The following is a 57,671-nucleotide window of genomic DNA, read 5'->3' on the forward strand; positions in this document are numbered from 1 at the left end:
GGCCGTTGCGGTGAATACACCGTCAATGCCCGCATCACCGACTGTGTCGGTAATATCGGCACGATCACCTGGACGTTTGTAATCGAGTGTGGCGGTCCGTCGATCACCTTCAATGAGGTGGAAGGCGATTGCCGCTACCAGAACTACTGGAATCCGTCTTCCAACCTCCCGCTGTCGGTGACGCTCGGCGAGCTGGACGATGTGAACCTTTCCAGTGACGGGATCCGCATTGACGTCGTCCGGCTCTACAACTGCGACGGCGGTCTGTGCACCGACACGATTCTGACCCATGCCAACTTCACGATGACGCCGGCCGCCGATCCGAACAACACCGATCAGGTGTTTACGGTCACCGGCAACTACAACCTCGACGATGATATCGCCGCGGTTGAACTGCGCGTCGTGGTGTCCGCGACCAACTCGCTGGGTGCGACGACCACCAGCGTGCAGTCGTGGATCGTGGATGGCACCGGCCCCGCGATCACCATCGTGACGCCGGAAGATGGTCAGGTCTTGCCGTCGGGACAGGCGATCACTATCAGTGCCGACTACACCGACATTGAACCGGCCCTCGCCGCCCTGTTACCGGGCGGAAACGTCGGAACGATCGCGCCCGCCATTGATGTGGTTGGCCCGACTCGCCTGACGAAGTCCGCGCCGAAACTCTTCGGCGGTGCCGCTGATACGAAGCACACCAACCAGGTCAACCTCGGTTCGTGGACCCCGGCCATCGCCGGACACGGAACGCTGGACGGTATGAGTGGCGTTGACGTCCAGTGCGTCGAACTGCTCCTGCGTCCGGGTGACGGCAGCGCCGTGCGCCGCCTGCATCAGGAGACCGAACGGGTGATCATCACGGACCACAACATCACGTGGGTCGGACCGTTGCCGGAAGGCTCGTACACGCTGATTCTCTCGGTGTGCGACCGGGTCTGCAACACCTCCTTCGTGACGTGGAGCTTCGCGGTGTCGCCGAACGAAGCGGGTGTCGAGTATCTGCCGCCGTTCTACCTGTCGTCGATGCCGCATGAATTCGCCATGCGGGTTGCCGGCAACAACGTGGACTACCCGTCCGCCCAACTCATGGTCGAAGCCATGACCTGCGGCGCCGGCGCCACGTGGACTGAACTGACCGACAACGGCGCGCTGCGTCGTGAAGGTAACATGTACTATCACGACGGTAACTACGATCTGGGTCGCTACTGCAGCTTCCGTCTCACCCTGCGTGTCAACTACACGTACGGTGTGCCGGTCCCGGGTGGCTCACAGATCTACACCGTCGATACCGCGGGTCCGCGCTTCACCGGCATCACTCCGGAGCCGTACACGCCGCAGAATCACAACGTTCTGCAGATCGGTTCAACCCCGACGTTCATCGTGAACTTCGAGGAAGTCGGAAACACTACACTTGACGGCGAGTCGTTCATCATGAGCCTGCGCACGATGGGTGGTGTGACGGTCGCAACCGATACCGTGGCGAACATCGACGCGGCCGGAACTTCCGGCTGGGCCGATCTGACGGCCGGTCCGTTGGCTGCCGGTGAATATGACCTGTACGCTACGGTCGCTGACGTCGCCGGAAACGCGACGGCCATGACCTGGCATTACGTCGTCGGCGAACGCAACCAGACGCTGACCGAAGGTCCTGTGTACAACTACCCGAACCCGTTCACTCCGGCCGACGGTCACACGACCTTCGTCTTCCCGGTGACCGGTGTCGAGGGTAATGCAGAGGTTCAGGTCAAGCTCTACGACTGGGCGGGTAACTTCGTCGCGACAATCTATGATGGACCGTGGTCCGCTAACTGCGCAACGTGCGCTGTGACGTGGGCCGGGACCAATGACGGTGGCGATCAGGTCGCTAACGGCGTGTACCTTGCGAACGTGAAGATCACCGCCTCGGGCAAGACCCGTCAGGAAGTGGTCAAGGTCGCGTTCAAGAACGAGAAGTAAGCATCAACCGAATGTCGGTGGGGCCGCGTCAAACCGGCCCCACCGGCATCAGCATGTCCATCCCGTGAACAAAACAAACTTGATATACCGAGATGACAGGAGGAGGGATATGAATCCCCGTGTACGAACGCTTGTTGTGGGCGCACTGCTCCTCAGCCTGCTGGCCGTACTTCCGGCGCACGCGCAGAACTTCACGGATCCGTGGCTGCGCTTCGGTGTCGGTGCCCGTGCCATGGCGATGGGTTCTGCCCAAACGGCCGTCGTGAAAGATGCTACGGCGCTCTACTGGAACCCCGCAGCGCTCGCTTCGCTGTGCCGGTTCGAGGCCTCGCTCATGTACACCGCCGGCATGAGAGCGGAGCGTAACTACAACTATGTCAGCGCCGCGCTGAGGGCCGATCGAATCGGGACCTTCGGCGTCTCCTGGCTGAACGCCGGTATTACCGGGATCGGACAGTACGACAACACCGGTCGAAAGACCGGGGACTTCGATGTCTCGAGCAACGCCTTCCAGCTCGGCTTCGGCCGGACGCTCGGAGCCGGCCTCGCTTTCGGACTCGGAGCCAAGTACCTGCAAGAGGACCTTGCCGATAATACCGGTTACGGTCTCGACGCCGGCTTGCTGTTCAAACCCTACGACGAACTGAGCTTCGGCGCGAATATCCGCGATATCGCGGGTAAGCACGGCGACGATCAGGTCCCGTTCGAGGCACGCCTCGGCGTCGGCGTCACTCCGTGGAAGCACATCACCGCTGCCTTTGACTTGATCAAAGTGCAGGACGAGGACGCGACTTCCGGTTTGGGCGCCGCCTACGACTTCGATGTCTCGGACAAAACGTCGGCTTACATCGCCGCCGGGATCAACGATCTGTTTGTCCAGCAGCGCGGGTTCACCGCCGGAATGGGCTTCAACTTCTCGAACTTCGCTGTGCAGTACGCCTACGTGACTGAGCGTCAGGACTTCCTCGATGAGAACCACCGCCTGTCGGTGAACTTCTACTTCAAGGATTGCAACCCGATGAAGAGCATGTTCGGCACGCTGAAGCGGCAGCGCAAGGAAGCCGAAGTCTATTCCAAGCAGCCCGAAGGTCCGAAGGAGTTTATCCACCGTTACATCTTCGAGGGCAACCCGAGCCTCAAGCTCAGCCTCGAACTGTTGCGCCCCGAGGCCAAGGACTCGATCAAGTCCGTGTGGTCCGAGGCCGGCGGTGTGGTCAGCTTCCCGGGCGTCAATTTCGCCACCGGGTCAGCTGAGATTACCGATGAGTTCGCCCGCGTCCTCGACGGCGCCGCTCAGCTCATCAACGAGCACCCGGAAATTCAATTGCTCGAGGTGCAGGGCCATACGGACAATACCGGCAGCGATGCGATCAACAATCCGTTGTCGCAGGCCCGGGCCGACGCTGTCCGCAACTACCTGATCTCGCGCGGCGTCGAGCCGAATCGACTCGTTGCCAAGGGTTATGGTTCTTCCAAGCCGGTCGCGACCAATTCGACCGACGCCGGCAAGTACCAGAACCGCCGCATTGACCTCGTTCGCGTTCGCTGATTGATCGCTTAGCTTGAGAGAGCACGAGGAGTGCGGGCAGTGGCCTGCGCTCCTCTCTCTCTCTGAGTTCATCGCATCCGCCCCGAACATCTCTTCGATCCCTCTCACTCGCGCGTGAGAGCGTCGCAAATCAGGCGGCCGGAACCCACCATAGAGGAATCCTCCCTATGAAGCGTGTTGGTTACATTTTGATGGCGCTCGTCGCCGTGCTGGTCATTTTCACGCTCGCGCTCGCCCAACTGGAAGGCAAGAACGCCAAGAACTTGCTCCGCGTGATTTCCGGCGAGCAGACCCGTGCCTACTTCGGCTCCGGTGTCGAAGGCGCCTACGCCTGGACCGGCGGCGCGAAGCTGTATGCGATCTCCGCAACGGGCGAAAACGACGGACCCGTACGTCGCGGCTATGTGAATCTCTACGACAACCTGCTGGCGGATGCGCCCGTCCTGACCATTCAGGGCGGGGTGGAGGGTGAACTGTTCGGCAGTTCGCTTTCGGGCGGCGGTGACTTCAACGGCGACGGTATGCCCGATCTCGCTGTGGCTGCCGACGGCGGCCAGGGCACCGGCCAGAAGCCGGCCGGAAAGGTCTATTTATATTTCGGAGGCCCGGACTTCGGCAGGTCCGCTTCGGCGGTTCTGACCATGGGAGAGTCAAAGGACAGCTTCGGCCAGTCTGTAAGTCTCAAGGACGATATCAATGGTGACGGCCTTGCCGACCTCATCGTCGGCGCACCACATTCGGCCAAATCGGGCGCCACGTCGGGCCGCGCCTACATCTGGTTCGGGAGGAGCGGAAGCGTGTCCAAGTCTCCGGATAAGGAAATCCGCCTTGGAACCATGAATGATCTCTTCGGAACTTCCGTGAGCACAGGGGATCTAAACGGCGACGGGACGGCCGATTTGGTAATTGGCGCGCCACACTTTGGAACCGAGGCCGATTACTTCGGTGCAGCCTTCATCTTCTTCGGCGGCAAAGACGCAAAGTTCTCCAGCGCATCTCAGATCCTGAAAGGGGAGAAGAGTTCGTTCCAGGATCAGTTTGGGTGGTCAGTGGCTGTCGTGCCGGATATCGATGGAGATGGCAAGGCCGAATTGGTTGTTGGCGCTCCACAGTGCTCGCAAGGCGGCCGTCAGCTGGGCAAGGTCTATCTGTACCACGGCGCAGAAAAACTGTCTGATGTGCCCTCTGCCACGTTCTGGGGCAGCGTCGAAGCCGGCAAGTTCGGACAGCACGTATTCAGTCTCGGCGATATCAACGGCGACAAGAAGGGCGATTGGGCTGCTCAGGCCGATCAGGAGTCCGGTAGCCGTGGCACCGTGCATTTCTTTTACGGCGGGTGGGACAAGGAATTCTACAAGTACACCGGAGAGGCCGTCGCCGATCGCCTCGGCAGTTGCCTCGTGAATATCGGCGACTTTGATGGCAACGGCTCAAGCGAAATCCTCTCCGGCGCCCGGTGGAACGACACCGAAAGTGAGAACTCGGGACGCTGCTATATTCTGAGCCTCGAATAGCGGGTCCAGCGGATTTGTGCACGCGAAGGGGCCGACTCGTCACTGAGTCGGCCCCCTTGTTTTCGCCGGTCCCAAGCAATTACGTCACATCGCTTTGACCGAAGCCTCCAGTCTTTCCAGGCTCTGCGTCCAGCCGTCCTTGTCGCGGTCCGGCATGACGTCGGTTGAGCTGAATGGAATGCTCAAGAACGGTGCTCCTTCATCGTGGACGACAGGTAAGCGTCAAGCTGATCGAACGTTCCGCCAAAACCGCCTTCCATCGACTTGAAGCCAGCCTCGAATACCTTCTGTTCTGCCTCCGATGCTTGCCACGGTGTGGCGTTCAGCGTTAGCATCGTCCCGCCGTTGGTATCGCGGAACATCACGATCGACAGGATCTCGAGCGGCCATTCCTCATGGCCCGGGTAACGCATAACCCTGCCCGCCGCATCTGAAAACGAGGAGATGTACTCTAAACGCTCGTTCGGAACGATCTCACGAAACAGGAATCGTCCCCACATCTCCTGACCGGTTTGAGATACCAGGCCGTAGTGAAAGACGCCACCAGGCCTCAAGTCAAGCTGCGCACGCATGATCGAGAATCCCCGCGGACCCCACCATCGGGCCAGCCGATCCGGTTCCGTCCACGCCTTGTACACCCACTCGCGTGGCGCATCGAATACTCGTTTGATTACGAACTCCGGTTCCGTCATCGCTCCTTCCTCTTTGGTTGTTTCGCCGCGCGTTGGTTCGCGATGGCTTGGTTCTCCGCAACTCTCGCTTTCACCAGTTTCTTGACCAGCGCCGTGGGCAGAGACCCGCCGATGGGAATATGGAGCGTGCCTTTCGACGCGCGGTAGGCTGCGATTTCATCGCCGAACTGGTCCAGAATCGTCGCGCTCATCGGAAATAGGCTGCAATGGTCCTTGAACGCCGCGTACGCGACGATCCCCTTGTCCAGTTTGAACGTCGGCATGCCGTAGCTTAACACCTCCGTGGCTTGCGGAATCACCGCGCGGATGGTCTCTCGCAGCTTCTCCAGGGTCGCCCGCGATGCCGGCGGCAACGACTTCAAATATGTCTCGACTTCATTCATTTAATGGACCTCCGGCGGTTGCAGCTCCCGCAGTAACTCCTCCAGCCGCTCGAACGTCTCGCGCATTCCGGCCTCCACACCTGCGGCAAGATGCCCGTCACGATCCTCCTGCGACTGATGTAACACGGTCTCCACGATCCGCGTCCGCTCGCCGAGGGCTTCGAAGAGAGTCGTGACCAGCGCCTCATGCTCCGGCAGCGGCTCATAGACAAAGGTGCTCACTATCCGGTCCGGCGGCGCAATCTCCTTGTACACTCCGTGGTACCCGTGCTCTTGCCCGTCAGGGGCGCGCAAGACGAATCGATATTGACCGCCGGGCCGAAAGTCGATTTGGCAGACCGGCATCGTCATACTCCGCAATCCCCACCAGCGCACCACATGTTCGGGCCGCGTCCACGCCTCCAGCACAAGCGTGCGCGGAGCATTTACGATCCGCGTCACTGTGAATTCCCGCGGCGATGGCAACGCGAGGCTCAATGCTCCCGCCAGCGTGATCCCGCTCGCCAGGTGCTCCGCAAGCCGCTCCAGGTGTTGCTTCGCGCCTTCGATCGCATTATGCTCCGTCACCACAAAATCCCGCCTTGCAGCCGTCGCAAACACCGCGTGCATCGTCAGGAGCGTCCCGCCGTCCACCGCCTCAAACCTGACCGTAACATGGAACCCCGACGATTCGTCGTGGCCGTCATCGTGGATGTAAACAAGTCGCTCCGGCGGAGCCAGCTCAAGATAACGCGCCCGATTGGGATAGTCCCGCCCGTCCGGCCCGTGCATCGTGTATCGCCATACTCCGCCCGGGCGAATGTCCGACTCATGGCTTGTCGTCCTGAAGCCGCGCGGACCCCACCATTTCACCGCTTGCTGCGGATCAGTCCACGCCTTGTACACCAGTTCGCGGGGAGCCCGAATCAGGCGCGAAGTTACGACCTCACGATCCGACGTGTCCGCCAACGCGGGTTTAGTTCCTGATGCCGCCATCCGTGTCCTCCTTTGCTTGCATTTCATGTAGGTAAGCTTCGAGTCGATCGAGACGCTGCTCCCAGAATTGCCGATACTGCTCCACCCAGTCGGCAACATCGTGCAGAGGCTTAGCATCCAATTGACAGGGCCGCCACTGAGCCTGACGGCTGCGCGTGATCAGACCCGCGCGTTCGAGGACCTTCAGGTGTTTTGTTACCGCTGGTGCGCTGATCCTGAAGGGCTTGGCAAGTTCAGCGACAGACGTCGCGCCAGACGCCAGATGCGCCAAGATCGCCCGACGCGTCGGGTCTGAAAGGGCTGAAAATGTTAAGCTTAAATTATCGAGAGCCATGTCTTTGAACCAATTGGTTAATTAACCTAATGGTAATATACGGAGGGAATTCCAGTTTGTCAAGTGATTCGGCAAGCGCGATCCATTTCTTGATTGCTTGCGCAGCTCGGGCCGATGCCAGGATCGTCAACCCGGAACCAATCCAGCGTTCCAAATTGGACTCAACAGGTCTGAATCCGGGCAGTCGGTGGGGCCGTCTCCCCGGCGCTTGATTGCCGCGCCATCCAGTGGTATATTGCTCCTGTTCATGCAACGGTCAAGTGATGCGAGCGACTTCCGCTCCGCCATCAACTTGACAAAACATTCTCCGCGAGGCGAATCATGAATCTCGTTACTTTGCTTGCCGGCTCGAGCTTGGTCGTGGCAGTGTCCTACGCACAGCCCGAACCGGATTTCGTCTGGATGCGCAGTTCGGGAGTTCCCGGATTGGATGTCATTACCTGTGTGTGCAATGCGGTTGACGACAACTATGTTGTTGCCGGTTACGCTCAAGTTGATGCCGGTTACGACATGACCATCACTCGTTTCAGCTTTGGCGGCGATACCCTCTGGCATCGAATGTATCACCTCGGCGATCAAACGGAAGCGGCGGCGATCGTCCAAACGGCCGAAGGCGGATTCGCTATTGCCGGGTATGTTTACGATCTGGCAAACACAATCACGCGCGTGCTGCTCGTTCGTATCGATGCCGACGGAGATACCCTGTGGACCCGGCTCATCGGAAACAGCGGCGAAGATCTGGCTGCTGCGTTGCGCGGATTGCCCGACGGGGGCTTCGTGATCGCCGGCAGCAGACTGTCGGACGCGGGCGATGCCGACGCCGCACTCGTGCGTACGGATAGCAACGGAGACACTCTATGGACACGGTCCTACGGTGACGCGCGCAACGAAGCGTTCGTCACCGTTGAACTGGTGCCTGACGGAGGCTTCATCCTCTCCGGCAATGCCGCCTTCGAGCAGCAGAACTGGAATTCCCTCGCCGTCCGGACCGATTCCCTGGGAAACGAAATCTGGAATCGCGTCTATGCCGCCGGCAACATTTACAGCTTCGGCGCGGGCGGAGTGCCGACGGCCGACGGCGGCTTCCTATTTCCGGGCACGCAGTATATGGCTGCGACTTCTCACTTCGCGTCCTACCTGATGAAGACCGATGCGAACGGCGGTACGCTCTGGACGCGGCTGCACAGCGTGAGTCCATTGGACGAAATCACCTTCGCATCCGCATCCACCGCGGACGGCGGAATTGTGCTGACCGGAACCGTTGGAGATCTTGATTCGGCCCTGATCGGGGCGCAGGTCGTCCACATGGACTCCGCGGGCAACTTCCTCTGGTATCGACTCTACGGTGCGGGCAGCGGTGCGCAGGCCACTGCAATCATGGAGACGGCGGTACACTCCTACATGATCACCGGAGTCTGGGACCTCGGGATCGGCAACAATTATGATGCGGTACTGGTCCGCACCGGGCCCGAGGGCCTGCGGTTTCGAACTCCGAATGCCGGCGCTGAGTTCGCGCTCGATTCATCTCTGGACATCACCTGGAACGGAACTGTTTACGGCGGTGAAGTTGCCATCGAGCTTAACCATGACTATCCATCCGGCGCATGGGAAACCATTGCGGCCTCCACCGCCAATGACGGCCTGTATGAGTGGACGCCGACCGGTGCCGAATCGGATCATGCCCGGCTCCGCATCGGCCACCTGTCCAATCCCGCGCTCAGTGACACGACGGACGGGGATTTCAGTCTGCATACGCCCCGGCTTCGGCTGGTCTGGCCCAATGGCGGAGAATTGATCCTAACCGGTTTGCGACTCTCCGTGCAGTTCGAGCGCGTGCTGGTGAACTCCAGACTTCAACTGCAACTGAAGCGGGAATTTCCCGATGGCGAATGGGATCAAGTGGCCACCAACATTCAGGCCGACAGCACGGCATTCTGGATCACGCGCTGGCCCGAAGGCGGGATGTGCCGCCTGCGTCTCCTGTCCATGACCGACTCCACGATCGCGGATACGTCCGACGCCGATTTCATCCTGCGCGCACCGAGCATCATTCTCGCGGCGCCGGGTGGAGGAGAGCAGCTTCTCGCGGGAGCGCCGTTCAACATTCTGTGGTCGGCGCCTGAGCACGAGGGCAACGTGCGGATTACTCTCAATCGCGACTATCCTGACGGGAACTGGGAAACTATCGCGTCCAATACCGCCAATACTGGCAACTACGCCTGGACACCGGACTTACCGGCCAGCGAGCACTGCCGCGTCCGCGTCGCCACGTTCTATGATGCCCTGTCCCGGGCAGAGAGCGCGGCGGATTTCTCGATCGTCGCTTCCGGTCTGGCCGACGCGGAGCCCGTGCCCACTGTATTCAAACTCGAGCCTCCCTTCCCGAATCCGTTCAATCAGCGAGCTTCGATCTCGTTTGCGGTGCCGATCGCGAGCGTTGTCGAACTCGCACTGTTTGATTTGAATGGCCGCCATGTCGCGGAGCTGGCCGCGCAGGCATTCGCTCCGGGGATTCACCGGCTGCAACTTGACGGCTCCGCGCTCGCGTCGGGTCTCTATTTTGTGAGGATGTCCGCGGGGGATTTCAGCGCAATCCAAAAACTCGTGCTGCTGAAATAACCTCAGACAAGAGTCGGTTCCACTCGCAGCAAACCCCGTCCACTGGACGGGGTTTGCTATGGGTCAGCCTCGGGACCGGCTTCGGCGCGGCGCGAACGGCGTCGCTCACTCAGAACTCGCGGTCACGCGATAGAAGCGACGAAGCGAATCCGTCGTTGTCGTAAACCAGGTTGCGCTCGTCGCACCCATCAGCGTCGGAGCGCCGAAACTTTCGTCGCCGCTCCCGTACACGCGATATTGCGGCACGCAACGCTCGCCTTCCCAGCGCAACCAAAGCTGATTCGCCCAGCGATTCGCCGTCAGATTCCGGGGCGGCGAAACATAGTAGTCCCCGAGATATTCCGAGAACCGCCCGCAGCTTGAGTCATACTCGGCGCGCCAGATCTGCACCGCTTCCTGTAAGGTCACAAAGCGAATCAAATTCAAATCAACATACGGCGCTAGCGCAAGGAAGCTGCTCCGCACGCTGTCGATGAAGCCGGGATTCACGTACTGCGCCTGCCCGAACGTCAGCGTCAGGGTGTGCATCGTCGCGGAGTCAAGCTGCCCCGCCTGTGCGCGATCCAGCAGGTCTTGCAGTCCGGTGAAGTCCGACTCATATCTGCCGACTTGCGGAAGCGGCGCGTTGTCTTCGTGCCGCAGAAAATCCTCGTTGCTCGACGGTTTCCAGATTCCCGCGATGTGAATCGTGTCCTCGTTCACGTGCAACCGAGTCCCACCGCCCCAGCCGATTTCGGCTTTCCATTGATAAGGAGGATAGTGAATCGCGGTCAGCGTGTCACGAAAATACTCCACCAGCGAACTCTCCGGCGGCAACACGATCATGCCGCCGACCACATGCGACGTCGGAACACCGGTCTGTTCCACCAAATACGCTACGTCGGCGCAGTTGTATTCGGACTCATGCGCATGCGGATCAATGGAATACCCAAGGTCCTCGTACATCCAACGCACCACGTTCTTGTTGTTCGTGGACTCCGTGCCCGTGTCGTACGCGTCCACGGCCTGCAGAAAATTCCAATCCGATTGGTAGTTGTACCGCACGCCGCCGCCGAACAGCCCGGCCAGCATATTCGCGAACTCAACCAACGCCGTGCGGTGGTTGTTGTAGATGATGGCGCTCGATAGATAGTCCGGATTCCCCGGCGGCTCCTCGTTGTGCGAGACGACGGACACATAAATCGGCGGCGCGTTCGGATTCAACGGCACTTCGCCGCTGGCTCCGATCGTCAGTCGCGAACCGGTTCCGGCAACCAATACCTGCGGCACCGTCAGCAATCCAAACGCATCGGAACTGACCGTCCCCGTTTGGATCACCGCGTTGTCGCTGAGCCGCTCGACTTGCCACGCGAAACCGGGACTTGCCGATGGATCGAACTGCTGCAAGCGACGCGGCGTCACGTCCACGTAGATCGACTCTGGCGCCGCCACCGTTCCCCACATCGATTGCAGGTCATTCCGCGTCAGCGTCACCTGCCACGTGCTGTCGTTGTCCGTGATGTTCGCAAAGTTCAAGTAAGCATTGAGCGCGCCAATCGAGTCGCCGCTCGTCATGTTGCCATCACCCGGATCATGGTTCGCGCTGCAGCGCGAGAAGCCCGGATAGGAGAGATCCCGACGGAACTGATACAGCCACTCGCTCGCGTGCTGTTCCGGCAACCAGGCCTGTGCGCCGCCGCTCTGTCCATGCCCGCGTTGATCAAAGAAGAACATGCACAACTGTCGTGCCGTGTCATAGTCGGCATACGTGTGAATCTTCTCCGCCCAACCCACCACCACGTCCTGCTTGCCATTAAACATCATCAGCGGCGGCAGAGCGTCAGCGGTCCGCAATTTCGCGATGGCTCCGGCGTTCAACCAAGTGTACGTGTTGTACCCGTTGCTCGCCGGAAGATTTGTCGCGACCGGCGCCCACAGCCGATCCGCCACGCGACGCTCAGCGCCGCCCGTGTTGTACGTATTCGCCGGATTCGGATCGTTCAAGAATGAAAAATCAAATTTCGGGACGGTTCCCCAGATCGCCGCAATGCGCTCCGGACGACGCAGCGCATAGAACACGGATCCGAGCGCGCCCATCGACCCGCCGAACATGTACACGCGGTTGCTGTCCACCGGCAAATTCGCCAGCGCCCAATCCAGCGTCCAGTCCATTCGCCGCAGCGTGAAATCCATTACCGTTCCGGAATCGGGAGCGGCCGACATTCCGCCCACATTCCGCTGCAAATCCTCGTGATACCCGAACCAAAAGGTGTTGCGCGTGGTATCGGCAATCTCATCATCCAGCGCCAGCGTCCACTCCTCAGGGTTGCCAACGCCACCGATCACTGCCATGTAGCTTCCGCCGCGGGCGTGCGGACGAAACAACAACGGATGCGGGCTGATTGCGCCACGGCGCACCAGCCCGAAATGAAACGGCACCGATGCGATATTCGCCAGCGCAGGATAGGAAGGAGCGCCGAAATCACTCGCCCAGTGTACGTAAACTTCCACGGTGTTGGTTCCGGAAACCACGGTACGCTGCAAAACCGGCGTGGGGACATGCACCTGCTCGCTGACCGGCAGTGCCAATGTGTTCTGATTGCTGACCACCGTGTCATTCTCGCCGCCGCCATCATAGGACGTAACCGCATAGTACACCTGAGCGGATGTCATGGCACTATTCACGAACAACCCCTTGGTTGCCGAGAGCGGCAAATTCGGGATCACGGCGAAGTACTTCGCGCCGCCGCCTTCCGCCGTCTGACCCCGGGCATCCCGTGACGAGTTCTGATCGACGTTTCCCAAGGCCGAGAGTCCGCTGACGTCGATGATCGGCGTCCCCGAGCTGTAGATGTTGTACCGTGTTTCAGCCCCGCTGACTTCATCCCATGTCAAGAAGGTCTGCCCGTCGCGGTGCAGGGCCTGCAAGCCCGTTGGTCGGGCCGGGACTGCGGCGGACCATTGTGCCGTTAACATCACCGCAAGCAAACATCTGATCCATGACTTCTGCATAATTGTCTCCGATTCAAGTACTTAGCCGTGCGCCCGTCGCTGGCCTTCGAGCCGCGGCTGACCGTCTCGCCGCCGACTTAGCTATTGGACACAGCGGCGCCAGGCGAAGTTGAACGCCATGTGATAATGTCGCGAGAATTCCGGCGGGTCAGGTCTAGCCAGCCGCCCGAAAAATGACCATCCAAGCGTCAGCCTGACTTACGTCCCATCCTGATCGCTGCGTTCATTACCGAATTCATACCGGGAACCCTGCCCCTTCTCGCCTCGTAAACTCTGGTATAACAATTGCAAAACTGCGGGCGGGCGAGGCAAACTCCGGGTCCGCCTGAATTGCTTCTTTGGGTTCCGGGGCGTATATTACCAATCTGTGCAATGCAAGAATCTAACGGTAAGTTAATGAATATCAAAGAGCTGCAAGAGAAGGTTCGGAACAAGACGCTGCACGTCGGCGTGATCGGATGCGGGTACGTCGGACTCCCCCTCGCGGTGGAGTTTGCCCTGAAGGGTATTCATGTCACCGGGATCGAACTCAGCGACGACAAAGTCAAACGCGTTAACGCCGGCGAGTCTTATATCCTCGACGTTCCGCAAGCGGATCTGGCCAAGGTCGTCAAGTCCGGCCACCTGAAAGCCACGACGGACTATTCGGTCATCAAGGATATCGACGCCCTCTCGATTTGTGTACCCACTCCGCTCAACAAGACCGGCGATCCCGACATTTCCTTCATCATTTCGGCGCGCGACGAAATCCTCAAGTACGCTCACAAGGGGCTGGTGCTCATTCTCGAGAGTACCACCTACCCTGGGACGACCGAAGAGCTGATCGTTACGGCATTCGAAGACAAAGGCTTCAAGATCGGCGAAGACATCTACATTGCCTTTTCCCCCGAGCGCGTCGATCCGGGCAACCCCGTTTATCACACAAACAACACGCCCAAAGTTGTGGGCGGACACACCGACGCTTGCCTGCAGGCTGCGCTCGCCGTCTATTCGGTCATCATCGAACATCTCGTTCCCGTTTCCTCGACCAAATCCGCTGAACTCGCCAAGCTGCTCGAAAACACTTTTCGCTCAATCAACATTGGACTCGTGAATGAGCTGGCGATCATGTGCAACCTGCTCAAAGTTGATGTGTGGGAAGTGATTCAGGCCGCCGCGACCAAACCGTTCGGGTTCATGCCGTTCTACCCCGGTCCGGGGTTGGGCGGACACTGCATCCCGATCGACCCGATCTACCTGTCGTGGAAACTGAAGACACTGAAATACCGCGCGCGCTTCATCGAACTTGCCGATGACATAAACGGCGGGATGCCCGAGTATGTGGTCACGCGAATCGCCGAAGCGCTGAACGAGCACGAGAAGTCGATCAAAGGCTCCAAAATTCTCGTCCTGGGCGTGGCCTACAAACGCGATATCGACGACCCGCGCGAGTCGCCCTCACTGGATATCATCGAAGAACTCGATGAGCGCGGCGCGCATGTCAGCTACCACGACCCGTTTATTGCCTCAGTTCGGATCGAGGGCAAGACCCACAAGTCCGTGCCGCTGACCGAGCAGTTGATCGCGGCCTGTGACGTGATCGTGATCAGCACGGATCACACCGCTATTGATTACGCGAATATCGTGGCGAAGGCCAAACTGATCTTCGACGCCCGCAATGCCACCAAGCAGCTCGGACCGCGTCCCAACGTCGTGAAACTCTGATCGCGTGCGGCAGTTAGTCGGTACTATTCAACTCGTCCGTCCCGCGCAGTGGACGAAGAACCTCGTCCTGTTCGCCGCGTTACTGTTCTCGCCGGCCAAAGTCGTGATCGAGAACCCCGCGGCGATCCTGTACGTCGTCCAGGGATTTCTGGCCTTCTGCTTGCTGTCCGGCGGCGTCTATGCGTTCAATGATCTGATCGACCTGCCGGGTGACCGACACCATCCGCGCAAGCAAAACCGCCCGCTGCCGTCCGGTCGGATCTCCCTGACGACTGCGATCGCGGTTGCCGGACTCCTGCCGGCGATCGCCGTCATTTGGGCGTTCCTGCTGGACCCGTATTTCGGGTGGATCGCCGTTGCGTATTGGACGACTAACGTTATCTACACGCTCGGACTCAAGCGCGCCGTCATCCTCGATGTGCTGCTCCTGAGTACCGGGTTTGTCTTTCGCGCGGTCGCCGGCGTGGCCGTGATCCGCTCGTTTCTCCCGAATGTCTATCTTTCCTACTGGTTGATCCTGTGCGCTTTCCTGCTCTCGCTGTTCCTGGCGCTGGCCAAACGACGGCACGAAATCGCTACACTCGGCGAGGCCGCCGCCGCGCACCGTGCCAGCCTCGCGCACTATAACCTTGCCTTCATCGACCAGATGCTCGCCACGCTCACGGCGGCGACCATGGTTTCCTACAGCCTGTACACCATTTCCGACGACACCTTTCAACATTACGGCACGCGCGACCTGTTCTGGACGCTGCCGTTCGTCGTTTACGGACTGTTCCGGTACCTGTACCTGATCTACTACAAGAGCGAGGGCGGCGATCCCTCGAGCCTGCTGGTGCGCGACAAGCCCACGCTGATCAATGTTGCTCTGTGGGGAATCGCCTCCGCTTCAATTGTCTATTTGAGATGATCACGGGGAGATGTACAATGAACTCCCGAACCGGACTCACAATCTCATTGCTGATCGTCTTGCTCGCGCTGTCGCTCGGATGCAAGAAGAAGGAAGACACGAAGAGCGGGTTATCCGGCCGGGTCTCCGTTGAGGGGGGGTCCGTCGAAGGTGTGACCGTTGAGATCTTCGAAGAACCGAGCTACGGAGACGCCGAAGTTTGGTACTATACCAACCGGGAACGGTCCGTCGGATTTCAATACTCGGCACCCGCCGCGTTTGACTGGCGGCGTGACGGCCGCCTGCTGTTGAGCCGAATCACGACGGACGCGGACGGACGATTCAATTTCCCCGACCTGGCCGAGAACAACTACATTCTTGTCGTCCGGCGCGACGGCTTTGGATGGTCAGTGCCGCGGTTGATCGAATTGCGCGGCGAAAGTCTGGACCTTGGTGTCATCCCGCTCTATGCCGAGACGCTCGTTCCCCAGACGCCACTCTCCGGAGACGTCACCTGGCAAGGCAACGGCCGGCACTACGTGCTCGAAGGTGATCTCAACATCCCCGTCGGGGTGTCGCTCACCATCGAGCCGGGGGCGTTCGTTCGCGTTGACGAACCCAATCGCATCGTGGTCAGCGGGGCGCTGAGCGCTACCGGCACCGTTGACGCGTATGTCTCGTTTACCTCGACTTTTCTCGCCCCCAGCCCCTATGACTGGGATGGCGTGATCTTTCTGCCCGGGGCTGAACGGCCGACCTTTGCCTACTGCCGCTTCGACTATGCCACGAGCGCCGTCCGCGTGCAAACCAACGGCGCCACATTCGATAACTGTTTCTTCAGCAACCTCGCCAGCAAGGCAATCGACTGCACCAGCCAGCTCCTTGGCGAGACCGTATCCCTCACGCGATGTGTCTTCGACCATGTGAGTCTCGATTTCCGCGTCTACGGGATTTCGACGGTGGATGTTCAGCACAATATCTTCTTCAGCGCCCGCACATTTGCCGTGAGCCTGCAAAGCGTCCGCGACGGCGAAATCTTCTGTAACTGGTTCCAGGACTGCGGCCGATTTGATACCTCCACAACCGAGCGGTCCGGGGTCATGCTGCTCGATGATATCCAGAATGTCGAGGTCTATCGGAACCATGTACTGCAATCCGCGTACGCCTTTGACCTCGGCTCCCGCGTCGATTCCACCGTCCTGATTCATCATAACATGCTGCGCTCCATCAATCGCGTGATGAACGTCGGGGTCACCGAAGAGCAATTGGGAGCGACCTACCCGTCGTTCAATCAGAATTGCATGATCTCGATCGACAAGATCAATGTGATCGTGAATTCGTGCCATATCAATACGCACAATATCGATTGCACCGACAACTACTGGAACACCAACAGCGCCGACGTGGTGCTGCGCGTGATGATTCTGGATTGCCGCGATAATCCCGAGGGCTTCATTAGCTTCGTGGAATATGAACCGATTCTGGACCAGTGTTCCGGCGACGTCGGCATCTGTCCTAATTAACTCTGCATCGTGCAATATATCGGCAAAGATGTCCTGACGCAGGGCTCGCTCCTGCATCTGAACAAGAAACTCGCGTGGGAACGCCTGCGGTCACGGGCCAAACAGGGCATCCGCAAGGCGCAGCGCGCCGGAATTCGCGTCGTCGAGTCGCGTGACCTCGACCTGATGGCGAAGGTCTGGTACAATCCCGACACACTTTGTACCGCGCTGGAACCGGAACAGAAAATGTTCCTGTCCTATGTCGGCGACGAACTCTGCGGCGGCATTATCGTCACCCCGGTCACCAGCAGTACGCTCTTCTATCACTACGGTGGCACGAACGAACTGGGCCGCCAGATCGAAGCGAACTCCTACCTGTTCTGGTATATCGTCGAGCAATTCGAGCAGAGCGACTTCCGCTATCTCGATGTCGGTGTCAGCTTTCGTCCTGCCCTGCAGCACTACTTCCAGAAATACTGCACGCAGCCTTATCCGATCCTGTTCCGCCCACCACCGGAAGACTCCCGCCCGCGCATCGCACTCGGACCCTTTACGACCCCCGATCTTGATTGGCAGGAACAGCAGCAGGTCGCGATCAACACCGTGCTCAGCGAGTATTTCGAAGCGGAGTTCACCTACCTCCCAAGTTGGGAGTTCGCCTTGCAGTCGGCGTTTCGTGCTCTGCAATTGCCGAAAGACGCGCGGATCGGCGTCTGGTCGTCGCACGGAATCGACGCCTATCTGAACTTGCTGCTGAACCTGTTCGGTGACCGTTACAGGTTTAGCGCCGAATCGCGCGAGTGTGATGCGGTTCTGGTCTGTCATCGCTGGGGCAAGCTCTGCGAGGCCGCCGAGTCGTTGACCGCGCTCTCTGTTCCGTTGATCGAAGACTGCCGCGACTGGATCCCCGGCGATGATCAGGCCGCCAACGCCGGCCACTTCGGCAAGTACGCGGTGTTCGATTTCGCGCGCTGGTTCCCGCTGCAGTTCGGGGCGGCGCTGGTCGGCGAATATTTTGCGGATCAACAGGTGTGGGACGACTTCCATTGTCTCGACGTAACCAAACGGAATACGGTCCGCGAGGCCTTGCAACTGCACTGGCCGCGCCGGGCGGAGTATGCCCGCCGGCGCGCCGCGAATTGGAATCGCTATCGCGACCTGTTCGACCTGCTCGGCATGAAGTATCTCCCGGCGCACCCCCATGCCTCACCCGCGGCCTTCGTCCTGCGCGCTGAAGGACCCTACCCGGCGACCGCGATCGGCGAACGCCTGCGCGAATTCGGTGTGAGCTGCGAATCCGATCGACACGAAAACCTCGTGGCACTGCCTTGTCACGCACAGCTGCGTGAACGCCACATCGATTACATTTTCGGCGCATTCCGCGGCATGGTCAATCCCTGCCATACCTACGTGAGAAAAGACCCGGAGACGGAGCACGCATGAGTGCACACAATTACCTCGTGACAGGTGGCGCGGGTTTCATCGGTTCGAATATCGTGGAAGAGCTCCTGGCTCGAGGACAGCGCGTCGCGGTATTCGACAACTTCAGTACCGGCAAACGCGAGAATCTGGCGCCATTACTCAGCGACATCGAACTCGTCGAGGCGGATCTGCGGGATTTCGACGCCGTCAAGCGCGCCTGCCAGGGCCGAGATTTCGTCTTGCACCAGGCCGCGCTCGGTTCCGTCCCGCGATCGGTGGCGGACCCCGAGACGTCCCACGAGGTCAATATCACCGGGACCCTCAATGTGCTGATGGCCGCGCGTGACGCCGGCGTTAAGCGAGTCGTCGCCGCGTCGTCGTCTTCCGTTTACGGCGATACGCCGACGCTGCCCAAAGTCGAGTCGATGACCGTGCTGCCGATGTCGCCCTATGCGGTAACTAAACTCGCGTCCGAAAAATACTGTGCCGCCTTTTTCAAGGTCTATGGCCTGGAGACCGTCGCGCTGCGCTACTTCAATATCTTCGGCCCGCGGCAGGATCCCAACGGCCAGTACGCCGCCGTCATTCCGCGCTTCATCACCGCGCTCATGAACGGACAACAGCCGACGATCTATGGCGACGGCTCGCAATCGCGCGACTTCACCTTCGTCAGCCTCGCTGTGACCGCCAACCTGCTCGCGTGCGAAGCGCCCCATGTCGCCGGAGAATTCTACAACGTTGCCTGCGGGGGACAATATTCCCTGCTCGACGTCCTCAGAGAAATCAACCGACAGCTTGGCACGGCAATCGAGCCGCGCCACGAACCTGCCCGCCGCGGTGACGTGATGCACTCACGCGCCGATATTTCCAAAATCCAAGCCGCTATGAATTACCACCCCGCCGTCAGCCTGCAATCCGGTATGGAACGCACCGTCGCGCACTTCGTACAGGTGGCCGCATGAACGTCCCGATGCTCGATCTGCCCGCCCAGTTCCGCAAAATTCAACACGAAGTCATGCCCGAGGTCCAACAGGTCTTCGACTCGCAGTACTTCGTGCTCGGTCCCAACAACAAGAAGATCGAACAGCAGATGGCGGAGCTCGCCGGGATGCCGTTCGGCGTCGGTACGGCCTCCGGCACCGATGCGCTGATCCTCTGTTATCTCGCCGCGGGCCTCAAGCCCGGCGATGAAGTCATTACCACGCCGTACACGTTCTTTGCCACGGCCAGCTCCATCGTGCGGATCGGAGCGAAACCGGTCTTCGTCGATATCGAGGAAGATAGCTTCAACGTGAACCTCGATCACGTCGAAAGCCTGCCGAATCTCCGCGCCAAGGCGTTCGTCCCCGTGCATCTGTTCGGTCTCGTGATCGACCCGCAGCGGCTGCTGGCCATCTGCCGGCGACACAAAATGTGGCTGATCGAGGATGCCTGTCAGGCGGTCGGGGCGACCCGCGATGGGTTCACGGCGGGCGGCATCGGCGAACTTTCCGCCTTCTCGTTCTACCCGACCAAGAATCTGGGCGGTGCCGGCGACGGCGGGATGGTGCTGACCCGCACCGAAGAACTGGCCACCTTCGCCCGGATGGATCGTATCCACGGTGGACGCGATCGCTATTTCTACGATCGCATCGGAACTGGCGCCCGGCTCGATGAGCTGCAAGCGGCCGTACTGTCCGTGAAATTCAAGTACCTGAAAGCGTGGAACGAGCACCGCCGGGCGATGGCTGAAATCTATAACTCCGGACTGAAGGGCACCGCTGTCACGACTCCGACCACGCCGGCCGGGGCTTACCACATCTATCATCAGTATGTGATTCGCGCTCCGCGCCGGGACGAACTGAAGGAGTATCTGAAGACCAAGGGGATCGGCAGCGACATCTATTATCCCGTGCCCCTGCACCTGCAAAACTGTTTCGCCGATATGGGGTACAAGCAAGGACAATTTCCGGTAGCCGAGCGGACCGCGCTGGAGTCGCTCGCGCTTCCCATCTCCGCCGAACTCAGCCCGGCGCAAGTCGAGTATGTGTGCGCGACGATCCGCGAATTCTACGGTGGTGGTGGCGCATAATGCAGCATCCCCGCTGCTCCCGGATCTAACGAATACGACATCGAATGGCGCAAGTGAACGAACACTCGATCTGGATGAGGCTTTTCCAACAGATCGCCGACATCCTCATGACGGTGATTTCGTTTGTGACGGCCTTCGCGGTTCGTTCCCAAATCCGGACTGTGTACTTCTTCGGCAGCGCCCAGTCCGTCGATAGTTTCGCGAATATTCTGATTATCGTCGTTCCGGTCTGGTGGTTCTTTCTCGATATTCAGAAGGCCTATTCCGAGGCCGGACGCGTGTCACTGCGCGATGAATTCAACCTCGTGGTGCGAACGGCCCTGTTCGGGACGCTGACGCTGCTGGCCATCGCGTACATCCTCCGGCTCGAATCTCCGCCGCGCTCGACGATCATCCTGTTCGTCGTCATCAATGTCGCGTTGCTGTTTCTGAACCGCATCTTCTTCCACAATGTTCGCGAGTACCTCCGCGCCAAAGGGGAGTTCGCGAAGACGATCCTGATCGTCGGATCCGGCGATAAGGCACAACGATTCCTGAACGCCCTCTCCGAGCACGCGGAGTGGGGGATTGACCTGGTCGGCTTTGTGGAACTCGACCGGAACAAGATCGGTAAGGAAGTGATGGGCGCGAAAATCCTGGGCGGACCCGAACACCTGCCCGAAATTCTCCATTCCTATCCGATCCACGAAGTCGTGTTCGCGGTGCCGACGCGAATGCTGGCCGACTGCACCGACATGCTCGCCCTCTGCGAACAAGAGGGGGTCCGCGCCGTTATCCTCTCCAACTTCTTCTCGAGCCTCGTGGCGATGGTCGATGCCGAAGTCCAGTACGATCAGCCCGTCCTCATCTACTCGACGAACCGGCATCGGGAGTGGCAGCTGCTGGTGAAGCGGCTGATCGACCTCGCCGTCTCCCTGGTCCTGCTCGTGCTGTTGGCCCCGCTGCTGGCCGTGGTCGCGATGTTGATCAAGTTCGGCGACGGTGGGCCCGTATTTTATACGTGGAAGGTCGTCGGCCAAAACAAGAAAAACTTCACCGGCTACAAATTTCGCACGATGGTCGTCAATGCCGACCTGCTCAAAGAGAAACTGTTGGCGCAAAATGAGATGAAGGGCATCGCCTTCAAGATGTCCAAGGATCCGCGCATTACCAGAGTCGGTCACTTTCTGCGAAAATTCAGTCTCGATGAGTTGCCGCAACTCTGGAGTGTCCTGAAAGGCGATATGTCCGTCGTCGGTCCGCGGCCCCCGCTGGAAACCGAGTTGAAGCGCTTCGAGAGCTGGCATCGCCGCAAGCTGTCCGTGAAACCGGGACTAACCTGCCTCTGGCAGGTCTCCGGTCGCAGCACCATTACTGACTTTGATGAGTGGGTCAGGCTCGACTTGGCCTATATCGACAATTGGTCACTCTGGCTCGACTTCAAGATCCTGCTGAAGACGATTCCCGTGGTACTCACCGGCCGAGGCGCGCACTGATGCACGTGCTGATCACGGGCGGCGCGGGGTTCATCGGATCGCACACGTGCGATGCGCTGCTGTCCGGCGGGCATGATGTCACCATTCTGGACAGCCTCGAAAAGCCGGTTCACCTCAAGGGCAAGCCAGCCTACCTGTCCCCCAAGGCCCGCTTCATCCTGGGCGACGTGCGAAACCGCGACGACATGCGGCAGGCGCTGGACGGCGTCACGGCCGTGATTCATCTCGCCGCCTACCAGGACTACCTCCCCGATTTCAGCAAGTTCTTTCACGTCAATGCGGTGGGTACGGCGCTGCTCTACGAGTTGATTGTTGAGCACAAGATGCCGGTGGATCGCGTGGTCGTTGCTTCCTCGCAGGCGGTCGCCGGCGAAGGCCGGTATGCGGGATCGGACGGCGCGCTGTTTCACCCGGAGTTGAGAACTCCGGAACAGCTCGAGCGCGGCGACTGGGAGTTTCGTGACGCGGCGGGCAGCCCGCTCACGTGGCGGCCCACGCCGGAATCGGTTGCGAACCCGCGGAATCAATACGCGCTTTCCAAATACTCACAGGAACTCATGACGCTGGCCTTCGGCAAGCGCTACGAAATCCCGTCTGTCGCGCTGCGCTATTCCATCGTGCAGGGGCCGCGCCAGAGTTTCTACAATTCCTATTCGGGCGCGTGCCGGATCTTCTCGCTCAGCTACTATTTTGACCGGGCGCCGCTCATTTACGAAGACGGAGCGCAAGTTCGCGACTTCGTCAATATTCACGATGCCGTCTCCGCGAATCTGCTCGCCCTGCAAGATCAGCGTGCCGTCGGTCAGGTCTTCAATGTCGGCGGCGGTCGTCCGTACACCGTGACGGAGTTTTGCTCGATCGTCGCGCGCGAGTTCGGTAAGGAGCAACTCGCCCCGCGCGTGCCGGGCCTCTACCGGTTCGGCGATACCCGGCACATCTGCTCGGACATTTCGAAGCTGAAAGCGCTCGGCTGGAATCCGGTTCGTGACGCCGCCGAGTCCGTCCGTGAATACCGTGAATACCTTGAACAACAATCGGACATCGAGGATCTGCTCGACTACGCCGAAAAGCACATGCAGTCGCTGAATGTCGTGCGCGCCACGCGGGGAGTGAGTTCGTGAGAATCCTGGTCACGGGCGGAGCGGGCTTCATCGGATCACATCTCGCCGACAAGTTTCTGGCGGAAGGTCACGAAGTCGCCGTGCTTGACAATTTCAGTACCGGTTTCCGTCGCCATGTGCCGCCGGCCGCGCGACTCTACGAGGGCGATCTGCGGGACACGGCCTTCCTGCGGCGCGTCTTCGAGGACTTCAAACCGGAGGCGGTTGACCACCATGCCGCGCAAATCGATGTGCGCAAGTCACTCGAGGACCCGGCCAGCGACGCGCAAACGAATGTCATCGGATCGATCGCACTGATCCTCGCCGCCGTGCGCGGCGGCGTGCGAAAATTCGTGTACGCCTCCACCGGCGGCGCAATCTACGGCGAACCGAACTACCTCCCGGCCGACGAAGCGCACCCGGTGCGCCCCGAGTGCGCTTACGGAATCTCCAAGCACACGGTCGAACATTACCTCGAACTCTACCGTGTGCTCGAAGGGCTGCAATACGTCGTGCTTCGCTACTCGAATGTTTACGGCCCGCGGCAGAATCCGCACGGCGAAGCCGGCGTCAACGCGATCTTCATCGGACGGATGTTGGAGGGCAAGGCACCCACGATTTACGGCGACGGCGAGCAACTGCGCGACTACATTCATGTCGGCGACGTCGCGCGCGCTAACTTGCTGGCATTGCGTCACGACCGATGCGAGATCTACAACATTGGCTGCGGGATCGGCACATCGGTGAATGAAATCGTACGCCTGCTGTCGAGAATTATGAACTTCCGCGAGCTCCCGATCTACGCCCCGGCGCGTATGGGCGAGCTGCAGAAGATCTATCTCGACGCGCGCAAAGCGAAACGCGAACTCGGCTGGATGCCGGCCATGGATTTCGAGACGGGACTGCGCGAAACGGTCAACTGGTTCCGGCAAGCGCGCGCCGCGGAACCCGTGTGAAAGCATTTCTGCTCGCGGCCGGCGTCGGTAGTCGTCTCGGGGCGTTGACCGAGCACACGCCGAAGTGCCTGTTGCCGATCGGCGGACGACCGTTGCTCGATTTCTGGTTCGAGGCGTTCGCCGCCGCGGGTGTTACCGACGTACTGATCAACTTGCATCACCTGCCCGATCGCGTTCATCAGTACCTTGATCGACAGCCGTATCCTGTGCGCGTGCGGCGGGAATTCGAGCCGGTCCTGCTGGGGAGCGCCGGGACCATTCGGGGTCACCGGGACTTTGTGGCCAACGACCAGTCCTTCTTGATCGTGTACGCCGACAATTTCGCGCGCGTGGATCTGCGCCGGCTGATGACCTTTCATCGGGAACACCGCAATCCCGTGTTGTCCTTGCTGGCCTATGAGACCGACGAGCCGACCCGCTGCGGCATCCTTGAGTTTGACTCTGCTGAGCGTGTCGTCTCCTTCGAAGAGAAACCCGCGCGGCCCCGCACGACGTTCGCCAACGCCGGGATTCACGTTGCCGCGGCCGAGCTGTTTGACTATCTGCCCGCGGAACTCCCCGCCGATCTGGGGTTCCACGTCCTGCCGCGGCTCGTCGGCAAGATGTTCGGCTATGTGACCAACGAGTACATTCAGGACATCGGAACCCCTTTAACTTACGAGAAAGTGCAGCGGGATCTTGCCGCGCAAAGCAATTAGATGGTCATTTCCCAGACACCGCTGCGGCTGAGCTTCGCGGGCGGCGGCACGGACCTCGCTGAGTACTACCGCGACGGCGCGGGCGCGGTCATCTCGACCGCCATTGACAAATACATCTTTGTCATCATCAAAGAGCGCTTCGACGATCGCATCTTCATCAACTATACGAAGAAGGAAATCGTGGATGCCGTGCCCGAGATCCAGCACGAACTGGTCCGCGAAGCCATGCTCAAGACCGGCATTGAACGCGGGGTTGAAATCTCGATGCTCGCCGACATCCCGTCGGAAGGCAGCGGCCTCGGCTCCTCGTCCTCGCTGGTCGTCGGTCTGCTGAATGCATTCTACATGTTCCGCGGCGAACAAGTCACCGCGGAACGACTCGCTCGCGAAGCCTGCGAGATTGAAATCGGCCGCTGCCAGAAACCCATCGGCAAGCAGGACCAGTATATCGCCGCGTACGGCGGGATTCGTCGCATCGAGTTCAGGCCGGACGACAGCGTCGGCGTGGAGCTGGTCGAACTCTCCGCCAAGGGCATGTGGCACCTCGGCCAGAATCTGATGCTGTTCTATACGAACCGTACGCGAAGTTCCGCCGAAATCTTGACCGAACAACGAGATTGCACCAGAAGCAAACGCGAGACGCTGGCCGCCATGCTGCCGCTCGTGGACCGCATTCGCGATGCCCTCGGCCACGAAAAGTTCGACGAAGTCGGCCAAGCCCTGCACGATGGCTGGATGCTCAAACGCAAGATGGCGTCGCGCATCAGCGACGCCTGGATCGACGATCTCTACGACCGTGCCCGCCACGCCGGTGCCACCGGCGGCAAAATCGCCGGAGCCGGTGGCGGCGGGTTTCTCATGCTTTACGTGCCGCCGGTCCATCAGGAAAGCGTACGGTCCGCACTTTCCGACCTCTATGAAATGCCGTTCTTGCCGGAGCGGGACGGCAGCAAAGTGATCTTCAATCTGCGACGCTACCCGTTCAAATGATGGCTTCAAAACGCGACCATATTCTGAACTACCTCGGTGATCTCCGGCGCGTGCTCGATGAGCTTCCGCTCGACGCGGTCGAGGCTGTGCTCGATGTCTTCGAACGCGCCTACGCCGCGGACAAGACCGTCTTTATCTGTGGCAACGGCGGATCCCACGCCACCGCCAGTCATTGGGTCTGCGACTTCTCCAAAGGCTGCAATGCGCCCGCCAAACGCCGCCTGCGCATGATTTGCCTCGGCGACAACCTGCCGATGCTCACGGCGTACGCCAACGACGTAAACTACGATGCGGTCTTCGCCGAACCCCTGCGTACCTATGCGCGACCGGGAGATGTCGTCGTCCTGCTCACGGCCTCGGGCAATTCACCCAATGTACTCGCGGCGGCCACCGCGGCGCGCGAGATCGGCGCGATTACCGTCGGCCTGATCGGATTCGGCGGCGGGAAGCTCGCCGAACTGGTTGACCACCAAATCACGGTCAGCTCGCGTGAATACGGCCCGGTCGAGGACTTGCACATGATTCTCGATCACATCATCAGTCTGTATATGCGACGAGTGATTTCGAACTGATCGCTCGTTCGCGACACCCCACTTCTCTCTCTTCCTAATCCCCTACACATGCGTCTCACGGTTGTTGGAACCGGTTACGTCGGCCTGGTCACGGGAGCCTGCCTCGCTGATACCGGACATCATGTCACCTGCGTTGACATCGACCAAAGCAAAATCGCCATGCTCGGGCGCGGCGAGATTCCCATCTACGAACCCGGACTCGAAGAAATTGTCAACCGCAACGTCGAGAAGTTGCGGCTGGAATTCACCACCCAGCTCGCCGGCGCGGTCCCCGACGCGGAGATCGTGATGATCGCCGTCGGCACTCCCTCGGCTGACGATGGGTCCGCCGATCTGTCCTATGTGCTGGCGGCGGCACGCGAAATCGGCCAGAGCATGAATGGCTACAAAATCATCGTCAACAAGTCCACCGTCCCGGTCGGAACGGGCGATCTCGTCCGCGCGGAGATCGCGAAACACACGAAACACGAGTTCGATGTCGTCTCCAATCCTGAGTTCCTCAAGGAAGGCGATGCCATCAATGACTTCATGAAACCCGATCGCATCGTGCTCGGCGTCAGCAGCAAACGCGCCGAGGAAATCATGACGCGACTCTACGCGCCGTTCCAGCGCACCGGCTACCGCATCATCGTCATGGACGTGCGCTCGGCGGAAATGACCAAGTACGCCGCGAATGCCCTGCTGGCAACGAAGATCACCTTCATGAACGAGGTCGCCAACCTCTGCGAGGAGGTCGGCGCCGACGTGACGTCCGTGCGCTACGGTATCGGCTCCGACAAGCGCATCGGCACGCACTTCTTGTTCCCCGGGGTGGGCTATGGTGGCTCCTGCTTTCCGAAAGATGTGCTGGCGCTGATCAAAATGGGAAAGGAGAATGCCCGGCCACTGCAAATTCTGGAAGCGGTGCACCGCACCAATGACAAGCAGCGCATACGCATTGCCGAAATGGTCGTCAGGAAGTTCGGCGAAAATCTTGCGGGTCACACGTTTGCCCTCTGGGGTCTATCGTTCAAACCGCGCACCGATGACATGCGCGAAGCCCCCTCAATCTACACCGTGCGTGAACTGCTGCAACGCGGCGCAAAAGTGCGAGCTTACGACCCGGCGGCCATGGTGGAGGCCCGGAAAGTCCTCGGCAATTCCGTGGAGTATGCCCACGATTGCTACCACTGCCTGTCCGGTGCCAGCGCTCTGCTGATCGTCACCGAGTGGCAGGAGTTCCGCGACCCGGATTTCGCGCAGATCAAAAAATCGCTCAAGCAACCGCTCATCTTCGACGGACGAAACCTGTTCGAACCCGATGACATGCGCGCACTCGGGATTGAATATCATTCCATCGGTCGCCGCTAAGTGAACTCCCGGCTTCGGCCCATCCGTGTTGCCGCGGGCCTGCTCGCGATGTTACTGCTCTGGTCCTGTGCGAAGGTCGGCGTGCCGCCCGGCGGTCCGGAAGACAAGACCGGCCCGACGATCCTGCACCATGTCCCGGAAGCCGATGCCATCAATGTGCCGCGCAAACTCACGGCGCGACTCGTATTCTCGGAACCCGTGAGCCGTGCCTCTGTCGAAGCCGCGCTCTTCTTCGCGCCGGAACCCGGAAATAGACTCCGCTATGCGTGGCACGGAAACTCGCTTGAGCTGGAGTATCTCGACTCGCTGGCCGCCGACCGTACCTATGTGATCAGCGTCGGAAGCTCCGCCAAAGATCAGCGCGGAAATCCGGTCGGATTCACCTACACCATGGCCTTTTCGACCGGCGCTCAGATCGATCGCGGCCGACTCGCCGGTGTCATCGCCGACGAATCCGCCGCGCAGGCCGTCGCCGTTTGGGCCTACGCGTTGAGCGCAGGTGATACGGTGGATCCCGCCCTGCGCTCTCCTGAGTATCGTTTACAGGCGGCGCGCGATGGGTCGTTTCGTTTCGGCTATCTGGCCCAGGGGCGCTATCGCGTGTTCGCCGTTCAGGACCGGAACTTCGACGGCAAGTGGCAGCCGTCAACCGAACGCGTCGGAATTGCTCCGTGGGATGTCACGGTCACGGACACTGTCGATGCGTGGGCCTGTTTCAAACTCTCACGACAGGATACTGCCGCGCTACGAATCCTTGGAGTTCGCGAGATAGACCAGACTCGGTACGAAGTCAAACTCGGCGCGGCGCTGGACTCTGCCCAAGTCTGGCAGTTTACACAGGCGAATCAACTCCCGGTGACCGCGATCGCCGCCGTGGTGGACAGCGGCGGGACTGATACTTGGCAGGTGTTCACCGGCGTACCGCTCGAACCGGGAGCGTGGACCATCCGCACGTCAGACGGCAGATTGCAGGACACGCTCACGGTGCGCGCGCGACCCGACACCTCGCGGCCGAGGGTACGTGAGACCATTCCCTTGGCCAACCGCCCGGCGCGTACGCTGTCTCCATTTCAGATCGAGTTCAGCGAACCCGTCCTCACGGCGGACGGCTTCGCCGATTCCCTTCTGATCATATCGACGAAACCCGAGACCCTGCGTGTCGTCACGGATTTCAAGGGTAGTCCGACCGCAGGCTTGACCTTCGTCGCGGAACCACCTTACGTGGAAGGCGAATCGTATTTTCTGCGCGTTGACGGCAGGTTGATTCATGATGTCAGCGGTAATCAGCTGGCCGACACCACGGTTGAGTTCCGCTTCTCGTACTATCCGGCCGATAGCCTCGGATCCGTCGCCGGTGAGATCGCAAATGAGTCCGGGCCGTTCCTGATCCGACTGCTGCACGCCCAATCGCGCATCGCCGTGCTAACCGAGCGCATCGTGGCCTCGACATTCCGCATCGACCGCCTTGTGCCCGGTAAGTATGTACTCGAGGTCATCAGCGACCGCGCTCCCGACAATCCGGGCCGCTTTGACTACGGCTCCGTTTACCCCATGGTCTTCTCCGAACCCTTCAGCGAGTCCGCGGACACCGTGACCATTCGCGCGCGCTGGGAGTACGAGACCACGATCCCCTGGTCGATTCACCCTTAGTTTACTCATGCTGCACGCCGTCATCATGGCTGGTGGAGTTGGGGCCCGCTTCTGGCCCGAGAGCCGCCGCAAACGACCCAAGCAAGTTATCGATCTCTTCGGGGAAGGGCCGATGATTCAGCAGACCATCGATCGCATCGAGTCGCTGATTCCGCCCGAACGACGCTGGGTCGTAACCAATCGCGAGCAGATGGCGTTGATTCGCGAAGTGTCGCCCTCGATCGCCGAGCGAAACTTCATCTTCGACGCGATGGGACGCAACACCGCGCCGGCGATCGGTCTCGCCGCCGTGCGCCTGTTGCACCGCGACCCCGACGCCGTGATGCTGGTGTTCCCGGCAGACCATCGAATCCAGAATATCGCGGAATTCTGCGCCGTGCTCAATACCGCCGCCTCGCTGGTCGATTCCTCCGACTATCTCGTCACCATCGGCATTCAGCCCACTCGGCCGGAGACCGGTTACGGTTACATTCAAGTTGACTACTCCGCCGGACCGATCGTTGATCAAGTATTCAAAGTCAAGACGTTCGCCGAGAAACCGAATCTGCCGACCGCCAAGATGTTTCTCGAAAGCGGCGAGTTCCTCTGGAACAGCGGCATCTTCGTCTGGCGCGCCGATGCCATCATGCGACAGATCGCCGAACATCTCCCCCAGTGGTATAGCGGGCTGCAAGAGATCGCGGCGCACATCGATACGGACCGCGAAGAACAGATGACGTGGGAAATCTTCTCCGCGCTCAAAGGAATCTCGATTGACTACGGTGTCATGGAACGCGCGCCACGCGTCGCCGTGTGCCGGGGTACCTTCGGCTGGAGCGACGTGGGAAGCTGGGATGAAGTCTGGCGATTGATGCCGCATGACCCGCAGGATAACGCCCTGCGGGGCGAAGCAACCTGCGTAGATGCCCGCCAAAACCTCGTGCTTTCCCGCGACCGCATGATCGTGCTCGTTGGCGTCGAAAAAATGGTCGTGGTGGACAGCGGCGACGCGATCCTGATCTGCCCGCGCGAGGCGTCACAACAAGTCCGCGACGCCGTCGATGCGCTCGTCAAAGCCGGCAAAGATGATTACATCTGAGGCGTCCGATGAAGAAAGACAGACTCGTACAATTGCTGAGCGATGTGGTGCGTCAGCTCGGATACAAAGTCCGCACCGAAGACGGCAATTTCCGCGGTGGACAGTGTATCTTCGCCGAGGAGCGCCTGGTATTTCTGAATCGACGAATGTCCTTGGATGACCGCGCCGAACTGCTGGCGCGCGTGCTCGCCTCCGAGAACTGCGACGGACTCTATCTGCTGCCCGAAGTGCGGCGCTTCGTCGAGCAGCGCAAGGCCGCGGAGCTGCTCGAAACGGACGCGGCGGACGCGCCCGGGCCGGCGGAGTGACGCTCCGGTGATGAACGCTGCCGCGGCGCAAGTCGAGCAAATGTTGAGCGGGTCCCGCCTCGCGCTCTCGCGGCTCCTGACCCGCGTTGAAAATGGCGGCGAGGCGGCCGCCGATGTCTTGAAGCAAGTCGCCGCGCGAACCGGGCACGCCCTGCGCATCGGTTTCACCGGTCCGCCCGGAGCGGGTAAGAGTTCGCTCGTTACCGCCTATGTTCGTCACCTCCGGAAGTCCGGCGGAAAGATCGCGGTCCTCGCCGTCGATCCCACCAGCCCGTTTTCCGGCGGTGCACTGCTCGGCGATCGCATCCGCATGACCGCCATCGGCACCGATCCCGGTGTCTTCGTGCGGTCACTCGCCACGCGCGGGGACCTCGGCGGACTCTGTCAGGCTGCCGGAGATATGGCCGACGTGCTGGATGCCTGCCGCTATGATTTCATCCTGATCGAGACCGTCGGTGTCGGTCAGTCAGAACTTGAGATCGTGCAGTATGCGGACACCACCGTGGTCGTGCTGGTTCCCGAGTCCGGCGACTCGATCCAGGGGATGAAAGCCGGGTTGATGGAAATCGCCGATGTCTTCGTCATCAATAAGTCCGATCGGGAAGGCGCCGACCGCTTCGCTGCTGATCTGCGTTCCGCTATGCATCTGAAAGAGCCGAGCGCATGGTCGCCGCCGTTGGTTATGACCGTGGCGACGCGCGAACAGGGCATCGCCGAATTCCACGAACAAGTGCAGGCGCACCTTACATTCCTGCAGGACAGCGGGACCTTCGAGCAACGGCGGCAGGAGCGCGTGCGTCGGCGCGTTCAGCGACTCGTCGAAGAGCGGTTGCTTAACGGATTCTGGTCGTCGGCCCGCCTGCAAGAACTGGAAACGGCGATTCGCAATCGCAAATCGCCGCACGAAATCGTGACATACATGCTGGAGCACGCGCGCTAAACGTCGCCCTGTCGCTCCCAGGCTCGCGCCTTGCTTGGACGAAACGGCTCGTCAGAATAAAGCATGCCGCACGCCGCATGCTTCTCCACCCCGCGGCTTTCGCGCAACGTACAGTCGATTCCCTCATCGACCAGCCACCCCATGAACCGATGTATCGCGTCGTCAGCGGACGGAACGAGATCGCTTCCCGTCGGGTGCAACCGGATCAGATTCACCTTGGCCGGTATATTCCGCAATAGGTGACGCAGATTCGCAGCATCCTCGCGGCGATCATTGAAATCCGCGATCATGATGTACTCAAAGGTGATCGGATGCCGCGTGACGTGGGCCATGCGGCGCAGCGACTTCTGCAAGACGTCCAGCGGGTAGGCGCGATTCACGGGCATCAATTTGCTTCGGCGTTCGTCGGTCGTGCCGTGCAGCGAGATCGCCAGTTTGGCCGGCGGTAGATCGACGATCCAGCGCTCCACCGACGGCACGATCCCAACGGTTGAGACCGTGACTTTGGAAGGCGTGATCGCAAGACCGTCGCGGTCCGTAAGCACGGCGAGCGACTTCACGACCTCGTCGTAGTTGTGTAGCGGCTCGCCCATCCCCATGTAAACGACGTTGGTGATGCGCGTCCGTGAACGCCGCTCCACTTCTACCACCTGCCGCACAATCTCTGCGGCGGTCAGATTACGGAACAGACCCATCTTCGCCGTCGCGCAGAAATGACAGCCCATCGCACACCCAACCTGACTCGAAATGCAGACCGTTTCACCCGGACTGCCGGGCAGATAGACCGATTCAACCCGCAGCCCGTCGTCCAGCTCGAACAAATACTTGACGGTACCATCGTGTGCCTCGACGGCGGTCACAAGCTCGAATTCGCCCACTCGGGCGCACGATTCAAGACGCGAACGCAGCAGCGCCGGCAAGTCAGTCATCTCCGCGAACGAAGTCGCCCGTCGCACGTGCAACCAGTGCTGAAGCTGCCGCCCGCGATAGGCGGGCTCGCCGAGACCGGCAACGAAACTTTCGAGTTCTTCGCGAGTTAAACCCAACAACGCGGGTTTCGTAGGGGAGTTGGCCGGATTCATCTTTCCTGTTCTGTTCGGTACGGACGTTCAATCTATCACTATTTCGCCTTACTTGCAAACCCATTTCCGCAGGAGTTCCCATGGCGGCTGGCAATGATCTTGATGCTCTGAAATCGCTCAAAGATTCGCGCGACCTGATGATGCGAGAAGTCGGAAAGGTCATTGTGGGTCAGCAGGAGACCGTCAATGAACTGCTGATTTCGCTGCTGGCGCGCGGGCATTGCCTGCTCGTGGGTGTGCCGGGGCTGGCAAAGACACTCCTGATTTCCACCTTGTCCCGCGTCCTCGACCTGAAGTTCAGCCGCATCCAGTTCACCCCCGACCTCATGCCGTCCGACATCACGGGAACGGAGATTGCCGAAGAGGATCGCGCCAGCGGAAAGCGCACGTTCAAATTCATCAAAGGCCCGGTGTTCGCCAATATCGTGTTGGCCGATGAAATCAACCGCACGCCGCCCAAAACGCAGGCCGCGCTGTTGCAAGCGATGCAGGAGCACGAGGTCACCGCTGCCGGACAAACCTACAAGCTCGAAGAGCCGTTCTTCGTACTCGCGACGCAGAACCCGATTGAGCAGGAGGGAACCTATCCGCTGCCGGAAGCGCAGCTCGACCGCTTCATGTTCATGCTCTGGATGGACTATCCGTCGCTCGCCGAAGAGCAGACCATCGTCAAGACCACAACTTCCGCGGCCGTGCAAAGCGTCAACAAAGTGCTCGGATCGCAGCAGATTTCTGACCTGCAGGACCTTGTGCGGCGTGTCCCGGTGGCCGACAACGTCGTCGAATTCGCCGTCAAGCTCGTGCGCAAGACGCGACCCAATTCCGCCGACGCGCCGCAATTCATCAAGGACTATGTCAGCTGGGGCTGCGGCCCGCGCGCCTCGCAGTACTTGATTCTCGGCGCCAAGACCCGCGCCGCCCTCGACGGTCGCCCCACCCCCGATATCGCCGACGTGCGCTCTGTCGCGCTGCCGGTTCTGCGCCATCGCCTCGTGTTGAGCTTCAGCGCCGAAGCGGATGGCATCAAAGTCGAGCAGCTGGTGGAGCGGTTACTCCAAAATTGACAATGAAGGCTGTGGCTAATGAAGCGACTTTGCGGCTGTCGTCGGTTATGGACCATCAGTCTCGCACGAACGTTGCAGCGGAGCTAACCTGTCTATTTCGTAATGTCGCCCTTGGTGCGTCAAGGGTCAAAATAGACGCGCGCGATGCTTCAGCAACGGACGCTTCATTTCTCGCGATGATGTGCGCCCTTAGACCGAAGCTCAACGTTCTCGGCGCCACGATTACGCACATTGAGCCGTCCGAAGTCGATCCGCGACCGGGATGGGATATCGAAGCCACCAACGCCGTGGACTTCTTATACTCAGCAGGTCATGATAGTTCAAAGCTGTGGGGTGTTTTCGCACAACCCGACGACTACCTCATCCGCAAAATCGTTGAATTGTATGTGCCATTGTTCGCTGGCGTGTCCGATCTGGTCTACCGCTTTGAATCGACTATTTGGGAACTGATGAACAACGTATTCGCTCATAGTCAGTCGAGCTGCGGCGGCGCAATCGGTGTTCAGTATCGAAACGCTGAACAGGAACTACAATTCTCAATCTGCGACTATGGGATTACTATCCCGGCGCACCTTTCCCGGCTCGCTCAATTTTCGAGCATGACAGATGACGAGTTGCTGCTTGAGAGTTTCAAGATCGGAGTTAGCGCTGGTGATCCCAAGCGGCATTCTGGTCAGGGTCTGCCATTTCTCAAGGAGATGACATCCGAGTTAGGCGGTCGGGTTTACGTATTCTCGCGTAACGGAGTCTATTGCTCTGACATCGAAGAGACTCGAGCATATATGAACGCGGTCGCGTTCCCCGGGACACTGGTCGCGCTCAATTGGCCGTCAAAATGAATCTCCTCGTTAATTCGATCATTGGCGGAACGACTGCGCTCTCGGCCGAGCTCGCTCAGTCGGTGAGGTCAGCATATGGCGATTCGTGGCGAAGGGAACGAGTCGTGCTCGATTTTGCCGGAGTAACTGCAATCAGTCCGTCTTTCTTATCCCACGCCCTCGCTCCGATCCTTGAAGAGACCGCGGGATTGAACGTCGAGCATTATGTAGAGATCGTGAATTTGCCGTCTGATTTCTCATCAGTCTGGAGACTTGTCTGCCAAGCGGCACTGGTCAAATACGGTCGAAAGCCTTAGTAACCTTGTCCACTCCCCACGATTACCTCCGGCCCGAAGTCGTCTCCCGGCTCAAGAACATGCAGCTCCGCGCGCGCATGGTCGTCGAGGGCTTCATCGCGGGCCTGCATAAGTCCCCCTATCACGGCTTCTCCGTCGAGTTCGCCGAACACCGCGCCTACATGCCCGGTGATCCGCTGCGCAATCTCGACTGGAAAGTCTATGCCAAGACTGACCGCTTCTATGTCAAGCAGTACGAAGAGGAAACCAACCTCAAGGCGTACTTGCTGCTCGACATGTCGAACTCGATGAGCTTCGAGACCACGGGCATCACCAAGTTCCAGTACGCGTCGTATCTCGCCGCCTCACTCGCGTTCCTGATGATTCAGCAGCGCGATGCCTGCGGCCTCTGCCTGTACGACGAGCAGATTCGCCACTATCTCCCCCCGCGTTCCGTACATTCCTATTTGAACGTGATGCTGGGTCAGTTGGAGAAGGCGCAGCCGTCCGCGCAAACCGATATCGCCAAGAACCTGCACTCGGTCGCCGAGCGTATCACGCGCCGCGGGCTCATTATCGTGCTGTCCGATCTACTCGATGATCCCGCGCGTGTCCTTTCCGGTCTGCGTCATTTCCGCCATGACGGCCATGAAGTGCTGGTCTTTCATATTCTTGACCCGCGCGAACTTGATTTTGCCTACAGCGGCGATGTCCGCTTCCGCGATCTCGAAACGTCTGAACAGATGCCGACCCAGCCCTGGCATCTCCGCAAAGAGTACCAACAACTGATCGCCGACTTCGTCGAGCGCCTGCGGCGCGGTTGCCGCGAAGACAGCATCGACTACCATGTGCTCAATACCAAGACCGACTTCGGCGAAGCGCTGGTCAAGTATTTGACCAAACGCAAGACCCTGCGCTGAACCCCGGCCTGGCCCAAAGCCCCGATACTCCCTGCCTACCGGCGGGGTATTTTTTTGCTCCATTTCCAGCGATAACTTAAATCGGATTAACTCTATCCGTAATTGTAAGCGATTGTTTAACATCATTATATGCCTTGCCGCCGAACCACCCTTCATGCAGGATAGCTTGCTACTCCGTGTGGGCACGTTCCTTGCTCAACTATATGACAGGACGCCATAATCCAATCACAACTGAATCAAGATAAGTATGGAAACTCCCATGTCCACCACTCCGCTCACCCGTCCGTTCATCCGCCGCAATTCCGGAGATGACGGCGAATTCAACAACGAACGAATCCGCCAGCTGCGTCAGGAACTCAACATGACTCAAGAGAGTTTCGCACACGAAATCGGCGTCACGTTCGCAACCGTTAACCGCTGGGAAAACGGCCGCACTATCCCCAACAAGGTCGCGCAGAAGGTCCTGCGCCTGCTGGAGAAAAAGATGCGCAAAATGAAAAAGACCTGATCGCGGAATTCTGCCGCGAACGAAATACAAAAGGCCGGAACCTCGTGGTTCCGGCCTACCCTATCTGATTATCTTGCCCAGGTCTGATGCGGCGGGTACACGCCCGAGTACCCGGATCGCGCTTGTGCCCGTTTAGTCCGCGCGCTTGATATCGAGTGCCTTACAGAGCTTCTCAAGCTCTGTCTCCGCGCCGTCCTCCAGATCCTTGTGATCCGCGTATTCACGAAGTTGCTTAGCCAACAACTCGATACCGGTCGTGATGAAGCTCATGGCCTTCGGATCCGCTCCGCGCTCAGCCAGAATTTGTGCCGACTTGCCTAACATCGTCATCGCCAAGCTGTACGTCAGAAAAATCCGGCTGTTTTCCATAGTCTCTTCAAACTTGGGCATGCTCATCTCCTTCACAGGTCATGGGTTCGCTTAGGGCTTTTCAACCAATTGATTCCGGTGGACTTGAACCACCCTCGGGCTTTTGCGCGACCGTACTAAATATAGTGCTCACAGCCCCTCTCCGCAAGCACAAAATCGCCTGATTCAACCATAATTGACTGCCCACCATGAAGCGCAGCGAACCTGAATTCGATCAATGGACGGACCAAAATCACGTCCCCTTCCGACCCGCTGATGCACGCGAAATTCATGAGAATTCAAGCTCTCAGAGTCATCGAAAATCCGCGAACTTGTTATGGCAAGGAATCTTGCGCGCCTTTCGATTTCTGCCCGTGACTGGGTCAGCTAAGAAAACCTGATCTCGCACCACGCCTCTTCCTGCCTCGCGACGCGCGCTTGCTCCTTTGCGCGTGATCCGCTATCTTGGGATCATTCTACTGACCCCACCGACCGCCTAAGTTGCCCGCTCCCGCGCCAGTCCGCTTCGAAGCCTACCTGAATTCGCTCGTTAACTACGAGCACACGTTCCCCGTGGGCGGGAATCGCGGAACGCCGAAGCTCGATCCGACGTTCTCCGCCTGTCAGCGCCTCCAACTCCCCCTCGATCTCCCCAACGCCGTTCACATTGCCGGAACCAAGGGCAAAGGCAGTGTCGTTCTACTGCTCGAACAACTGCTCTCGCCCGAGCTGACGACGCTGTCCTGCTCCAGCCCGCATCTGGTCAGCGTGAAAGAACGCGTGCGGCTGAACGGCAATTCGCTCGCCGATGACGTCTGGAATGAAGGAATCGCGGAAATCCGCGAGCAACTGCAGCGGGAACCGGCCGTGACGCTGACTTACTTCGAAATGGTATGGGTATTCTACTTGTGGGTCGCCAGAAAGTTTCATCCGCAGGTACACATTGTTGAAACCGGACTGGGCGGATCGTGGGATGCAACCAACGTGCTCGCGAAATCGCTCGCCGTACTGACACTCGTGGATTACGATCATACCGATATTCTGGGCCACACCCTGACCGAAATCGCAGCGGACAAAAGCGGCATTATCAAACCCGATTCAACGGTAGTCATCGGACGACAGCCGGCCGAAGCGGCCGCGGTCTATGACCGAGCCTGTCGCGATCGCCACGCGCGCGCCTGCTGGCAAGGTCGCCAATTCACGGCGCTGCCGCGCATCGGATGTCACTTCGATTACGCGGACGAATTCGGTGAAATCCCAAACATTAACCTGACTTCGGCGGCGCCGCACTTGCGCGATAACGCCGTACTGGCGATTCGCGTTGCCCGTGAACTCCGTCCGAATCTCCCGCCTGACGAGATCCGCGGCCGCTTGCGCAATGCCGTGTTGCCCGGCCGACAGCAGCTGCTGCCGGGAACGCCCGACGTCTTGCTGGATGTCGCCCACAATCCCATTTCATTCGCCGCGCTGGGCGACACACTCCGGCGCGATCATGCCAACCGTAAGATCGCCGCGGTCGTGGGCATGATGAAGGATAAGGACGCGCTCGCATCGCTGCGACCGCTGGTGGGTGTGGTCGAGGCACTGCGCACCGTGGACCTCGGAACCCCCCGCAGCCTGGCCGCCGGGCAACTGGCCGCCATCGCGTCCGAACTCGGAATTCCCGCCAGGCCTCTGGCGCAACCCGAAGCGTTCCAGTGGCTGCATGAGTCGAGTGGCGCCGAGCTCGGTCTCGTCGCCGGTTCATTCTACCTTGCAGGAGACTACTTGATGTGGAGGGCACGTGCCGGAATTGCCTGAAGTCGAGACTGTCGTGCGGGAGCTCCGGCCCCACGTCGTGGGCGCGCTGATCAAGTCGGCGAAGTTCGCCATTCCCCGTCAGCTGCTGCCGCAAACGCCCGCGCTGGTGTCACGCCGCATCCGTGGTCGAAAAATCGTCGCCGTCAACCGTCGCGGCAAGTACATTCTGCTCAAGCTCGATCACGGGACACTGGTCCTGCACCTGCGCATGTCCGGCCGTCTCTACGTCCGTGAAGGCGGATCGGCACTCGATCATGAACGGGCCTGGATTGAACTGCAACCCGGCGCGCGAACACTGGCTTTTCGCGACGTGCGCACGCTCGGTACAATCCAGTATTATCCCGACGATGCCGAGATTCCCGCACTCCGTGCCCTCGGCTGGGAACCGTTGGACACCACCGTCGCGCCCGGCGAACTGCGAGATCGACTGCGCTCGCGCAGTATGGCCATTAAGCCCGTGCTGCTCGATCAATCGATCTGGGCCGGCATCGGCAATATCTACGCCTCCGACTCGCTCTGGGTCGCGGAGATTGACCCGCGCGTTCCGGCCAACCGGCTCTCGCTTCGACAATGCGAACGCCTGACCAAGTCGGTTCCCGCCGTGCTCACACGCGCGCTGGGGCAGGGGGGAAGCACGCTGCGTGACTTCATGAGTCCCGATGGCATGGAAGGCTCTTATCAAAAGCACTTCCGGGTTTATGATCGGGAAGGCGAGCCCTGTTCTCGTTGTCATGGCACGATCCGCCGGATCGTACAAGCCCAGCGTTCGACCTATTTCTGTCCCGGCTGTCAGAACCGACGATAGCGCCGCTCGACCCGCATGATCTTCTTCAGCAACACACAAACCCCGCCTCATGGAGACGGGGTTTTGACTATGCTCACCTCCGTTCACGGAGGGGGGGCGCTCGTCTGACGTCGAGCGGCAGGTCCTGGCGCCGCCGGAATCGGACTACTTCATCAGCATCAGCTTAACGGCCGGCGAAACTTCGTGCTCGCTCTTCAACCGGGCGAAGTAGATGCCGGACGATACCTGCGGGTTCCATTGATACGCCCCGGACCCCGTCAGCGTGTGCGTTTCGACCAGCCGGCCCAGCACATCGAAGAATTGCAGGCTCGCGAGCTGGCGTTCCGGGACGGCATACACCAACGAGGTCACGCTGTTGAACGGATTCGGGTAAACCGCTTGGACTGCGAGCTGCTCCGGTACCGTTGCCCGTCTGACTTCCCCGGGCGCGTCCAGCAAGGGCCCTGCCCATTCATACAGTGACGTGAGCAACTCCTCAACTGGAGCCGAGCCGGTCGCCATCCCTGAAACCGCCTCGATTCCGAATCCAAAAAGCAGGCCATTCCCGCTGCCAAATTCCAGGATCGCACCCGGGCCGTTCGGTGTTCGACTGTAGCGCCCCACCAGCCGAGAATCTCCGGTCGGCGTCAACGCGCTCACTTGCCGCTGATTTGCCGCCCCGCGCGAACCGGTAATCAGATACCAGGCTCCGATCGGCAGCGGCGTGTCCCAAACCGTCACCGCATTGCTCAACAGACTGTCGGTCGTAATCTCCACTCCCAACACCCGGGTCGCAAAATCACTCCCCGCCAAATCGTCAACGATATTCTGCCCGGAAAGCACGACCTTGTTACCCGCGGTCATGAACTGCTCAAGACGATCCTGGTCCTCCTCCGTGATAATCGAGCCGGACTGGTTGCCCGAGAGCCAGACCACCATTCCTGTCAACGGAAAGAACTCCGGACCGACTGCATGATCCCCCGTCGGCTCCACACGCTCGAACACACGCCCTTGCGCCCGGATCGCATCCACCACGAAGTGCTCGACATTCGTATTCGGGTCATCGCTCACAATCAGGATATGCGGTCGGCCGATCGTGAACTCGAAGGCGTGATCAAACGTCACCGCCCCGCCATTCGCCGTGATGTGAATGGTTAGCTCCAGCCACCGATCCGCTCCGCCCGGCGCGATCTGCAACAACACTGTGGCCAGCGCTTGCTGCGCCCCGGCCGGCAACACGGGAATCGTCTGGCTGCCGTTCACAATGGTCACGCTCTCGTCGGCCGTCATGACCTGCACGTCCACGTTCTCCGCCGGCGGCGGATAGAGCGGCGCGGCATTCGCCAGCGTGAAATTCAGCGCAACCGTTTCCCCCTGCTCCATATACCGGTTGCCGTTGCCGATACTGCCGCCGCTGCCGTCCGCCACGTAACTCAGCTCCCGGATCTCAAACTGCGGCCGGTCGCCGGGACCAATGCCGTGAATCCCAAATGAATTGTAGATCAGCGTGCTGTGCGGCGTTCCATTGGCGAGATTCCCATCGTCGTCGTCCGTCTCCAGCACCGAAATCAAATAGTCCAGAAACGTCTCCGCAAGCCCGTAACGCGCGAAATGCGCCAGCGCATCCGTAAACTCCAATCCCATCGCCGCCCGGATTCGCCATAGCGCGCCCGACACAAACCGGCTGTCCGCGTGCACCTCGCCCTGCCAATTCTGCGGAAAAACGAGATCATTCTCCAAGTCCCGAAACGCGCTGTATGGGTTATTCGGCAGCAGATATTCGCCCATCAAGGGATCGCCGTTGATCGAACAGGCGATATAGTCCGACCACGCTTCGTTCAACGCGCCCGGCTGATCGATGTACGGCAGCATTCCGTCCGGGTAGATTCCGTCCGTCACCCCGTGCGTATATTCATGATAGATCACGTCGCTGAACATTGCGAAATTCTGATAAGTGCTCCCCGAACCGTAATACGTCCCGTAACCGTTCCAAAACGCGTTGTCGTATCCACTGCCCACATTCGCCACCGCCGGCATGGGGTAGTCCAAAGCGTCAAACGCCGAATCAAGCACCTTGTACCAGTCGTGAATCAGGGTCGTGTGATAAAACAGGTTCAGTTCGGGCGCCGCCGCCTCACCCGTGCTCCACTGCAGGTTCGTCGGAGCGTACGGCGGACTCAAATTCCGGTGCAGATCTCCCGGGGGCGCGTCCTCATTCTCCGCCGCCACGTACGGTCCGTGCAGCCGGGCCGAGATCCACTCCGGACTGGGCCGGTCAATCGAGTACCCGCCGTCCATGTCCGTGATCGTGGAAGCGCTGTCAACGTAAACCGTCGAATGCGCGAATCCCGCGAATTGCACCGGACTCTGAATGTACGGCTGCCAATACGGCCCGGTCACCGTCCCGCTCACCGTCTCCTCGGCAATGCCCGGCCATTCCAGCAGGATCTCCCCGCTGACCGCGCTGACAATCCCCTCCCATCGTTCTTCCGGCAGAGTCCCGGCGATCCGCACCCAATACACCGGAATCAAGTCGCGCCGCTCGTCGTCCGGAAACCACGCCGCAGAACTCCGCTCTACCACCCAGCCCCGCTCGCCGGAGAACCGCGGGAATTGCTCCGCACAACTTGCCATATCCAACAGGTGTTTGTCGCGAACCGGAAAACTGGCATGTGAGCGCAACCCCCAGCGCATGATTTCCCCGCGCTGATTCAGCGTCGCATCCGCTCGTCCGCAGATCACCGGCAGCCCGGCACGCTGCTCTCCGTAGTGAATCCGCCGTAGCGAACCGACTACCCGATCTGATGCGACGACGAACTCGGCGTCGTCGCCGCCCGCCTGCTTCAGCATCGCGATCACCGTCTCCGCGCTGCCATCCCCGGCGGCTACCGGCGTTCCGATCGCCACGACCGGCCCGTGCAACAGCGTGCTCCCCAGCAATTGCCATCCGGCAAACGGGGTCCCGGTTGGCGCATCCCGCAACTCCCACGCGTGCAACCCCTCCAGCTCACGCGTAGCCGGCCACGTCAGTCCCGTCGCAATCGCGGCACTCGTGGTCAAGAGGACTGCGGCAATCGCGCAGCTTGCGGCCGCTATCAACCTGTTTCGCATTGTCAGTTTCATCTGCGGTGTCCTGCATTCCGTCAAAAGTACGCAAACAATGACAAACGAATGTCCGTCATGTCCGCCTCAACCCGAACCCGGTGCATCGGCCCCAACCAGTCACTCGGATCGACAGGTCGGATCACGCTCCAACTGTAGAAATGATGGCGAACTTCGAATCGTGCGCCGATCCCGTTCGCCCCGGCCTTCGCTCCCACTCCGATATCCGCCACGTTTCCCACATCGTCGCTGCGCGTCAGCACGAGCCGGTCGAACGGCACGTCAATCGCCGCACCGCCGCCCGCCACCGCAAACGGAACAATGCCGCGCCAGGTGACCGGATACACCGCCAGATTCGCCAATGTCTGGAATCCCCGCTGAAATCCGGAGCTGCCACTCGGCCCCGTGTAAATCGCGTCGAGTTCAAATCCAAACCATCGCGCTGCCGACATCCCGCAGATCACGCTGACTTGCCCGATGCTCTCCCGGTCGTAATCCGTTCCGGCCGTGGTCTGAAAGGCCAGCCCCCCGGCCAACTCAATCTGTTTCGGCCGCGGACGAAATAATATGCGCTGTCGCACCACCTGCTCAGGTTGAGCGTACCAGATGCTCCGGATTTCGTCCTTGGTGTACACCTGCAACGGCGGCTGAAGCAACGTGCGATACTCCCAGTCGGTCATCGTGATGCTCATGGAATCCAGACGCAAGATCGCTCCCTGCACCGTTCTGCCGTCCCGTAGCACCACATAATCGACCGCCCAGACCGTTTCCGGAGCAAGGCCAATCAGCAACATGAGCATTAGTCCGCACCTGCCCGCCGCCATTATTACCTCCCGCCGCTAAATGCCGACTGCATCGTCTTAACACCTGCCAAGTTAACCAATTATTCGGATAGAATCCAGCCCGCCGGGACGCCTGACCGCCCGCGGCTGAGCGCTCTTTCGCAGAATCTGCCGAGACGTGCTGCTCCGCCCAAGCGGGTCAAATACGCTCGGACTGAACCATACTGCTTCGTTCTCACAAGAGGACCGCTCTCTCTCCCGGCCCGCCGCTATGTCTAAATACTTTCGGAACCAAGTGGTTAGCTTCTCAAGTTCGACTTGAATTCTCGTTTGTACATTGGTATATTGAAGCCTAAGGCAACTGTTACTCAGCCCGCCCCGATTCCGGCGATCCCAGCGCGGATGGTTCGATCTGAAAGTCGCCAAATGACGGGGACTTATGTTCGTAATTGCTCGCGAAAACTCGAGGACTGATTGTGCGTCTGACTCGACTTCGACTTAACGGATCTACCCAACTGATCCCAGGCTCGGTTATTGATGTTCACCTGCCGGCTGCCAACACGGTCGTGATCCACGGCGGTAACAGCTCGGGCAAATCCCTCATCACGACCGCTCTATCTGCACTGTTCGGTCCGCCCGAACAACGCGATGGGCTGACTGAAGCTCTCGCGGCGGCCGGTGCTACCTTGCTCCAGGTCGAGCTGTCCCAAGAAAGCTGGTCCGCTCAGGCCGCCCTCGATTTCACCAACGGGGATCGCCAGATCATATGGGTAAAGCGAACCGCCGGTTGGAGTTCCATCGCGATGGCCGCTGCGGGTCCGGATCGCGAAGCCGAGCCGGGGTTGGCTACTGTCTTGCAGCCCCACCTTGTCATGTCTGGCCGGCTCGCTCTAACCTTGGATGGAGCACTCTGGGACCAACTCCGACTCATCGTTCGCGCCCCGTCGGAGCGCGAGCTGGCTACCTGGACCGCGCGGTTGGTTGCCTTGACCGGCGAAACGGGCAGCGAGGGCAAGCTGGCCGGCTGCCTCCTTGCGGTCACTTCCGCCGAACAGCGGCTCCGCCACGTCGAGGCACTGCAATCCGAACTCGATCGCGAACGTAATCGACAGAACGAGCAGACGCTTCATTTGGCCGACCTGATTGCTACCGGCGAAATGCTCAAGGCCGAGCACGAAGAACTTCGCAAGATCTGCCAGCTCGCCGATCGCGCGCAGCGGGTTCACACCTGGATCGAGGAAATCCGGGAATCTGTCCGTACCATCGAAGAGGCACGGGAGCGCGCGCTGCAGCTGCACGCCAGCTTGCACCATCTCGAACGAAAATTCGCCTCCGTTCCACCCAATCTCCCGGATTTGGTCCAGGGCTATGTCGCCGCCCGGGATCTGGAACGCGAGCTGCGAAGTCAGCTCGATGTCATCGAAAATGACCGGCGGCTCGCACACAGCGCCGTCGAGACCGCCACACATGAGCTGGCGGCGCTCAAGGTACCCGATGTGCGCCAGCAAGAGGCTGAAGAGCGAAATCTGCGCACTGAAATTGAACAGATCGACGAACGCCTGATCGCCCTGCAGCGGGGCCGGATCGAGTTGATTCGGCAACAGGACGGCCTTGCCAACCAGATTGCGCACGACTTCGCCGACCTTGCGCCGCTCAATGAAGACCAACGACTGCATCTCTTGCAGTATGTCGATCTGAAACTGTCCTCCACCGCTCAGGCCGCACTGGCCGATGCTGTTGCGGCTGACGATGAGCGCCGCCGGGATACCCGCCGCCGCGAAATCAAAGCCGGGCTGGTCCGGGACTTCGCGGGGTACGATCGGCTGCCCCCGACGACTCCCGATCTGCTCGGCGAACTGTCCGACCGGCGCCGCATTCTGGCCACGCTGAACGCCGATGCCGAACAACTCGCCAAGCGCCGCGAACTGGCGACCGCGACGATCAAGCCGACGGTGCGCATCACCTGGGCCGTCGCCGTCGCCGCGATCGGATTCGCTATCGGAACCGCCGCCGCTGGTTGGGATATCGGGCTGTTTGCCGCCGTGATCGCCAGTGGCCTCACGCTCGTCGCGCGCAAATTCCTCCATCGCGACGCGGAATCAAAACTGGATTCCATCGTCGGCGCGCAGGCGATGTCCGAGGCCAGGCTCAAGGAAACCCGGGATCGCATCGCGCGCCTCGAAGAACTATTATCTCCGCTCGCGGGATTCGGGCACCTCGATGAGGCGCTCACGAAGTATCAGGGCTACCTCACCGCCGTAGCGGAACTTGCCGAGCTCGACCGGCCCGATGGCGAGATCGAACTGCGAAAGGTTCGCGCCTTCCAAAAACAGCTCGCCGAGCTCGAACAACGCCTCCCCGCCGCGGTCACGGCGATGGAACCCCGGCAGGTCCGCGGCTCCCTCGAACAGTTGCAGGAACTCCAACTGCGCTACGCCCAACTGCACGACGCACTCCGCGAGTATAGCGAAGGCGGCACGCACGGCGTCGAAATCGTGGAATTGGAAGCCCGACTTGCCGCGCTTAAGACGAGTCTGGCGGCGACACAGGCTTATATCGCCGAGCAGACGGCTGAATACGAGGCGTTGCGCGCCGCGCTTACGGCGCGGATCCGCGACCTCGAGCAATCGGCCATGCAGCAAAGCTCCGTCCGCCGCATCACTGATGAACTCGCGGTGGTCGAAAAACGTCTCGATCAATTGACCGCCGCCTCCGGTGAACTACTCGCCACCGGTGACCCCGAATCGCTCAACCTCGAATGGAACGCGCTGGCGTCGCAGCGAGACGAAATCAAGCGACTCGACGCCGAAATCAGTCGCCTCCCGGCGCTCGACGAATTGCGCGCCCGCGAAGCGCTGCTCGCGGAAGAATTTGACGACGTGAGAGCACGGCTCGCTCAACTCGAACCGCTGTACCTGTTGCAGGGATCGGTCGCCGACTACGCCGCGAAATATGCTCGCCAGCTGAAGACTGCCGCCGAATCCATTGACGTGAATGACGTCGCCATCGGCGCAACGCAGGACGAATTGCAGAAGCTCGGCGTCGAGCAGGTCGCGGCCGCCCTGGCCGCCGAGCCGTCCCTGGATTCCCTCCGCTTCGAGCTCGCCGAACGCCGATCGGAGCTGGATTCCGTACAGCGTGAAGTCCAGACCGCCCAAGGCCTGGCCGATACCGTGCGTACGGAGCTGGCCGAGCTCGATCGCCGATTCGTGTCAGAACTGCAACAGTTGATCTCCGCACGGATCGCGCAGCTCACCGATGGCGCGTTTGCGGGTGCGACCCTGACGAGCGGAGAACTCAACCTGGTGCTGCCCGACGGGTCCACGCGAAACGTGGCACGCCTGTCGGACGGAGTCGCCGATCTGGTATGGTGCGCGGTTCGGCTCGCCCTGCTCGAACGACTGCACGGCGTCGAGGATGCCCCGGTGATCTGGGACGAACCGTTTGCCCGCATCGATGAGCGGCGAATTACCCGTCTGCGGGAGGCCATCCAACGCATCGCCGCCGGTCGTCAAGTCGTGCTTCTCACTCGCGATTCTCGCTTGCAGTCCTGGGGCGCCACCACCATGCTCGACGATCGCGCCGAACAGCCGGTCCCGGTGACCGCTCAAGTGTAGTCCCCGCGACATCGATCTTTCCAACGCCCGGTTGCCACCGGGCGTTTGCATTTTCCGAAAACCGTATGCGATCTGCCGGACTCGGAGCCGACGACGGACAAGACCAGCGACACGCGCAAGGCCGCAATGGGCTTGTTGCCGAAATCGGAATCCGCCGAGCGGGGACTGTGTCCCCGCCGGAATTGGCGGCAATCAAACTCCGGTGTGCTTCAATCGGCATCAAATGCCTCAGATTCCGGCCGCGCGGGGACGCACGGCTCGGCGAGCGCCTTTCAGCAACAAGGCCGCAATGGGTTGCGAATTCCGCCGCGCGATCGCAACGAACGGGGCGGGAACAATGCCACGGTTTCGGTCCCGCATTTGCATTTCAAGCTAACGGAATTCCGCGGACTCGCCGGATCCCGTACGACTCCGCGCTGGGCGGCGAGCCGCCGCCCGCGATGCGACCGATAGCGATAGTGAATGGAATTGCATGACCTAAGAATTGCCGTTGCCTGCCCAACACTGAGAATTTGCAAATTACCGATGACTGGAGTGCGTGAACTATGATGAGATTCAGCCACATGCCCGCGAAGTCCGCCGCCCGCGATGTCGATAAATCACCACACGACCTGGAACTCGCCACCGTCGAGCTGGCGTTCCTCGGCTCGCTCCTCCCGGGCATCATCCATAACATGGCCACGCCGCTCTCCGGCGTGCTCGGCGCGACGCAGTTGCTCGAACATCGGGCCGAACAAATTCAGCACCTGATCGACAACGGCCGCGATGCCGCCACCGAGCGCCGCGATCTGGCCGCCCAGCTCGAACGCAACAGAACCAATGTCGAGATCCTCAGTCGTAATGCTCAACACCTCGCCAATATTCTGCACTCCCTCGTTCAGCGAATCAATAACACCAGCGGCGTTTCGCCGGACTTCTACCCGTTGAATGACCTCATCGAAAGTGAAGTGCGCTTCCTTGACAGCAATTTGCAATTCAAGCATCGCGTCAAGAAAGAACTCGACTTGCACCCCGACCTGCCGTCCGTCTCATTCGTGTACGGTCAGCTCGCGGCCCTGATTGACGAATTCGCGTGTTACGCGATCACGCGTCAGGATCCCAAGGCCGGAATGCTGACGATGAAGTTCAAGACCGGACTGAGCAACGAGCGGATAGAACTCTCGATCGAAGTCACATCGCTGCACCCGCTCGTGGAGGTGCCCGGTTCGGAACTGCTCGAGACTTACCTCGCCCGCTTCAATAGTCACGACTGGCAGGCCTCCGTCATCGATGAGCCGACGCGCCTTGAACTCCGGCTGGCGTGCCAGACCGCCGCGAGTTGATTCCGGCAAATAGTCTTCGTATCTTGTCGCCTGTCGCGGGTCCCGAGCGACCGGACCCGCGACGGATGCTCCAATTTCCCACCCGTGAACGAACACGTCATTGCCCACGCGAAATCCCTCGCTCCCGAATTGCACCTCGCCGCGCGCGCCGCGGAGATTGGCGGTCGCATTCTGCTCCAATACTGGCAGCAGCTTAGCGAATCCCAAATTCACGAAAAGGCCAAAGGCGATCTGGTCACCGCCGCCGATCTCGCCGTCGAACGCGCCGTGACCGAATTCCTGCACCGCGAAACGCCCGAAATCGCCATCGTAGCGGAAGAGGGCACGGAGGTTGGCGGCAGCGGTGCGGTCTGGTATGTCGATCCGCTCGATGGCACCACGAATTTCGTCCAGCGCTTCCCCGTCTTTGCCGTGAGCATCGGACTGGCCGCCAGCGGCGATCAATCGCACGCCGATCTGCTCTGCGGAATCGTGTTCAATCCCGTCAGCAGTGACTGCTTCTATGCCGCGAAAGGTCGCGGCAGCTACCGCAACGGCAAGCGGCTGCGCGCCACCGCCAAGCGCCGGCTGTCCGACGGCATGATCGCCACCGGATTTCCGCGCCGCTACCACGACGAGCTGCCGGTGTATCTGCGCGAGTTCGCCGCGCTGTTCCCGCACTGCCGCGCCATCCGCCGCGCCGGCTCCGCCGCGCTGGACCTCTGTTGGACCGCACAAGCCCTATTCGACGGCTTCTGGGAACACCATCTCGCGCCGTGGGATATTGCCGCCGGCGCGATGATCGTGGAAGAGGCGGGAGGCATTTGCTCCGATTTCGACGGAGGCCGTGCCTTCCTGCACAGCGGCGATATCATCGGAGCAGGACCCGATATTCACCCTGAATTCCTGCGACGAATCCAAGCCGCGCGCAAATCGCCGTGATCCCCGTTGGGCCGACCTGGAATCATCAAAACGCCACCGAATCGGTGGCGTTTTTCAAGAATCCGGCGAAGCTGCAAGCTACTTCATCGGCCACTCCGTCTCCGTGAAGTAGTCTGAGTCATGCGTGGCCCGCAGCCGCGTCCGCGCACCCGGTGCATGCGGCGGCTCGAATTCGTAGATCCCGGGCCGCAGCTCTTCATCGACCAGCACCCGCGGTGCATCAGACCGCAGTTCGAGTCGCACGTGACCCGGCTTGCGTACGTACAACGTAATCTGCTGTCCGGAGAGCAGCGCAACGGGCGGCAGCGACTTGGCCACCGAATCCGCGTCCCGCGTCGGCGTGGCCGAGATTACGACAGGGAAAATCGACTCGCTGCTTTGCGTCAACGATGAGATCTTGTAAAAATAGCTGACGCTCTCGCGGACTTCCGTGTCGTTATAAGAATAGTCCGCACTGTCCGTTCGCGAGTTGCTCGAAATCTCGGTCAGTACCGCGAAATTGCCCACCTCCTCGTATCCGCGATAGACTCGGAACTTCACGAGGGCCGGCGATTGCGTATCCAGGCTCCAGTTCAATCGAACGGCGCCGTTGGCGGCATGGGCGGAGAACAGCGACAACATCGAAGACAAGTCGGCGCTCTCCGCACCGGATTGTGCCGGACAGACTGAAACCGCACACCCCAGCATCATCAAAACCAGTAACCGTCGGACCATGGATGCTCCTCAAATTCAGACCTGAAACGCCGCCGCCTGTCGCCGACCCAGTTCCGGCCGCAACGGCCAGAGAATAACCAGCCCGATCACGAAAAAGACGATCAGTGAAAACACGCCCGCCCGCAGACTCCCCGTTAAGTATACGGCCGCGCCGAAGATCAATGGACCGACTGCGCTCGCGAACCGACCGGAGATGCCGAAAAAACTGAAAAACTCCGCCGAACGGTTGGCCGGAATCAACTCCGCTTGCAGTGATCGCGAGGCCGCTTGCGAGCCACCCATGACCGTCGCGGCAATCGCACCCACCAGCCAGTATTCCGTCAGCGCGTCCCCGAAAACTCCGAGCTGCCACGCCCACAACACGACCACTAACCATCCCGCGAGACTCAGAATTACCGTGCGCTTGCTGCCGAATTTGTCCGCCAGATAGCCGAAGATGAGCGAACCCACCAGCGCCACGCCCTGAATCATCAAGAAGAACGCGATCAACTCCGGCGTTGACATGTGCAGCTCCTGACTGCCGAAGATTGACGCCATCACGATCACGGTTTCTACACCGTCATTGTAAAACAAGTACGCGAAAAAGAACCGCGTGAATTGGGGCAGCTCGCGCAACTGGCGGATGACCTGCCGCAGGTCGCGAATCGCGGCGGGGAGCGTTTCCCGCAAGCGCCGCCGCACGAGCGGAGTAGCGGAAACCGGAATCCGCAATACCGGAATCGAAAACACCGCCCACCACACGGCCACGCTCACAAAACAGTGATGCACCGTCAACGAGTGTTCCGGAAGCCCGAGTAGCTGCGGCTGCTGGAGCATCACCAGATTGATGGCCAGCAACAGCCCGCCGCCGAGATAGCCCCAGGCCCAGCCGATGCCCGAGACCTTGCCGAAGTCGGCCGGATCGGCGAGGTCGTGGAGCATCGCGTTGTAAAACACATTGCCCCCGGCAAATCCGATCTGCCCGAACAGAAAGAGCAAACCGCCCCACAACCAGTTGCCCTCGTGAACCGTAAAGAGCAACAGCGTGGCGAGGATTCCCAAGCCCGCGTGCAGTCCAAGCAAGCGTCGCTTCAAACCACTGATGTCCGCCAACGCGCCCAACAGCGGCGAGAGTACGGCCGTGATCACCATCGCGGCGGAAACAAACCAGGAGAACAGCGTCGCGCCCGGCACGCGGCGACCGAACAACTCGACACCGGTATCACCGCCCGCGACCACACCCGCATAGTATGCACTGAAGATCACCGCGAGGATTGTCGTCGCAAACGCGGAATTGGCGAAATCGTAGGTCGCCCACGCCCAGACGGTGCCGGGATTGCCGCGACGAAATTCAAAGAGCCAGCGCAATCGCGACTACCGAATGAGTTGAATGGTCCGCGACACCGCGCGGCGGTCCGACATCAGTCGCACCCAGTAAGTGCCGCTGGCCACCTCGTGCGCGGCGCGCCCGGCATTCCACTGCAGCGTGACGCGTTGGCCGTTGCCGTGGCCCCGGTACAATTCCGCCACACGCTGACCCAGTGTGTTGAATACATCCAGCGTGACCACGCGACCGTTGGCCGGGGCGACAAAGGAGATTGTCGTCGAAGGGTTGAAGGGATTCGGATAATTCGGTGCAAGCCAAAGTTCCGTGGCGATTGCGCGCGGGACGGGAGCCTCGACTCCATTCGTCTCGAACCAATCAAGCATGCGGCCCATCAGCTCGGCTCGTGTGGTCGAGCTATTGATCCCCGAAATCGCCTCGAAGCCAAACCCAAGGAAGATCGAGGACCCGCCGGATTCGGGATGAAACGCCACCCCGGCTACCTGATGATCATCGCCCTGATATTGCAAGAATGGCAAGGCGCCGGCAATCGGATAGACCGAAGCCGGACTCGTTTGATTGTTCGCTCCCTGATTACCGACCAGATACAGAGTCACATCGTCACCGATGCCACTGCCGGCAATGCCGGACACGTTACGATTATCCGTGTCGTTGTTCCGCGTCGAGCAGCCCATGGCCGTCGCGAGAAATGTCGATCCCGGACCGAGGTCGTCCGTGATATTCTGCCCGGTCAGAAGCACGCTGCCGCCGGAGTTCAGATATTCCACAATCACCGACTCGTCCCACGGCTGAAGTGTGGTCAGACTGTCGTTTCCGGTGAACCAGGCCACGATCGGCAACCCGACCAATGAGGAGATCAAGCCGCCGCGTCGGTCCCAGCAGCGCGAGATGTAACCGAGATCGGAGAATGCTTGATTGAAATAGGTCTCGTAGGCGAGCCCGTCATCGTCATCCACCAGCAATATATCTGCTCTCACCAGTGAGTAGTTCGCCTGCTGGTCGGGGGGTTGCGGATTCAATTCCGCCTGTAGCGACTCGACGCGGTATCGTAGCGGCGGACTTAGCTCCATCCGGTTGACCCCCGACAACAGCCGCCGATCGCCCGTCGCGTACGGACCGTTGGCGGGAACATCAAACTCGGTCCAAACCGAGTCCGGATAGGATTCGTGAAAGACCCGTGCATGCCCGGTCACGTCGGCGCCCGGGTCGATCGGGTCAGAAATCAGACCACTCAGCCGTATGCCGTGCCGAATATCGATCCACGCCGTCAGTGTGTCGTTCGCCGGAACGCTGTCCCCTACGGCTGTCAGGGCAAAGTGGATCGACGTCAACGGAAGCAGTGCGTCGTCGTCAGGCACGATCCATAGTTGCGCGAAATCCAATACCGTGTCCGCACCCGTCGCCAGATTCACGGTGGCGAAATCGTTGAAATTCGGGGCGACCGCCGTGACCGTTCCTGTGAGCGCCTGACGGCCCGAGTTCACAACTCGCAGTGACACCGGGAGCGGGTCGCCGGCCAGGAAGGGCAGAGTCTGCGACGGGGAGAGCAGCCCGGTGATCGCGAGATCCGTGCGCGGCTGCTGATTGATCACGCGCTCCATACCCATCCATCCCATATACGCGCTCACCCACGAATGATCGTTCGCGGGTGAGTAACCGGTGCGGCCCGGATAGATCCCGCCGTCAGCATCGGTGTCCAGTCCAATCAGCGAGTCGCCGATGTAAACGGCATTATTCCAATACGTAGAATCGCCTGTCAGCTCAAAACAGCGATGCTGCGCGTTGGCATACCACGCATTAAAGGAGTGATTCCACTGCCCGTTGGACTCCCAGACCTGCAACTCGTCGCCGTACTCCGCCAGCCAGATCGCGCCGCTATCGGGATAAGCGCGAAACAGCGTTTCGCTGAGTCCCCACATCGCCGTTCCGCCGCTCAGCGCCCAGGATTCGGAACGCATGCGCACCGGAGACGTCTGCAGCCAGCTGCGCAGGGTGCGACCGCGAGTGATGCAGTGCGTGAGCCAGTCCTGCCGGCCGCGATACTCGGCGTGATAGTACATCCCGCCCAGTCCCAGCGCCTCGGCATAACCGTTCACCAACTCCGTGTTCCAATTCAACTGGTGACCAGTCATCCAGGCTGCGCAACTATCCGCATACCAATTCCAACTGGTATCGCCGTAGGCCGCGCGATACTTGCGGACGGCCTCGAAACCCCAACCGATATTATGTGCCGAATAATATGGCGCGCCGCCGTCACCCTCATGCCACGCCGGAAAGCGCCCGCAATAGCCCTGCGCGCGCTGAATGTTCTCATGAAAGCGGGCCGTGTCGCCGGTCCACAACGCGTACTGTGACCAGACCCGGATCGCTTCCTGAGTATTGTCCGTTTCGATGATATTCTGATCGCCGCCGCTCTCGCCCTCGATCATGCCGCCGTTGTTGTTCCCGGCTCCGGTGAACTGCATCCCGTCGAGGAACTGACAGAGCAGATCGTAGTGGTAGAAGTAGGCGAGGTCGTCGAGCGGCAGGCGACCGCCCCGACGGTCAAGCGGCGAGCGCGGAATCGCCTCGTGCGCGGGACGAGCCGCCTGCTCCGCGCGAATCTGTTCGTAGGTCCAGGCCGGAGTCGCCTCGGCGGAGCTGATCCCCCCGCAAACCGCCGCGACAAACAGCACCCATGACCACCGTCGGGAGTGGGATTTCAGCATATCGGTTGCCCGGATCTGATTCACGCGCGCCGCCGCACGTTCACTGCCTACATGAATCGCTTGAAGAACTTCAGGATGCCTTGATTCCAGGCGATCCGGTGGGTAATCCCCGAACCGGCCGGAATCTCGCCCTTGTGAGCGAGATACCACTGGTAGCTCCGAATCAACGCCTGAGCGTTCGAGTACTGTGGTTTCCAGCCCAATTTCTGTTCGGCCTTTTCAATCGAGACAAAGCTGTCCTGATCGGCGGTGCCATACACCCACTTGTACAGGGGAGAGAGACCCAGCGCCTCAAACGTCTTGAGCGCCAGCTTCACGGGTCCGGCCGGAGTGCCCCAGGGCCGCGCACCGTTCCCTGCAAAATCGCACATGGCCCCCATGTCTTCGCGAACCGTCATGAACTCCTTCGCGCCGACATTGAACGTGTCGTTCGCCACCTGTGCATCCACGGTAGCGCCCAGATACAGGGCGTCGGCCAGGTCGTCCACTTCCAGCAGCTGATAGCGGTTCCGGCCATTGCCGATCATCGGAATGCGCTTGCCGCTCTCGACCCAATCATAGAGAATCTGGAACACGCCAAGCCGATGGGTGCCAATGAAGGTCTTGGGTCGGATCACACACACGCAGAGCCGGTCGCGGTAACTTCCGCAGACCGCTTCGGCCAGAATCTTGCTCTCCCCGTACGGCCCGACCCCTTGCACTTGATCGGTCTCGAACAGCGGGTGGTGATCGGGAATTCCATACACCGCCGTCGATGACACGAACACGACCCGCTTCACGCCGCAGGTCCGGGCCGCCTCAAGTACGTTGCGAGTGCCTTCCACATTGATGTCAAAGATGTCCTTGGGCTTCCATAACGGAAGTGCCGCCGCGCCGTGGACAATCGCGTCAACCCTCCGTTCTTTCAGAATCTTCTCCAGGCCGGGCCGGTCCCGCACATCGTGCTTGACGTACACCGTTCCCGCCGGGAACTCGTGCGCCTCGAACTCGGCGATATCCGTACAGATGACCTCCCACCCGTTCCGGGCGAAGCAATGTGCGACATGGAGGCCCAGAAATCCGGCGCCTCCGGTGATCAGTACCCTCACTCTAACTCAACCTCGTTTTAATGTGAACTGAAATGTGATAGGTCGATGAGGCATGCGCAGAATACGCTGAATCTGCGATGCCAGCATCCCGCCAATGGCCAGCAGGTTTGCAGGCTCGCAAGGCTATTGAATTATTTCATTTAATAGCCGCGACCGGGAGAGGAACGTGTCAGGCTTCGGAGCTGCCCACCGCGCTTCGTGGTGCCCAACTCCTCATCCATCCTAAAGATACTCATACCTTTGGGAACTTGCAAGCGTGGGTATCGGTTCGAGCCCGCGGTCTTCCCTGACACATTGACAATCTCTGATCCATGCTGTATATTCATAGGTTTGGAACGGAACCGGAGGACCCCATCGAACAACACGACAAACCCCGTGAGCAGTGCGGCATTGCCGGCATCTTCGGCCATCCGAACGCTGCCGAGCTGACCTACCTTGCGCTGTACGCGCTCCAGCACCGCGGCCAGGAATCGGCGGGTATCGTGGCAACTGACGGCAGCGGGCTCTATGACGTCCGCGGGATGGGCCTGGTTGCCGACGTGTTCAACGATCACAGTAAGTTCGCGACGCTGCGCGGCAACCGGGCCATCGGCCACGTGCGCTATTCCACGGCGGGCGGCTCCAATGCGGCGAATATCCAGCCGCTGGTGGTGCAGACCAAAAACGGCCCGCTGGCGATCGCCCACAACGGCAATCTGGTCAACGCATTGGTTGTCCGTCGCGAGCTCGAAGATGACGGGGCGATTTTCCAGACCGAGTCCGATACCGAGCTGTTCGTTCATCTGATTGCGCGCAGCCGCGAAGCTACGCTGACCGGGCGAGTCGCTGAAGCCGTGAGGCGGGTGACGGGCGCGTTCTCGATTGTCCTGCTGTCGCGCGATGAGATGGTGGTCGCCCGCGACCCGCACGGATTCCGACCGCTTTGCCTGGGGCGGAAGGGCGACGCGGTGATCGCCGTGTCCGAGACCTGTGCGTTGGACCTGCTCGACGCGGATTATGAGCGCGATATCCGGCCCGGCGAAATCGTGACCTACAGCGCGCGCGGGACCGAAACGATGCAGTACTCCGACACGAAACTGCATATGTGCGTGTTCGAATTGATCTACTTCGCGCGACCGGACAGCCGGGTCTTCGGAGATTCCGTGGATCGCCGCCGCCGCAAACTGGGCAAGATCCTCGCGGAAGAGGCGCCGTGTGACGCGGACATTGTGATCAGTGTGCCGGACTCATCCAATACCTCCGCAATCGGCTACTCCCGTCGCAGCGGAATCAAGTTCGAAATCGGTCTGATCCGCAACCATTACATTGGACGTACATTCATCAATCCGTCACCGTTCATGCGCTCGTTTAATGCGCGGATCAAGTACAATCCCGTCGTCGGAGTTCTGAAAGACCGCCGCGTGGTGCTGGTGGAGGATTCGATTGTGCGCGGGACCACGCTCAAAAAGCTCGTCGGCGTGATTCGCCGGGCCGGGGCGAAGGAAGTGCATGTGCGAGTGGCGTCGCCGCCGGTAAAGTGGCCGTGCTTCTACGGCATGGACTTCCCCACGCGGAAGGAGTTGATCGCGGCCTGGGCCAAGCCGGAACAGATCAAAGAGTACATTGGGGCCGATTCGCTGCGCTACCTGTCCGAAGCGGGGATGTTGCATTCCACGCATGATGATCCCGATCGCTACTGCGCGGCCTGTTTCACGGGCAAATACCCGGTACCGTTGACCGAAGCCCAGTACGCCACGTTGGGCACCGAAGCCGATAAGGACTGGGCGCGAATGCAGCTCGACCGCGTGCTGCGAAGTGTTGAATGAGATGAACCCGGAAGCCGACAGACCGCTCCAGCGCTCGCCGCTGCCGATGGGACGGCAGGCGACGAAGCACGCGCGCAGAATCCTGACCTCGCCGAATGTGCTGAGCGTGGGGCGGCTGTTGCTGTTGATTCCCCTCTTCATGTTCCTGCGGCGCGGACGCGAGGGCGATGGCAATTTCTGGGCGATGGTGATCATGGGCATCGCACTGCTCAGCGACATGCTGGACGGCCTGATCGCGCGCGTGTTCCGGCAGGAGTCGGAGTGGGGGAGAGTGCTCGACCCGCTGGCGGATAAGATCTGGCTGGACAGTCTCGCACTGTTTCTGGCGTTGCCGTGGCGGGAGAATCCGCTGCCTTGGGCGTTTCTCGCTCTGATGATCGCCCGCGACGGCGTCATTGTGGTGGGCGCTTTCTACATCTACCGGCAGACCGCGGAGGTCGTGAAGTCCAACATGTTCGGCAAGGTGGCGATGGTCGCCGAAGCCGTGACGCTGATTTCCTATACCGTGGACTGGGAATCGACCACGGTGACATGGCTGCGGCCCGAGCTGTTCATGTGGATTACCATTTGCCTGATGTTTCTTTCGAGCTTCTCGTATGCGGCCAAGTTCCGGGCCGCACTGGCCGCCACCCCGCGCTGACTTTGAAATCCTGAGCACGCGATAAACGGACGGCGGCACCGGAACGGTGCCGTTTTGCATATTGACTCGATTTGTCATGCCTTCCTCGGCGGCACTTGGCGTCAAGTGCCCCATTGGGAGAGCGTTCGGCACACTCGCAGTTTATCAGTTAGGCGAGTATCGTCGAAATTGTCATTCTGAACGTAGTCTTCGTAGTGAAGAATCTTTGAAAGTGCATTTCTGCCGCGATTCAAAGACTGAGTCGCCGAAGACGAATTCGACGTTTAGAGATTCTTCAAGCCGCGAACTTCTGAAGACGCGACTTTCAGAATGACAA

At 60.2% G+C, this 57,671-nt stretch carries 45 protein-coding genes (1 of these 45 running past the window's edge); 32 read left to right on the top strand and 13 right to left on the bottom strand.

The genetic code is table 11. The annotated features are described in order from the left end of the window. From HZB60_01850 to HZB60_01860, 3 genes are all read left to right on the top strand, one after another. Window positions 1–1,953, top strand: partial view of a hypothetical protein gene (locus tag HZB60_01850; GenBank protein ID MBI5058505.1) — the 3' end only. Its footprint begins 19,701 nt before the window's first position; only the last 1,953 of its 21,654 coding nucleotides appear in the window; its start codon lies beyond the left edge, outside the window; its stop codon occupies window positions 1,951–1,953. 901 nt (window positions 1,954–2,854) lie between these two features. Continuing rightward, entirely contained in the window at window positions 2,855–3,502 is a 648-nt protein-coding gene (locus HZB60_01855) for an OmpA family protein (GenBank protein MBI5058506.1), read from the top strand. A 167-nt stretch (window positions 3,503–3,669) separates the two neighbouring features. After that, window positions 3,670–5,016, top strand: a complete 1,347-nt coding sequence (locus HZB60_01860) for an FG-GAP repeat protein (protein MBI5058507.1) — start codon at window positions 3,670–3,672, stop codon at window positions 5,014–5,016. Between the two features lie 182 nt (window positions 5,017–5,198). Here HZB60_01860 and HZB60_01865 read toward each other — a convergent pair whose 3' ends face one another. Genes HZB60_01865 through HZB60_01880 form a run of 4 tightly spaced genes read right to left on the bottom strand, consistent with a single transcriptional unit; the run spans window position 5,199 to window position 7,400 of the window. Continuing rightward, a complete protein-coding gene (locus HZB60_01865; protein MBI5058508.1) occupies window positions 5,199–5,708 on the bottom strand; it encodes an SRPBCC domain-containing protein in 510 nt (169 codons plus the stop codon). Then, the gene (locus HZB60_01870; GenBank protein MBI5058509.1) at window positions 5,705–6,091 is read right to left on the bottom strand and encodes a DUF1801 domain-containing protein; all 387 of its coding nucleotides are present in this window, start codon (window positions 6,089–6,091) and stop codon (window positions 5,705–5,707) included. The genes HZB60_01865 and HZB60_01870 overlap by 4 nt, the downstream gene beginning before the upstream one ends. Then, the gene (locus tag HZB60_01875) at window positions 6,092–7,066 is read right to left on the bottom strand and encodes an SRPBCC domain-containing protein (GenBank protein ID MBI5058510.1); all 975 of its coding nucleotides are present in this window, start codon (window positions 7,064–7,066) and stop codon (window positions 6,092–6,094) included. After that, window positions 7,047–7,400: a winged helix-turn-helix transcriptional regulator gene (locus HZB60_01880; GenBank protein ID MBI5058511.1), complete on the bottom strand. Its 354-nt coding sequence runs from the start codon at window positions 7,398–7,400 to the stop codon at window positions 7,047–7,049. Before HZB60_01880 ends, HZB60_01875 begins: the two co-directional genes overlap by 20 nt. 321 nt (window positions 7,401–7,721) lie before the next feature. On the opposite strand from HZB60_01880, the gene HZB60_01885 reads away from it, so the two are divergent. Then, window positions 7,722–10,019: a T9SS type A sorting domain-containing protein gene (locus tag HZB60_01885; GenBank protein MBI5058512.1), complete on the top strand. Its 2,298-nt coding sequence runs from the start codon at window positions 7,722–7,724 to the stop codon at window positions 10,017–10,019. Window positions 10,020–10,124: 105 nt separating this feature from the next. Here HZB60_01885 and HZB60_01890 read toward each other — a convergent pair whose 3' ends face one another. Next, window positions 10,125–13,010 carry a hypothetical protein gene (locus tag HZB60_01890; GenBank protein MBI5058513.1) on the bottom strand — a complete coding sequence of 962 codons (2,886 nt, stop codon included), beginning with the start codon at window positions 13,008–13,010 and terminating at the stop codon, window positions 10,125–10,127. A 396-nt stretch (window positions 13,011–13,406) separates the two neighbouring features. Between HZB60_01890 and HZB60_01895 the strand changes: the two genes are divergently transcribed. The 17 genes from HZB60_01895 to meaB are packed head-to-tail and all read left to right on the top strand — an operon-like array spanning window position 13,407 to window position 31,712. Beyond that, entirely contained in the window at window positions 13,407–14,714 is a 1,308-nt protein-coding gene (locus tag HZB60_01895) for a nucleotide sugar dehydrogenase (GenBank protein MBI5058514.1), read from the top strand. 4 nt (window positions 14,715–14,718) lie between these two features. Continuing rightward, window positions 14,719–15,621 (top strand): decaprenyl-phosphate phosphoribosyltransferase, encoded by a 903-nt coding sequence (locus HZB60_01900; GenBank protein MBI5058515.1) that lies wholly within the window; start codon window positions 14,719–14,721, stop codon window positions 15,619–15,621. Between the two features lie 17 nt (window positions 15,622–15,638). Next, on the top strand, window positions 15,639–17,123 hold the full coding sequence (locus HZB60_01905) for a carboxypeptidase regulatory-like domain-containing protein (GenBank protein ID MBI5058516.1): 1,485 nt from the start codon (window positions 15,639–15,641) through the stop codon (window positions 17,121–17,123). Window positions 17,124–17,132: 9 nt separating this feature from the next. After that, window positions 17,133–18,545: a hypothetical protein gene (locus HZB60_01910; GenBank protein ID MBI5058517.1), complete on the top strand. Its 1,413-nt coding sequence runs from the start codon at window positions 17,133–17,135 to the stop codon at window positions 18,543–18,545. Beyond that, window positions 18,542–19,486: an SDR family oxidoreductase gene (locus tag HZB60_01915; GenBank protein ID MBI5058518.1), complete on the top strand. Its 945-nt coding sequence runs from the start codon at window positions 18,542–18,544 to the stop codon at window positions 19,484–19,486. The genes HZB60_01910 and HZB60_01915 overlap by 4 nt, the downstream gene beginning before the upstream one ends. Continuing rightward, window positions 19,483–20,595 carry a DegT/DnrJ/EryC1/StrS family aminotransferase gene (locus HZB60_01920; GenBank protein ID MBI5058519.1) on the top strand — a complete coding sequence of 371 codons (1,113 nt, stop codon included), beginning with the start codon at window positions 19,483–19,485 and terminating at the stop codon, window positions 20,593–20,595. The genes HZB60_01915 and HZB60_01920 overlap by 4 nt, the downstream gene beginning before the upstream one ends. 44 nt (window positions 20,596–20,639) lie before the next feature. Continuing rightward, window positions 20,640–22,070 (top strand): sugar transferase, encoded by a 1,431-nt coding sequence (locus tag HZB60_01925; GenBank protein MBI5058520.1) that lies wholly within the window; start codon window positions 20,640–20,642, stop codon window positions 22,068–22,070. Next, window positions 22,070–23,191 carry an SDR family NAD(P)-dependent oxidoreductase gene (locus HZB60_01930; GenBank protein ID MBI5058521.1) on the top strand — a complete coding sequence of 374 codons (1,122 nt, stop codon included), beginning with the start codon at window positions 22,070–22,072 and terminating at the stop codon, window positions 23,189–23,191. Before HZB60_01925 ends, HZB60_01930 begins: the two co-directional genes overlap by 1 nt. Beyond that, window positions 23,188–24,126 carry an NAD-dependent epimerase/dehydratase family protein gene (locus HZB60_01935; protein ID MBI5058522.1) on the top strand — a complete coding sequence of 313 codons (939 nt, stop codon included), beginning with the start codon at window positions 23,188–23,190 and terminating at the stop codon, window positions 24,124–24,126. Before HZB60_01930 ends, HZB60_01935 begins: the two co-directional genes overlap by 4 nt. After that, the gene (locus tag HZB60_01940) at window positions 24,123–24,824 is read left to right on the top strand and encodes a nucleotidyltransferase family protein (GenBank protein ID MBI5058523.1); all 702 of its coding nucleotides are present in this window, start codon (window positions 24,123–24,125) and stop codon (window positions 24,822–24,824) included. The genes HZB60_01935 and HZB60_01940 overlap by 4 nt, the downstream gene beginning before the upstream one ends. Next, window positions 24,825–25,814 (top strand): GHMP kinase, encoded by a 990-nt coding sequence (locus HZB60_01945; protein ID MBI5058524.1) that lies wholly within the window; start codon window positions 24,825–24,827, stop codon window positions 25,812–25,814. It begins immediately after the preceding gene. Continuing rightward, window positions 25,811–26,386 carry an SIS domain-containing protein gene (locus HZB60_01950; GenBank protein ID MBI5058525.1) on the top strand — a complete coding sequence of 192 codons (576 nt, stop codon included), beginning with the start codon at window positions 25,811–25,813 and terminating at the stop codon, window positions 26,384–26,386. The genes HZB60_01945 and HZB60_01950 overlap by 4 nt, the downstream gene beginning before the upstream one ends. Before the next feature lie 48 nt (window positions 26,387–26,434). Then, the gene (locus HZB60_01955) at window positions 26,435–27,736 is read left to right on the top strand and encodes a UDP-glucose/GDP-mannose dehydrogenase family protein (GenBank protein ID MBI5058526.1); all 1,302 of its coding nucleotides are present in this window, start codon (window positions 26,435–26,437) and stop codon (window positions 27,734–27,736) included. Next, window positions 27,737–29,386: an Ig-like domain-containing protein gene (locus HZB60_01960; GenBank protein ID MBI5058527.1), complete on the top strand. Its 1,650-nt coding sequence runs from the start codon at window positions 27,737–27,739 to the stop codon at window positions 29,384–29,386. 7 nt (window positions 29,387–29,393) lie between these two features. Then, a complete protein-coding gene (locus HZB60_01965; GenBank protein ID MBI5058528.1) occupies window positions 29,394–30,464 on the top strand; it encodes a mannose-1-phosphate guanylyltransferase in 1,071 nt (356 codons plus the stop codon). Between the two features lie 8 nt (window positions 30,465–30,472). Further along, entirely contained in the window at window positions 30,473–30,772 is a 300-nt protein-coding gene (locus HZB60_01970; protein MBI5058529.1) for a hypothetical protein, read from the top strand. A 7-nt stretch (window positions 30,773–30,779) separates the two neighbouring features. Further along, window positions 30,780–31,712, top strand: a complete 933-nt coding sequence (gene meaB, locus HZB60_01975; GenBank protein MBI5058530.1) for a methylmalonyl Co-A mutase-associated GTPase MeaB — start codon at window positions 30,780–30,782, stop codon at window positions 31,710–31,712. On the opposite strand, the gene rlmN is transcribed toward meaB, so the two are convergent. Continuing rightward, window positions 31,709–32,761, bottom strand: coding sequence for a 23S rRNA (adenine(2503)-C(2))-methyltransferase RlmN (gene rlmN / locus HZB60_01980; GenBank protein MBI5058531.1), 1,053 nt, complete (start codon window positions 32,759–32,761; stop codon window positions 31,709–31,711). The genes meaB and rlmN overlap by 4 nt on opposite strands. A 113-nt stretch (window positions 32,762–32,874) precedes the next feature. Between rlmN and HZB60_01985 the strand changes: the two genes are divergently transcribed. The 4 genes from HZB60_01985 (at window position 32,875) to HZB60_02000 (ending at window position 36,400) form a co-directional block, all read left to right on the top strand. After that, window positions 32,875–33,858: an AAA family ATPase gene (locus HZB60_01985; protein ID MBI5058532.1), complete on the top strand. Its 984-nt coding sequence runs from the start codon at window positions 32,875–32,877 to the stop codon at window positions 33,856–33,858. Between the two features lie 2 nt (window positions 33,859–33,860). Next, window positions 33,861–34,697, top strand: coding sequence for a hypothetical protein (locus HZB60_01990; GenBank protein ID MBI5058533.1), 837 nt, complete (start codon window positions 33,861–33,863; stop codon window positions 34,695–34,697). 355 nt (window positions 34,698–35,052) lie between these two features. Continuing rightward, a complete protein-coding gene (locus HZB60_01995) occupies window positions 35,053–35,892 on the top strand; it encodes a DUF58 domain-containing protein (GenBank protein MBI5058534.1) in 840 nt (279 codons plus the stop codon). A 259-nt stretch (window positions 35,893–36,151) separates the two neighbouring features. After that, window positions 36,152–36,400, top strand: coding sequence for a helix-turn-helix transcriptional regulator (locus HZB60_02000; protein MBI5058535.1), 249 nt, complete (start codon window positions 36,152–36,154; stop codon window positions 36,398–36,400). 132 nt (window positions 36,401–36,532) lie between these two features. On the opposite strand, the gene HZB60_02005 is transcribed toward HZB60_02000, so the two are convergent. Continuing rightward, window positions 36,533–36,790 (bottom strand): hypothetical protein, encoded by a 258-nt coding sequence (locus tag HZB60_02005; protein MBI5058536.1) that lies wholly within the window; start codon window positions 36,788–36,790, stop codon window positions 36,533–36,535. 459 nt (window positions 36,791–37,249) lie between these two features. Between HZB60_02005 and HZB60_02010 the strand changes: the two genes are divergently transcribed. Beyond that, complete coding sequence (locus tag HZB60_02010; protein MBI5058537.1) at window positions 37,250–38,548, top strand: hypothetical protein; 1,299 nt, start codon at window positions 37,250–37,252, stop codon at window positions 38,546–38,548. Continuing rightward, entirely contained in the window at window positions 38,532–39,353 is an 822-nt protein-coding gene (mutM, locus tag HZB60_02015; GenBank protein MBI5058538.1) for a bifunctional DNA-formamidopyrimidine glycosylase/DNA-(apurinic or apyrimidinic site) lyase, read from the top strand. Before HZB60_02010 ends, mutM begins: the two co-directional genes overlap by 17 nt. 144 nt (window positions 39,354–39,497) lie before the next feature. On the opposite strand, the gene HZB60_02020 is transcribed toward mutM, so the two are convergent. Together HZB60_02020 and HZB60_02025 are read right to left on the bottom strand one after the other, a co-directional pair. Beyond that, window positions 39,498–42,455 carry a T9SS type A sorting domain-containing protein gene (locus tag HZB60_02020; protein MBI5058539.1) on the bottom strand — a complete coding sequence of 986 codons (2,958 nt, stop codon included), beginning with the start codon at window positions 42,453–42,455 and terminating at the stop codon, window positions 39,498–39,500. Between the two features lie 20 nt (window positions 42,456–42,475). Next, window positions 42,476–43,258 carry a hypothetical protein gene (locus HZB60_02025; protein MBI5058540.1) on the bottom strand — a complete coding sequence of 261 codons (783 nt, stop codon included), beginning with the start codon at window positions 43,256–43,258 and terminating at the stop codon, window positions 42,476–42,478. Window positions 43,259–43,692: 434 nt separating this feature from the next. On the opposite strand from HZB60_02025, the gene HZB60_02030 reads away from it, so the two are divergent. From HZB60_02030 to HZB60_02040, 3 genes are all read left to right on the top strand, one after another. Continuing rightward, on the top strand, window positions 43,693–46,833 hold the full coding sequence (locus HZB60_02030) for a hypothetical protein (GenBank protein ID MBI5058541.1): 3,141 nt from the start codon (window positions 43,693–43,695) through the stop codon (window positions 46,831–46,833). A 545-nt stretch (window positions 46,834–47,378) separates the two neighbouring features. Beyond that, the gene (locus tag HZB60_02035; GenBank protein ID MBI5058542.1) at window positions 47,379–48,155 is read left to right on the top strand and encodes a hypothetical protein; all 777 of its coding nucleotides are present in this window, start codon (window positions 47,379–47,381) and stop codon (window positions 48,153–48,155) included. An 84-nt stretch (window positions 48,156–48,239) separates the two neighbouring features. Further along, window positions 48,240–49,076: an inositol monophosphatase gene (locus HZB60_02040; protein ID MBI5058543.1), complete on the top strand. Its 837-nt coding sequence runs from the start codon at window positions 48,240–48,242 to the stop codon at window positions 49,074–49,076. 78 nt (window positions 49,077–49,154) lie between these two features. On the opposite strand, the gene HZB60_02045 is transcribed toward HZB60_02040, so the two are convergent. Genes HZB60_02045 through HZB60_02060 form a run of 4 tightly spaced genes read right to left on the bottom strand, consistent with a single transcriptional unit; the run spans window position 49,155 to window position 54,910 of the window. After that, window positions 49,155–49,790 (bottom strand): hypothetical protein, encoded by a 636-nt coding sequence (locus HZB60_02045; protein MBI5058544.1) that lies wholly within the window; start codon window positions 49,788–49,790, stop codon window positions 49,155–49,157. Between the two features lie 15 nt (window positions 49,791–49,805). Then, entirely contained in the window at window positions 49,806–51,137 is a 1,332-nt protein-coding gene (locus tag HZB60_02050) for an MFS transporter (GenBank protein ID MBI5058545.1), read from the bottom strand. A 6-nt stretch (window positions 51,138–51,143) separates the two neighbouring features. Then, the gene (locus tag HZB60_02055) at window positions 51,144–53,822 is read right to left on the bottom strand and encodes a T9SS type A sorting domain-containing protein (GenBank protein ID MBI5058546.1); all 2,679 of its coding nucleotides are present in this window, start codon (window positions 53,820–53,822) and stop codon (window positions 51,144–51,146) included. 47 nt (window positions 53,823–53,869) lie between these two features. Beyond that, on the bottom strand, window positions 53,870–54,910 hold the full coding sequence (locus HZB60_02060; protein MBI5058547.1) for an NAD(P)-dependent oxidoreductase: 1,041 nt from the start codon (window positions 54,908–54,910) through the stop codon (window positions 53,870–53,872). A 311-nt stretch (window positions 54,911–55,221) separates the two neighbouring features. Here HZB60_02060 and HZB60_02065 point away from each other — a divergent pair, with 311 nt between their 5' ends. Beyond that, entirely contained in the window at window positions 55,222–56,715 is a 1,494-nt protein-coding gene (locus tag HZB60_02065; protein MBI5058548.1) for an amidophosphoribosyltransferase, read from the top strand. Window position 56,716: 1 nt separating this feature from the next. Next, window positions 56,717–57,355 (top strand): CDP-alcohol phosphatidyltransferase family protein, encoded by a 639-nt coding sequence (locus HZB60_02070; GenBank protein MBI5058549.1) that lies wholly within the window; start codon window positions 56,717–56,719, stop codon window positions 57,353–57,355. The last annotated feature ends 316 nt before the right edge of the window (window positions 57,356–57,671 follow it).

Source organism: candidate division KSB1 bacterium, assembly GCA_016214895.1.
Taxonomy (GTDB): Bacteria; Electryoneota; RPQS01; order RPQS01; family RPQS01; genus JACRMR01.

Bases quoted from the DNA above. Each gene is read 5' to 3' on its own strand.
- HZB60_01855 (MBI5058506.1), top strand. From the start codon at position 2,855: ATGGGCTTCAACTTCTCGAACTTCGCTGTGCAGTACGCCTACGTGACT.
- HZB60_01860 (MBI5058507.1), top strand. From the start codon at position 3,670: ATGAAGCGTGTTGGTTACATTTTGATGGCGCTCGTCGCCGTGCTGGTC.
- HZB60_01865 (MBI5058508.1), bottom strand. From the start codon at position 5,708: ATGACGGAACCGGAGTTCGTAATCAAACGAGTATTCGATGCGCCACGC.
- HZB60_01870 (MBI5058509.1), bottom strand. From the start codon at position 6,091: ATGAATGAAGTCGAGACATATTTGAAGTCGTTGCCGCCGGCATCGCGG.
- HZB60_01875 (MBI5058510.1), bottom strand. From the start codon at position 7,066: ATGGCGGCATCAGGAACTAAACCCGCGTTGGCGGACACGTCGGATCGT.
- HZB60_01880 (MBI5058511.1), bottom strand. From the start codon at position 7,400: ATGGCTCTCGATAATTTAAGCTTAACATTTTCAGCCCTTTCAGACCCG.
- HZB60_01885 (MBI5058512.1), top strand. From the start codon at position 7,722: ATGAATCTCGTTACTTTGCTTGCCGGCTCGAGCTTGGTCGTGGCAGTG.
- HZB60_01890 (MBI5058513.1), bottom strand. From the start codon at position 13,010: ATGCAGAAGTCATGGATCAGATGTTTGCTTGCGGTGATGTTAACGGCA.
- HZB60_01895 (MBI5058514.1), top strand. From the start codon at position 13,407: ATGAATATCAAAGAGCTGCAAGAGAAGGTTCGGAACAAGACGCTGCAC.
- HZB60_01905 (MBI5058516.1), top strand. From the start codon at position 15,639: ATGAACTCCCGAACCGGACTCACAATCTCATTGCTGATCGTCTTGCTC.
- HZB60_01915 (MBI5058518.1), top strand. From the start codon at position 18,542: ATGAGTGCACACAATTACCTCGTGACAGGTGGCGCGGGTTTCATCGGT.
- HZB60_01920 (MBI5058519.1), top strand. From the start codon at position 19,483: ATGAACGTCCCGATGCTCGATCTGCCCGCCCAGTTCCGCAAAATTCAA.
- HZB60_01925 (MBI5058520.1), top strand. From the start codon at position 20,640: ATGGCGCAAGTGAACGAACACTCGATCTGGATGAGGCTTTTCCAACAG.
- HZB60_01930 (MBI5058521.1), top strand. From the start codon at position 22,070: ATGCACGTGCTGATCACGGGCGGCGCGGGGTTCATCGGATCGCACACG.
- HZB60_01945 (MBI5058524.1), top strand. From the start codon at position 24,825: ATGGTCATTTCCCAGACACCGCTGCGGCTGAGCTTCGCGGGCGGCGGC.
- HZB60_01950 (MBI5058525.1), top strand. From the start codon at position 25,811: ATGATGGCTTCAAAACGCGACCATATTCTGAACTACCTCGGTGATCTC.
- HZB60_01955 (MBI5058526.1), top strand. From the start codon at position 26,435: ATGCGTCTCACGGTTGTTGGAACCGGTTACGTCGGCCTGGTCACGGGA.
- HZB60_01965 (MBI5058528.1), top strand. From the start codon at position 29,394: ATGCTGCACGCCGTCATCATGGCTGGTGGAGTTGGGGCCCGCTTCTGG.
- HZB60_01970 (MBI5058529.1), top strand. From the start codon at position 30,473: ATGAAGAAAGACAGACTCGTACAATTGCTGAGCGATGTGGTGCGTCAG.
- HZB60_01985 (MBI5058532.1), top strand. From the start codon at position 32,875: ATGGCGGCTGGCAATGATCTTGATGCTCTGAAATCGCTCAAAGATTCG.
- HZB60_01990 (MBI5058533.1), top strand. From the start codon at position 33,861: ATGAAGGCTGTGGCTAATGAAGCGACTTTGCGGCTGTCGTCGGTTATG.
- HZB60_01995 (MBI5058534.1), top strand. From the start codon at position 35,053: ATGCAGCTCCGCGCGCGCATGGTCGTCGAGGGCTTCATCGCGGGCCTG.
- HZB60_02000 (MBI5058535.1), top strand. From the start codon at position 36,152: ATGTCCACCACTCCGCTCACCCGTCCGTTCATCCGCCGCAATTCCGGA.
- HZB60_02005 (MBI5058536.1), bottom strand. From the start codon at position 36,790: ATGCCCAAGTTTGAAGAGACTATGGAAAACAGCCGGATTTTTCTGACG.
- HZB60_02020 (MBI5058539.1), bottom strand. From the start codon at position 42,455: ATGAAACTGACAATGCGAAACAGGTTGATAGCGGCCGCAAGCTGCGCG.
- HZB60_02025 (MBI5058540.1), bottom strand. From the start codon at position 43,258: ATGGCGGCGGGCAGGTGCGGACTAATGCTCATGTTGCTGATTGGCCTT.
- HZB60_02035 (MBI5058542.1), top strand. From the start codon at position 47,379: ATGATGAGATTCAGCCACATGCCCGCGAAGTCCGCCGCCCGCGATGTC.
- HZB60_02045 (MBI5058544.1), bottom strand. From the start codon at position 49,790: ATGGTCCGACGGTTACTGGTTTTGATGATGCTGGGGTGTGCGGTTTCA.
- HZB60_02055 (MBI5058546.1), bottom strand. From the start codon at position 53,822: ATGCTGAAATCCCACTCCCGACGGTGGTCATGGGTGCTGTTTGTCGCG.
- HZB60_02065 (MBI5058548.1), top strand. From the start codon at position 55,222: ATGCTGTATATTCATAGGTTTGGAACGGAACCGGAGGACCCCATCGAA.
- HZB60_02070 (MBI5058549.1), top strand. From the start codon at position 56,717: ATGAACCCGGAAGCCGACAGACCGCTCCAGCGCTCGCCGCTGCCGATG.